Source organism: Acidobacteriota bacterium (assembly GCA_016208495.1).
Classification (GTDB): Bacteria; Acidobacteriota; Blastocatellia; order Chloracidobacteriales; family Chloracidobacteriaceae; genus JACQXX01.
The window spans coordinates 1-57,671 of the sequence record JACQXX010000028.1 but is presented as its reverse complement, the minus strand read 5'-3'; the positions used below and the strand labels follow the sequence as shown (position 1 = coordinate 57,671).

General features: G+C 50.5%; 44 protein-coding genes. 18 read left to right on the top strand and 26 right to left on the bottom strand.

Annotated features, from left to right (window positions below):
- Positions 1-105: 105 nt before the first annotated feature.
- A complete protein-coding gene (locus HY774_04935) occupies positions 106-855 on the top strand; it encodes a PspA/IM30 family protein (GenBank protein MBI4747808.1) in 750 nt (249 codons plus the stop codon).
- A gap of 313 nt (positions 856-1,168) precedes the next feature.
- On the opposite strand, the gene HY774_04930 is transcribed toward HY774_04935, so the two are convergent.
- The 4 genes from HY774_04930 to HY774_04915 all read right to left on the bottom strand — a co-directional run bounded on the left by HY774_04930 (position 1,169) and on the right by HY774_04915 (position 7,800).
- Entirely contained in the window at positions 1,169-1,684 is a 516-nt protein-coding gene (locus HY774_04930) for a DUF1572 family protein (GenBank protein MBI4747807.1), read from the bottom strand.
- 212 nt (positions 1,685-1,896) lie between these two features.
- Positions 1,897-4,485, bottom strand: coding sequence for a protein kinase (locus HY774_04925; protein MBI4747806.1), 2,589 nt, complete (start codon positions 4,483-4,485; stop codon positions 1,897-1,899).
- A gap of 448 nt (positions 4,486-4,933) precedes the next feature.
- Entirely contained in the window at positions 4,934-6,277 is a 1,344-nt protein-coding gene (locus HY774_04920; GenBank protein ID MBI4747805.1) for a sigma-54-dependent Fis family transcriptional regulator, read from the bottom strand.
- Between the two features lie 41 nt (positions 6,278-6,318).
- Positions 6,319-7,800, bottom strand: coding sequence for a HAMP domain-containing protein (locus tag HY774_04915; protein ID MBI4747804.1), 1,482 nt, complete (start codon positions 7,798-7,800; stop codon positions 6,319-6,321).
- A gap of 274 nt (positions 7,801-8,074) precedes the next feature.
- Between HY774_04915 and HY774_04910 the strand changes: the two genes are divergently transcribed.
- The gene (locus tag HY774_04910; GenBank protein MBI4747803.1) at positions 8,075-9,325 is read left to right on the top strand and encodes an ABC transporter permease; all 1,251 of its coding nucleotides are present in this window, start codon (positions 8,075-8,077) and stop codon (positions 9,323-9,325) included.
- Positions 9,326-9,636: 311 nt separating this feature from the next.
- Here the strand turns inward: HY774_04910 and HY774_04905 are convergent, their stop codons facing one another.
- The gene (locus HY774_04905; protein ID MBI4747802.1) at positions 9,637-11,931 is read right to left on the bottom strand and encodes a proprotein convertase P-domain-containing protein; all 2,295 of its coding nucleotides are present in this window, start codon (positions 11,929-11,931) and stop codon (positions 9,637-9,639) included.
- A 395-nt stretch (positions 11,932-12,326) separates the two neighbouring features.
- On the opposite strand from HY774_04905, the gene HY774_04900 reads away from it, so the two are divergent.
- The 4 genes from HY774_04900 (at position 12,327) to HY774_04885 (ending at position 19,968) form a co-directional block, all read left to right on the top strand.
- On the top strand, positions 12,327-13,046 hold the full coding sequence (locus tag HY774_04900; protein MBI4747801.1) for an ABC transporter ATP-binding protein: 720 nt from the start codon (positions 12,327-12,329) through the stop codon (positions 13,044-13,046).
- 320 nt (positions 13,047-13,366) lie between these two features.
- The gene (locus tag HY774_04895; protein ID MBI4747800.1) at positions 13,367-15,721 is read left to right on the top strand and encodes an ATP-dependent Clp protease ATP-binding subunit; all 2,355 of its coding nucleotides are present in this window, start codon (positions 13,367-13,369) and stop codon (positions 15,719-15,721) included.
- Between the two features lie 610 nt (positions 15,722-16,331).
- Complete coding sequence (gene bamA / locus HY774_04890; GenBank protein ID MBI4747799.1) at positions 16,332-19,304, top strand: outer membrane protein assembly factor BamA; 2,973 nt, start codon at positions 16,332-16,334, stop codon at positions 19,302-19,304.
- 106 nt (positions 19,305-19,410) lie between these two features.
- Positions 19,411-19,968: a hypothetical protein gene (locus HY774_04885; GenBank protein ID MBI4747798.1), complete on the top strand. Its 558-nt coding sequence runs from the start codon at positions 19,411-19,413 to the stop codon at positions 19,966-19,968.
- 248 nt (positions 19,969-20,216) lie between these two features.
- On the opposite strand, the gene HY774_04880 is transcribed toward HY774_04885, so the two are convergent.
- The 5 genes from HY774_04880 to hfq form a co-directional block, all read right to left on the bottom strand.
- Complete coding sequence (locus HY774_04880; protein ID MBI4747797.1) at positions 20,217-24,527, bottom strand: protein kinase; 4,311 nt, start codon at positions 24,525-24,527, stop codon at positions 20,217-20,219.
- Between the two features lie 359 nt (positions 24,528-24,886).
- Complete coding sequence (locus HY774_04875; protein ID MBI4747796.1) at positions 24,887-25,678, bottom strand: nucleotidyltransferase domain-containing protein; 792 nt, start codon at positions 25,676-25,678, stop codon at positions 24,887-24,889.
- Positions 25,679-25,690: 12 nt separating this feature from the next.
- A complete protein-coding gene (locus tag HY774_04870; protein ID MBI4747795.1) occupies positions 25,691-26,626 on the bottom strand; it encodes a nucleotidyltransferase domain-containing protein in 936 nt (311 codons plus the stop codon).
- A gap of 135 nt (positions 26,627-26,761) precedes the next feature.
- On the bottom strand, positions 26,762-27,466 hold the full coding sequence (tmk, locus tag HY774_04865; protein ID MBI4747794.1) for a dTMP kinase: 705 nt from the start codon (positions 27,464-27,466) through the stop codon (positions 26,762-26,764).
- Positions 27,463-27,801, bottom strand: coding sequence for an RNA chaperone Hfq (gene hfq, locus HY774_04860; GenBank protein MBI4747793.1), 339 nt, complete (start codon positions 27,799-27,801; stop codon positions 27,463-27,465). The genes tmk and hfq overlap by 4 nt, the downstream gene beginning before the upstream one ends.
- A 403-nt stretch (positions 27,802-28,204) precedes the next feature.
- Between hfq and HY774_04855 the strand changes: the two genes are divergently transcribed.
- From HY774_04855 to HY774_04835, 5 genes are all read left to right on the top strand, one after another.
- Positions 28,205-28,678: an SPOR domain-containing protein gene (locus HY774_04855; protein ID MBI4747792.1), complete on the top strand. Its 474-nt coding sequence runs from the start codon at positions 28,205-28,207 to the stop codon at positions 28,676-28,678.
- Positions 28,679-28,836: 158 nt separating this feature from the next.
- Complete coding sequence (locus tag HY774_04850) at positions 28,837-29,748, top strand: transporter (protein MBI4747791.1); 912 nt, start codon at positions 28,837-28,839, stop codon at positions 29,746-29,748.
- Between the two features lie 159 nt (positions 29,749-29,907).
- Positions 29,908-30,330, top strand: coding sequence for an ATP-binding protein (locus HY774_04845; GenBank protein ID MBI4747790.1), 423 nt, complete (start codon positions 29,908-29,910; stop codon positions 30,328-30,330).
- A 92-nt stretch (positions 30,331-30,422) separates the two neighbouring features.
- On the top strand, positions 30,423-30,764 hold the full coding sequence (locus tag HY774_04840) for an STAS domain-containing protein (GenBank protein MBI4747789.1): 342 nt from the start codon (positions 30,423-30,425) through the stop codon (positions 30,762-30,764).
- Between the two features lie 96 nt (positions 30,765-30,860).
- Complete coding sequence (locus HY774_04835; protein ID MBI4747788.1) at positions 30,861-32,636, top strand: SpoIIE family protein phosphatase; 1,776 nt, start codon at positions 30,861-30,863, stop codon at positions 32,634-32,636.
- Positions 32,637-32,738: 102 nt separating this feature from the next.
- Here HY774_04835 and HY774_04830 read toward each other — a convergent pair whose 3' ends face one another.
- From HY774_04830 to HY774_04815, 4 genes are all read right to left on the bottom strand, one after another.
- Positions 32,739-33,908 carry a 1-deoxy-D-xylulose-5-phosphate reductoisomerase gene (locus tag HY774_04830; GenBank protein ID MBI4747787.1) on the bottom strand — a complete coding sequence of 390 codons (1,170 nt, stop codon included), beginning with the start codon at positions 33,906-33,908 and terminating at the stop codon, positions 32,739-32,741.
- Between the two features lie 186 nt (positions 33,909-34,094).
- The gene (locus tag HY774_04825) at positions 34,095-35,252 is read right to left on the bottom strand and encodes an FAD-binding oxidoreductase (GenBank protein MBI4747786.1); all 1,158 of its coding nucleotides are present in this window, start codon (positions 35,250-35,252) and stop codon (positions 34,095-34,097) included.
- A gap of 79 nt (positions 35,253-35,331) precedes the next feature.
- Positions 35,332-35,814 carry a PilZ domain-containing protein gene (locus tag HY774_04820; GenBank protein MBI4747785.1) on the bottom strand — a complete coding sequence of 161 codons (483 nt, stop codon included), beginning with the start codon at positions 35,812-35,814 and terminating at the stop codon, positions 35,332-35,334.
- A 206-nt stretch (positions 35,815-36,020) separates the two neighbouring features.
- Positions 36,021-36,350 (bottom strand): S-adenosylmethionine decarboxylase, encoded by a 330-nt coding sequence (locus tag HY774_04815; GenBank protein ID MBI4747784.1) that lies wholly within the window; start codon positions 36,348-36,350, stop codon positions 36,021-36,023.
- Between the two features lie 613 nt (positions 36,351-36,963).
- Here HY774_04815 and HY774_04810 point away from each other — a divergent pair.
- On the top strand, positions 36,964-37,341 hold the full coding sequence (locus HY774_04810) for a septum formation initiator family protein (protein MBI4747783.1): 378 nt from the start codon (positions 36,964-36,966) through the stop codon (positions 37,339-37,341).
- A 381-nt stretch (positions 37,342-37,722) separates the two neighbouring features.
- Here HY774_04810 and HY774_04805 read toward each other — a convergent pair whose 3' ends face one another.
- The 7 genes from HY774_04805 to pilM form a co-directional block, all read right to left on the bottom strand.
- Complete coding sequence (locus HY774_04805; GenBank protein ID MBI4747782.1) at positions 37,723-38,091, bottom strand: hypothetical protein; 369 nt, start codon at positions 38,089-38,091, stop codon at positions 37,723-37,725.
- Positions 38,091-40,682, bottom strand: coding sequence for a type IV pilus secretin PilQ (gene pilQ, locus HY774_04800; GenBank protein ID MBI4747781.1), 2,592 nt, complete (start codon positions 40,680-40,682; stop codon positions 38,091-38,093). The genes HY774_04805 and pilQ overlap by 1 nt, the downstream gene beginning before the upstream one ends.
- 81 nt (positions 40,683-40,763) lie before the next feature.
- On the bottom strand, positions 40,764-41,369 hold the full coding sequence (locus tag HY774_04795; GenBank protein ID MBI4747780.1) for a hypothetical protein: 606 nt from the start codon (positions 41,367-41,369) through the stop codon (positions 40,764-40,766).
- A gap of 64 nt (positions 41,370-41,433) precedes the next feature.
- On the bottom strand, positions 41,434-42,036 hold the full coding sequence (locus HY774_04790; GenBank protein ID MBI4747779.1) for a hypothetical protein: 603 nt from the start codon (positions 42,034-42,036) through the stop codon (positions 41,434-41,436).
- A 73-nt stretch (positions 42,037-42,109) separates the two neighbouring features.
- Positions 42,110-42,757 (bottom strand): type 4a pilus biogenesis protein PilO, encoded by a 648-nt coding sequence (gene pilO, locus HY774_04785; GenBank protein MBI4747778.1) that lies wholly within the window; start codon positions 42,755-42,757, stop codon positions 42,110-42,112.
- Between the two features lie 97 nt (positions 42,758-42,854).
- Positions 42,855-43,502, bottom strand: coding sequence for a PilN domain-containing protein (locus tag HY774_04780; GenBank protein MBI4747777.1), 648 nt, complete (start codon positions 43,500-43,502; stop codon positions 42,855-42,857).
- A gap of 226 nt (positions 43,503-43,728) precedes the next feature.
- Positions 43,729-44,790 (bottom strand): type IV pilus assembly protein PilM, encoded by a 1,062-nt coding sequence (gene pilM, locus HY774_04775; GenBank protein ID MBI4747776.1) that lies wholly within the window; start codon positions 44,788-44,790, stop codon positions 43,729-43,731.
- 657 nt (positions 44,791-45,447) lie between these two features.
- Here pilM and HY774_04770 point away from each other — a divergent pair.
- The 6 genes from HY774_04770 to HY774_04745 all read left to right on the top strand — a co-directional run bounded on the left by HY774_04770 (position 45,448) and on the right by HY774_04745 (position 51,391).
- Positions 45,448-47,265 carry a DUF3352 domain-containing protein gene (locus tag HY774_04770; GenBank protein ID MBI4747775.1) on the top strand — a complete coding sequence of 606 codons (1,818 nt, stop codon included), beginning with the start codon at positions 45,448-45,450 and terminating at the stop codon, positions 47,263-47,265.
- Positions 47,266-47,319: 54 nt separating this feature from the next.
- Positions 47,320-48,558 carry a competence/damage-inducible protein A gene (locus HY774_04765; protein MBI4747774.1) on the top strand — a complete coding sequence of 413 codons (1,239 nt, stop codon included), beginning with the start codon at positions 47,320-47,322 and terminating at the stop codon, positions 48,556-48,558.
- Between the two features lie 174 nt (positions 48,559-48,732).
- A complete protein-coding gene (locus tag HY774_04760; protein MBI4747773.1) occupies positions 48,733-49,998 on the top strand; it encodes a ThiF family adenylyltransferase in 1,266 nt (421 codons plus the stop codon).
- 213 nt (positions 49,999-50,211) lie between these two features.
- Positions 50,212-50,529 (top strand): hypothetical protein, encoded by a 318-nt coding sequence (locus HY774_04755; protein ID MBI4747772.1) that lies wholly within the window; start codon positions 50,212-50,214, stop codon positions 50,527-50,529.
- A 66-nt stretch (positions 50,530-50,595) separates the two neighbouring features.
- Positions 50,596-50,862, top strand: coding sequence for a hypothetical protein (locus HY774_04750; GenBank protein MBI4747771.1), 267 nt, complete (start codon positions 50,596-50,598; stop codon positions 50,860-50,862).
- A 79-nt stretch (positions 50,863-50,941) separates the two neighbouring features.
- Complete coding sequence (locus HY774_04745) at positions 50,942-51,391, top strand: DUF393 domain-containing protein (protein MBI4747770.1); 450 nt, start codon at positions 50,942-50,944, stop codon at positions 51,389-51,391.
- 43 nt (positions 51,392-51,434) lie between these two features.
- Here the strand turns inward: HY774_04745 and HY774_04740 are convergent, their stop codons facing one another.
- The 5 genes from HY774_04740 to HY774_04720 form a co-directional block, all read right to left on the bottom strand.
- Positions 51,435-52,436 (bottom strand): VWA domain-containing protein, encoded by a 1,002-nt coding sequence (locus HY774_04740; GenBank protein ID MBI4747769.1) that lies wholly within the window; start codon positions 52,434-52,436, stop codon positions 51,435-51,437.
- 19 nt (positions 52,437-52,455) lie between these two features.
- The gene (trmFO, locus tag HY774_04735; GenBank protein MBI4747768.1) at positions 52,456-53,808 is read right to left on the bottom strand and encodes a methylenetetrahydrofolate--tRNA-(uracil(54)-C(5))-methyltransferase (FADH(2)-oxidizing) TrmFO; all 1,353 of its coding nucleotides are present in this window, start codon (positions 53,806-53,808) and stop codon (positions 52,456-52,458) included.
- A 157-nt stretch (positions 53,809-53,965) separates the two neighbouring features.
- On the bottom strand, positions 53,966-55,633 hold the full coding sequence (locus tag HY774_04730) for a PDZ domain-containing protein (GenBank protein ID MBI4747767.1): 1,668 nt from the start codon (positions 55,631-55,633) through the stop codon (positions 53,966-53,968).
- Positions 55,634-55,898: 265 nt separating this feature from the next.
- Complete coding sequence (locus tag HY774_04725) at positions 55,899-56,582, bottom strand: hypothetical protein (GenBank protein ID MBI4747766.1); 684 nt, start codon at positions 56,580-56,582, stop codon at positions 55,899-55,901.
- Positions 56,583-56,652: 70 nt separating this feature from the next.
- Entirely contained in the window at positions 56,653-57,291 is a 639-nt protein-coding gene (locus HY774_04720) for a sigma-70 family RNA polymerase sigma factor (protein MBI4747765.1), read from the bottom strand.
- Positions 57,292-57,671 lie beyond the last annotated feature (380 nt).

Here is a 57,671-nt window from a genome sequence, read left to right as displayed (position 1 = left end):
CCGTTTTTCAATCCAGGATTGAAGTGTGGTACACTGCGCCACAGATCGTTCAGATCGTCACAACAACTTCAATCTGACAGACTTGCGAGTGGGAGGAACTCAATTATGTGGGAAAGGCTCAAACGGCTGTTTCGCTCTGTTTTCGGTGGCATTATTGATAGCGCTGAAGATCCGGAATTGATTCTCAATCAAGTCATTCGCGACATGCGTGACAAGATTCCCCAGATGAATGAAAGCGTCGCGCAGGTCATGGCAACTGAAAAAATGCTGGAGCGCGAAAACAGCAATCTTGAGCGCGAAGTCACTGAACTGGATGCCAAAATCAAGGCTGCGATCAAAATGGGGCGTGATGACATCGCCACCACCTATATCGCGTCAATGCAGGACAAACAAAATTCTCTGGTTCGGGTGAAAGAGCAACTCGCCACCGCTCGCAAAGCTTCACAGCAGGCCGTCAAGTTCCGCGATAATTACCTGCTTGAAATGAAGAAAAAGCAAGCCGAAGCCATGCAACTCATCAGCGAGAGCAAGCGCGCCCGCATGCAGGAACAACTTGCCGCCACCATGGCCAGTTTTTCCGTCGGTGACAACGCCGGCACCTTTGATGAAATGCGCGATAAGATTCAGCGTCGCTCGGCAGCGGCAGACGCCAAAATGGAACTCTCTGGCACCGGAGTTGACGCCCAAATGGCTGAAATTGAACGTGAAGCCTATAACATTCAGGCCCAGGAAACCCTGTCAGCCTATAAACGGCAGATGGGACTTCAATCCGAAGGCCCTGCAACCTATGGCTCACCGGAAATGCCATCCTCAGAAAAGTCGCTTGGTCCTACCCGAAGCAAAGCACTCGAATAATACCAGTTTGGAGTTAGTAGTCAGTAGTCAGTAGTTCACTCAGTTTATTTGATTGAATCACTTAACTGTTTGCTAATACGAGAACCCTATTGCAAATTGGTATCGCACGTTGCGCCCATTCGTTTGATGTCAGAAAATGAAAAAGCCCCACCTGATGAGAAGTTTCAGGTGGGGCTTTGATTTTGGGGCTGAAGACATTGGGCTTGCGGCTTGCGGCTTGGGGCTGAAGAAGTCGGGCTGAAGACATTGGGAATTCTGCTTTGAACCCGCTTTCTTCAGCCCCGAGCTTGCGAGTCTTCAGCCCAATGGATTTTCACCCATTCCGGCTGGTATTGAGCTCCGCATTTTTATAAAACGCCAGTTGGTGTTGTTCACCGGCTCGGAACTTGGCAACCCAGACAATCTGCCCAACGTGCCAGCCAAAGTGCTCCAGGACGTGGTAAACGGCTTCGACACCCGAGGGAGAACGCCCTTGAATGGCATAGGTCGCCGACAACCCCGCGTCATCCAGGTTTTTAATGACATCGCAGGCGGCGTTCACGGTTGTTTCGAGTGCTGACAACAGATCTTCAGCCGTTCCCCCTTCAAGGCGTGAAAACTCAAGCGCTCGATTGCGAAAATCTGCCTGCCCGCCAATTCCCGACAAAATCCATTGCCGGACATTCCCTTCCAAATGGCAGAGTAAATTCCCAACGCTCGTCGTGTTGGAATGTGGTCGCCACCACAAATCTTCGGCGGGAAGGACTTCCACGGCCCGTTTTAACCGCGGAAGATATTCATTTTGAAACCGATTGATCGTTGATTCAATAAAGAGATCTGCAACAGACATAAGAATGAAGAATGAAGAATGAAGAATGAAGAATGAAGAAACCATCCAGTGGTTAGTGGTTAGTGGTTAGTGGTTAGTGGTTGGTGGTTGGTGGTTGGTGGTTGGTGGTTAGTGGTTAGTGGTTAGTGGTTAGTGGTTAGAAATCTAATGCTTTCAACCAAGTACCAAAAACTAGCCGCTAACCACTAATCACTAACCACTTCTTCATTCAATCAGGGGTTGCCGTAATGGCGGCACAGGTCAAGCCATTGAACTCGCAGAGGTTCTAAAATGTCCTTGAACTTCTGATTATCCTGAAAGTCCTTCCAATCCGGATTGTTGCAAAACCAGGGATAATTCTCATTTCCCAGAGTAATTGCTTTGCGCAGCCACTGTAAGGCTTCGCTTTCCCGTTTCAGGGCCGCATAGACAGTGGCTAACCAGTACGCAGCATCTCCGTCGGCACTGGCCGTGTCCCGAACGGCATCATTGATGATAGCCAGCGCCTTTTCAGGATGACCGGTTGCCACGTGGCACAGACCATAAATTGGACGAAAGGCATGCAAGTCCGGGTTTCGGTCGAGCACATTTTTTAAGGTGGTGGAGGCTTCTTCCCATTGGCCCTGGTAATACTGCACCTGGCCAAGCACCATCAAGGTGAAGGGATGATCTGGTTCATAAAACAGAGCGCTTTCCAGCTCATTCATGGCATCTTCGTACCGTCCCTGATACATCAAGATTCGGGCACGGTTGTATGCCGCTGGGACTAAGTCCGTTGGATTCAGTTTGATACAGGTATCATACTGCTGGAGTGCTTGCTTATAAAGTCCATCCCACCGATACAGATACCCTGCAATGCTATGGACATTGGCATCGTTTGGAGCCACTGAAAGCACGCGCTTGACCTGGGCCCGCGCCTCGTTCTTTTCATTTTTCAGCAGGTGGATATACACCATGTTGGATTGAGGCTCGATTAACGAGTCATCCAGTTTCATGGCTTCCCGGAATCGCGCTTCGGCGCGTTCAAAATGGACGGAACCGCCAATTCCTTTCAACACATACTGGACATAGCACAATCCAATGCCGGAATGAGCGAGGGCAAAATTCGGGTCCAACCGCAGCGCATTTTCAAACATTCCAATCGCGGATGAGAAATCATCTTTCATCATGGTTTGCATAAACCGGTTCAGTTGATTTCGGCCACGGAGGTAATATTCATACGCCTCGGAATTATTGGTTGCAGGAGTGGCAATCCGAACCTGTTCGGTCTCGGTGATGCGAACCCGGAGTTCATCCACGATCTTGCGGGAAATGGTGTCCTGCAAGGTCATAATGTCAGCCGCATCCAGGTCAATCTTATCGCTCCACAAGATTTCGCCGGTGTTGATATCAATCAATTGTGGTGTTACCCGAAACCGGTTTCCGGCTTTGAGGTAGCCGCTGATCAACACGGCATCAACTTTGAGTTCAGCCCCAACCTGCTGTGCATCAATTTCGCGTCCTTGAAACTTGGCAATGAAGCTGGAAGGTCTCACCACCAGTGATTTCAGCGCAGCCAGTTCGGTAATTAAACTGTCAGCCAGTGAGAAACTATAAAAATCCGATTCTGGATCACCACTCAGGTTTTTGAACGGCAGAATCGCGATGGCCCGCTTTTCATTGTTCTTCCAGGTACTGGGCATCGAATCACGCAGGCTACGTGCCTGGCGTTGTTCCTGTGACGGCTCAAGCGAGTCTTTTTCCCGTGGCGTCGGTCCAGGCGCAACGGTGGCGGAAGGATCGGGACGGGGTGATCCAGGTTGGGTTCCGGTGCCAAGAGAATCACGTTCGCGCGAAGAAGACGGGCGCGGCGGTGGTTGCTCTCCAGGCGACATCAAGCGATTGAGTAACCGACCAACCATCCCATTTTTGAGCCAGCCGGGCTTTTCATGGCGTGGGGCAATGGGGGGCATAATTGATTCATCAACCATTCCACCCGATTGCGACTGGACGCTACGCATCAATTGTTTCAAATCCGCCTGGAAATCCCGCATATGCTGATAGCGGCCCGATGCGGTCTTGGCCATGGATTTATCCAGAATCACCTGCAACCGATCTGGCAGATTGGGGTTGGTTTGAGCCAGGGGCGGTGCCGCTTCGTGCATCACGGCATGCATAATTTCAACGCTGCTCTTCCCTTGAAATGGCAATTTTCCGGTCACCATTTCATAAATCAATACCCCAAGCGAAAACACATCTGAGCGCTGATCAATCGTACCGCCACGAGCCTGTTCAGGCGACATATACCCGGCGGTGCCAAATGGCACCCCGGCCTGGGTCAATTCCATCACTGACTGGTCACCGATATCGGTGGTGGTTGCCTTCGCCAATCCGAAATCGAGAATTTTTGCCTGCCCGCGATCATTGACAATCACGTTGGTGGCTTTGACATCCCGGTGAATCACCCCTCGTTCGTGGGCTGCCGCCAGGGCATCGGCCAGTTGAATGGCAATCGAAAGAACACTCTCAAGTTCTAACGGTCGTCCGCGGACCATTTGCTTGAGACGCTTCCCTTCCAGGTATTGCATCACAATAAAGTGCAGGTTTTTGTCTTCATTGATTTCGTAGACGGTGCAGATGTTGGGGTGATCAAGTGCGGAGGCAAGCTGGGCTTCTCGTAAAAACCGTTTGCGCGATTTTTCGTCGGCGACGAGCTCAGGTGGGAGAATCTTGATCGCGACAGTCCGGCGGAGGCGGGTGTCTTCGGCCTGGTAAACTTCACCCTGGCCACCCTCGCCAAGTTTTTTGAGTATTTTATAATGGAGAAGATAGGTGCCAATCATACAAGTCGGTGGGCGGATTTCCGCTGAAATAAGACCTGGGAATCGTGCGGGCCAAGAACCAATGGGCAGCGCTGCCTTGGAAAACTCCCAACGGTCTGAGGGTGGGCTCAATCGTCGGGGATCTGACTGGAATGGTCAGCCAGCGGATTGACAAATTCGATACTAGACCATTTTCTTGTGTGTGGGAAGGGCAAAGACAACAAGAGCTTGGGTTGTTTTTGTCCAGTCCTGGCCGAAAGGATCGGGAGCAAACCCATTCTGACTCGACTATACCTAACCTGCACAGCGAGTTATCACGCTCTCAAAAAGAAAATACAGCCGGAAAAAAGTCCCCGTTTCAAACTCAATTCCATTCCAACCAGCCATTCATCCTCAGTCAAGATACAATCCCGTCGGGGAACATTTGGGAAAAAGGAAGGATACGGCTGACGCACGCTCTTTGACAGTTTCATTCTTCTTCCTCATCGCCGCGACCAGGGCGCTTGAGGTTGAATTTTTCCAACCGATACTGGAGCGTCCGGAAGGTCAGTCCGAGCAACCTGGCGGCGCGAGTGATATTCCAGTCCGTTTGATCCATGGCCTGAATAATCAATGAGCGTTCAACTTCTTCAAACGAAATGCCTTCCGGCGGCAATTTAAAGTGAAATTCAACTGAGCGGTCGGTTGCCTGTCGGATTTCGAGCGGCAAATCTTCAACTTCAATCCGGTCGCTTTCGCACAACAACACCGCACGTTTGATGGCTGATTCAAGCTGTCGCACATTGCCCGGCCAGGTGTAATTTTGGAGCAATCGCAGGGCTTCGGGTGAAAATTTAAAGGCCGGCTGGCTTCCACGAATCTGCTTTTTCAGGAAATATTCAGCCAGCACCAGAATATCCCCCCGGCGCGACCGCAACGGCGGCACCTCAATCGGAATCACGTTTAACCGGTAATACAAATCCTCGCGAAACTTCCCGTCCTTGACCATGGCTTCCAAATCACGATTGGTGGCCGTGACCACACGCACGTCAATCTTGATAGTTTTGGTGGCACCCACGCGTTGGATCTCGCCTTCCTGCAACGCCCGCAGAAGTTTAGCCTGTAAGTTCACGTTGAGTTCGCCGATTTCGTCCAGAAAGAGCGTGCCCTTGTCGGCCATTTCAAACAAGCCCTTCTTTTCCGCATACGCCCCGGTAAACGACCCTTTTTCATGGCCAAACAGTTCGGATTCGAGCAGATTTTCGTTGATTGCCGCGCAGTTGACCGCCTGGAAGGTTTGCCCCGTACGAGGACTGTTTTTGTGCAACGCCTTGGCAATCAGCTCTTTCCCCGTGCCTGATTCCCCACGGATCAATACAGTCTCATCAGATGCCGCCACCTTGAGAATCAACTTTTTCAAGCGCTCCATCTGCTCGCTTTGACCAATAATTTCGCCATCCAGCGTGTTGAGTCGCCCCAGGGCCTGTGAAATCACTCCCAGCAAGCGAACCTGATCAAGCGGTTTTTCAAGGTAGTCAAAGGCACCATGACGAATGGCTTCCTTGGCTGAATCAATCGAGCCATGGGCCGTCATCAAAATGACAATAATCGAAGAATCAAGCTGCGACAGGTTTTTCAGTAGCTCAAGCCCACTCATGCCGCCCATCTTCAGATCGGTCAGCACCAGATCATAATGCTCATTTTTGACCATTCGAACCGCAGCCTCACCGCTGGCGGCAGTGCTGGCACGGTATCCTTCTGAAGTCAGAATCAATTCCAGGATTTCGCGCTGACGTTTTTCATCATCAACAATCAGGATTTTGTTATGTGTCACAAGTGCTCCTTTGTTCGTTCACGACACCACACCAGCCAGTGTTAAGCCCCAGTTGAAGAGGTGGAATGTTCCAGGACGTTGAAGGGAAGACGAATCACAAAGGTGGTCCCGACCCCAATGGTGCTCCCAACCGAAATTGAACCATTGTGCTCTTCGATCAATTTCCGGGTGACCGCCAGACCAAGCCCAATGCCGGTCTCCTTTGTAGAGTAGTAAGGCTCAAATATCTGGTCAAGCTTGTCGGGGGGAATCCCAACGCCGCTATCCGTCACCGTAATCACCTGCCCATCCGGCTCACAGTGCAGTTTGACGGTGAGCAGGCCGCCCTCCGGCATCGCCTGAATCCCATTGATCGCCAGATTGGAAAGACAGGAGTTGATCAATTCAGCATCAACTTCAATCGGTTGCCCATCTGTTTGGTCATCAATTTTCAGCTCAACCCCCTGTTCCTGAGCCTGAGTCTGAACCACCTGAAACACACTCTCAACAATTGAGCGAAGAAAAATTGATTTTCTGGTCAGCCGGGCCGGGCGGCCAAAGCGCAAAACATTGTTGACCAGCGAATTCAACCGGGCAATTTCTTCCTTGACCGAAATCAACAGCCGATCAAACAGGGCCCGGCCTGTTGCCTCAGGCGGCGGAAATTTGGTGCGGACGTGATCAATTGTCAGATTGATAAAATTCAATGGGTTGCGAATCTCATGCGCAATACCTGAAGCCAGCCGGCCAATCACGGCGGCCCGTTCAGCCTGGTTTAACCGTTCTTCCAGTTCCTGTTTCCCGCGCAACTGGTCAATCATCTGGTCAAAACTGGCGGCCAGTTGTCCCACTTCGTCTTTGCGTCGCAACCCAATGTGAAATTGCAGATCGCCATCGGCGACCCGCTGAACCGCTTTGATCAATTGCCCAAGCGGACTGGTAAAGCGCCAGACCAGCCCAACCGAGGTCAGCAATCCAAGCAACAAAACGACAATGGTGGCGAGCAAGCGACTGCGTGATGTTTCAGCCAGGGTTTCATCCAGACGCAATGAAGACATCACCACAACCACATAATTGATCTCGGGTTGCCCATCAACGCCAGCCGCCCGAAACGGAATAAAAATGGTTTGTTTGGCCTCTTCTTTTTGATGGATTGTGGCCTGTTCCGGGTCGGACTCAAGTGGATCTCCAGACACCACCAGCGAACTCCCTGGGGCCGGAAGCAGAATTTTTAACCCACGTTCGTTGCGGTTGGCAGCATCAGTGACGGTGCCAGTTGAATCAGTGATCATGATGTGTTTAATGCGTTTATATTGCTCAGCCGGAAGATCGCGCTGGCGAATAACTTCCAGGTAATTGACGTCACTGATACTTTTTAAGCCGACATCCACCGCCGCCGTCAGTTCTTTGATTTGCTCAGCGACCTGGCGGCGGATTTGCTCTTCCGACCGCCGATTCAGCTCATATAAAACCCCAACGGTTACCACCAGCAACGTGGTCATTAACACAATGAGTCGAAACCGAAGACCAAGGTAAACTGACACGCCATCTCCTCCTCTTTGACCGAAACCACCTGATTTTGGGACGATGTGACTTCAAGAGCGCTTGGCTCTGACGGATGTCCTGGGCTATGCTGTGCCCGGATTCTAAGGAACAAACTGTTAATTTGTTGGAAATTCTGATTTTAGAGACCCGGTTACAGGTTTTCCGCAAGCTCGATTTTTGTACCTGTTTGATTCTCTTCGTGGGTTTCAGGGTTCAAATCGCCCTGGAATCTTCCACAAGTACTCAACCCAACGAACAAACCCGTCCTATTCAATGCCATATCAACTCTTTATTGCCTGGCGGTATTTGCGCGCCCGACGAAGTCAAAAAGTTCTCTCAATCATCAGTGCCATTGCCGCCCTGGGTATCACGGTTGGAGTATGGGCGTTGGTGAGCGTGCTGGCATTCCAAAGCGGGATGGAGCACGAACTACGCACCAAAATCCTGGGTGGCACGTCCCATTTGAACCTCCTGCGAAAAGCCGACCTCCCGATTGAAAACCCTGCCGCATTGATTGAGAAAATCGGTCAGGTTCGACACATCAAATCAGCCGCCGCCACAAGCTATCACACCGTGCTGCTTTCAGGCCCCCAACATCCAGCCATGGGAATTTTGAAATCGGTTGACCTGACTGGATCCGTCCAGGGGATTGAGTTGTATCAGACACTCCTCCCAGGTGGAAACATTCAACACCTGCGTCGGACTCAATATCCGGACGGCAGTGAATTTCCAGGCGTGATCCTTGGAAAACAACTGGCGGAAGACCTGAATGTGCGGATTGGTGAAGTCCTCCAAATTGTCACGCCGGGAGATAAAGGCGACCTGACGCCGGTCGGAATTTTGCCCCGTTCGTTCACCCTCAAAGTGGTCGGTCTGTTTGAGTCTGGACTGTATGAATATGACTCAGCCTGGGGATATATTGCGCTCGAAACCGCGCAGGAACTCACCGGAGAAGCCCAAAGCGCCCGGGTCATCCAGATCATGCTGGATGACATTTATCAGGTCAAAGAAGTCGCCGCCGCCGTCCAAACCCTTGCCGGACCTGAATTTGTCACCAACGACTGGCAGGAACTCAACCAGCCAGCCTTTGCGGCGCTCAACTTGCAGCGGCTTGGCTTTGCTGTCGGTATCAGCCTGATCATCCTGGTGGCGGCACTCAACATTGTCACCACCTTGATTATGCTGGTGGTTGAAAAAAAACGGGATATCGCGATTTTGACCGCCATGGGGGCTACATCGGGCGATATTCTGGCTATTTTTATGATTCAAGGAGTGGTAATTGGGGCGGTGGGCACTCTCGTGGGAGGAGTCATTGGCGCAGTGACGGCCATTGTGGGTGATACCTATCGGTTGATTCAGCTTGACCCGCGAACCTACTCGATTTCCTACGTGCCATTTCGGTTTTCAATCAGTGATACCCTGCTGGTCCTTCTGATTGCCATGGGGATTAGCTTTTTTGCCACGTTGTATCCAGCCTGGCAGGCGTCCAGGCTGGATCCGGTTGAAGGGATTCGACAGGGGTGAAAACTGACAAAGTGACAGAATGACTTGGTGACAATGTGACAGGATGACAATGTGATAGGGTGACAGGGTGACAATGTGACAATGTGACAGGGTGACAATGTGACAAGGTGACAGAATGACAAGGTGACAGGGTGACCAGAATGACCTGGTGACAGAATGACCTGGTGACAAGGTGACAGCGTGCCCAAATATCCTGTCACATTGTCACTTTGTCACCTTAGTCATCCTGTCACCTTGTCACCTTGTCATTCTGTCACCTTGTCACCTTGTCATTCTGTCACCTTGTCACCTTGTCACCTTGTCACCTGCCGTCATCGAATCTTGCTCAGATTGCGGAACTGGCCGATCAACGAACCCGCGTTGTTGGGCACTCCGACCAGTTGCCAGGCGCCGCCAGCCAGAAGTCGTCCTTGAACCCGATGATTGAGCGTGTCGCCGACGATGAGTGATGATCCACCAGCCAAATCGCCCATTAAGAAGGCCGTCACGGTCACGCCTTCAAGTGATCGCACCTGCCCCAGGGCACCGCCCTGGGTTGCCAAAACCGTGGCTGGACCTGGTATTCCACCTGGAAACACGAGCAATCGGCTATTTCCGGTATCTGCCACATAGAGATTGCCCAGATTATCGGTGCCGACTCCCTGAGGAGCGTTTACCTGAGTTGATGCGGCACCAGACGTAGCCACTGTGACCGCCTGATTGACTAAAGTTTCAAGGTTGGCTTCGTCGAGTCTCAAGATCCGTTTGTTGCCAAGATCAGCCACAAAAAGCCGGAAATTTGGATCAACCACGAGCCCATGCGGCGTTCGGACCTGCCCTGGACCTGATCCAGAGGAGGCCAAAATCGTAGCCTGCAAGGGATCACCGCCGGTATACCGAACCACCCGGTTGTTTCCGGTATCCCCAATAAAGAGATTACCTTGAGTGTCCAAAGCAACACCTGATGGAGACCGTACCTGGTTAGGAGCTGACCCCAGCGTGGCAATGACCGCCCAGGTGACTCCGGCATCGGTCGAGACCTGAATCCGGTTGTTTCCGGTATCGGCGACATAGATGGTCTGACCATCCACACTGGCGGTAATGGCTTCGGGGCTACGGAACTGACCGCTCAGCGAACCTGGGCCGGCTTGCCCAATGCGTGCCCAGACAGCTCCGTCAAAGGTCTGAATCCGATGGTTGACGGTATCCGCCACATATAAAACAGGCAACTCAATACACCCATTGAAGGTAGCCGTGTCACGCGTGATAAATTGGAGCGACCAGTTGTTGAGCGTACCACCACTGGTGCGATTGTCGTCACTGATGGTGAGTGTCCAGGTACCGTTCGGATCTTCACCATCAAACACCCCAAATGATTCTTCAGGTGTCAGCGTCGCGGCGAGCTGGTTGGTCACATACCGGTGATCAACCACGGTTCCATTGTTATAGTAGACAAAGGTGAAAAAACCGCTGCCCGTTCGAAATGAGCGGAAGGGAAGTTCGTCACAGCGGGTGCCCGCCAGCGTACACACCAGCTCACCTTCCTGAAACCCGGCGCAGTTGCCACTTCCATCCGGTTCGTTGGCAGCTCGATTATCAGCGGTCGAACTCCAAACGGTTTGCCTGGCTGATCCTGAAAGAGGAACACTGCCCCACACGTTTTGGGCGCTTCCGGCATTGTCAGTGGTAATGGTCACCACAGTTCCCGTTGGCGATGTCAGGGTAATGTCCAGGTCCTGGCAGCGGGTGTGCGAGAGATCCGTAGTCAAAACCACATCACTGAGGAACCCAGCCACCCCGGTGGCATTGATCGTTGAAGTAACCACATTTGGTCCCGTCACCGGGGGAACTGGGATTACCACCGGAGTGGTGTTGGCAAAAACGCCGCTTGTGGTTTCCATCGGGGCGGCGGCCAGGCTTGTGAGATCCAGCGACCAGTTATCCAGGGTGCCCAATCCATCCAACGGCGGCCCGGTAAATTCATCGCCAATGGTCAGAGTCCAGACACCATTTGGATTTTCACCTCGAAACACCGAAAATCCTTCCTCTGGTACCAATTGCGGCGCCACAACATTGGTTACATACAGCCGGTCGGTTACTAAATTATTGTTATTTGTGTATGGAACCTGCCCACCCGGATCGGTCTGATCATCCCAAATTGTTCCGTTAAACACATTGGCGCGTGGACCGCCACCCGCATTTTCACTTGTGACCGTGGCGGTTGTTCCCTGCGGGGAGGTCAACGTTATGTGCAGGTCGCTACAAAATGGATGCCGAATAAAGGTTTGCAGATTAAGATCGTGCAGGTACGTTCCAGCCCCACTGATCGTGATGGTTGAGGTAATGACCTGCGAAATACATCCAGTATCTCCATCCGGAATGGTGGCCGGTACACCGGTTGGATTCGCAAATTGTTGTGTTTGCGCACAGGGGGGTAGTTCAGCTTCCTGAACAAACGGGGTGAGGGTTGGAATGTGTGAAGCAGGAGCTGCCCAGGCATATTTTCGGGAACTGCCGGCTGCATTTGTTTGGCCTACCAGGTGTGAAACCACCAGAATACCGGCCAGCAGAAGGCACGCCACCGAAAGAATCTGCCTCGTATGGGATCGAGATTGTTTCCAGTTCATACACAGATTGTTCCTTTTCAGTTTCGTCATGAAGTTTGAATGAATTGGTCGTTTGGTTCATTCGTCGGCTGGCCCTTCATGTTTACCACGATTATTGAAAAAGAAAATAGTGTAATAACAAGAATTAATTTCTGATAAAATCCAAGAAATTGAAATAATAAAAACACAAGATATTACCCGATCCATTAAATCCAGAATTTTGATTTTTTCTTAATCCCTATTTTATCAACATTTTAAATTATTTCATCCAGTCAACAACCAGGGTTTTTCCGGTTCAGTAATCAAGATTGAATCAATACGTTCTACATAATTTAGGAAATAATAGAAAAATTATTCCTTATTTCCATTCAAAATTTAACAAAAATTTATTCTTCAACCTAAAAGAGGCAACCCTGATGAATGAAGTCCACTTCCCTGCTCAACCACCGATCCAGACACAAACCGCCCCCTTCGTTTTGAAAGCGACGGGGATCAAACGCGTGTATGCCACGCGAACAGAATCACTTCACATTTTTGAGGATCTGTCGCTGGGAGTCGCCCCTGGAGAATCGCTGGCAATTACCGGGCCGTCTGGGGTGGGAAAATCAACCTTGCTCCATATTTTGGGAGGGCTTGACCGTCCAACTGGGGGCCGGGTGGAAATTGACGGCACCTCGATCTGGGAATTATCAGCCGGAGCGCTGCATCGGTTTCGCAATCAAAACATTGGGTTTGTCTTCCAGTTTCATCATTTGCTCCCGGAATTTTCGGCTCAGGAAAATATTCAAATGCCGATGTTAATTGCCGGGCTTTCACTCAAAGAAAGTGCCCGCCGGGCAGCCGAATTACTCGACCGGGTTGGGCTCAAGGCACGTGCCCATCATCGTCCATCAGAACTTTCAGGGGGTGAAAGCCAGCGCGTGGCACTCGTGCGGGCCCTGGCAAATAATCCAAAGGTATTGCTGGCTGATGAACCAACTGGGAACCTGGACGAACGCACCGGCGAAAGCATTCAGGATCTGCTGCGACAACTCCACCAGGAACGAAATCTGACGTCCGTGATCGTCACCCACAATCCAACGCTTGCCCAGGGGTGTACCCGGCAGTTGCATTTTGAACATGGCCGGCTGGCCTGATACCGCTTCATCATTGAGGCATTTTCGATCCAGTTATCCCGTCACCAGGTTCAAATCCATATAACTCTTTGACTTATAAAGATTTTTAACTTTATTCAACCCCGCAACTCCGCAACCCGCAACCCTGAACTCTCCTGGCCACCGTACGCAACCTGCCAGATTTTGGATAATTCCCTTTTGCCTTTTGCCAGCCTGTCGTTATAATTTTTCATCTTGCTGAAGTTGCTGATGAATTCCCGCTCTTCAAAGACCCCTACCAGCCAACACTACAGAGCCGCCAGAGGCAACTTGGTACCCTAGCAGACAATAAGGAATAAAGAATGTTTGAGAGATACACTGAAAAAGCCCGTCGCGTTATTTTTTTCGCTCGTTACGAGGCGAGTCAGTTCGGGGCGCCTGCCATTGATGCCGAACATATCCTGCTCGGTCTCATGCGCGAAGATAAAGGCTTAACCAACCGCTTCCTGGTGCGCGCACAAATTTCGATTGAATCCATCCGCCGCGATATTGAATCGCGGACCATTCCCCGCGAACGTACCTCTCCGACCGTTGATTTACCGCTTTCCCCTGAAGCGAAACGGGTTTTGACCTTTGCGGCTGAAGAATCGGAACGGCTTTCCCATCGTCATATTGGCACTGAGCACCTGCTTTTGGGGCTGCTGCGAGAAGAAAACAGCGTTGCCGCCCGAATTTTGTATGAGCGGGGACTACGCCTCAATGCCATCCGCGACGAACTCTCCCGGACTTCAGGATCTGACCGGCATGCCACCCAAAAGAAAGAAACACCCCATCTGGCTGAATTCAGCCGGGATTTGACCGAGTCCGCCCGCCAGGGAAATCTGGATCCGCTGATTGGGCGCACCAACGAAGTCGAACGAGTGATTCAGATTTTGTGCCGTCGCACCAAAAACAATCCAGTCCTGATTGGTGAACCGGGGGTTGGCAAAACCGCCATTGTCGAAGGATTGGCTCAGCGTATCGTCAGCGGCGAAGTACCGCATTTTCTGGCTGATAAACAAATTCTGGCGCTGGATTTGAGTCTGGTGGTCGCTGGCACCAAATATCGCGGACAGTTTGAAGAACGACTGAAAACGATTATGCGGGAACTGGTCGAAAACCCCCAGTACATCATTTTTATTGATGAGTTGCACACGCTGGTGGGTGCCGGTTCGGCGGAAGGTTCGCTCGATGCCGCCAATATCTTAAAACCAGCTCTTTCCCGCGGTGAAATTCAGTGCATTGGCGCCACAACACCCGCCGAATTTCGCAAATCCATCGAAAAAGACCGCTCGCTGGAACGCCGCTTTCAGGCCGTGAAAGTTCCGGCACCATCTGAAGATGAGGCAATTCGGATTCTGGAAGGCATCAAGGAAAAGTACGAAGAGTTCCACCACGTCACCTACACCCAGGACGCCATCGAAACGGCGGTCTTTCAATCAAATCGGTATATCCCCGACCGGTTCCTCCCCGATAAAGCCATTGATATCATTGATGAAGCCGGATCACAGGTGAAGCTTCGGGTTTCACACCTGGTCAGTTCACGTGCGTTCCGCCGGCCAGGTTCCGGGCCCAGCGCCACCGCCAACCTGGATGCCGAACTAAAAATGTGGGATCAAAGCGTGGCGCTGGTTGATAAGGAAGATATTGAAAGCGTGATTTCGCGCTGGACCGGCATCCCGATGAATTCCATTAAAGAAGAGGAAATGGAAAAGCTGATGCGGCTCGAAGGCGAATTGCACAAACGCATTGTCAGTCAGGATCAGGCCATCTCCGCCCTCGCGCGCGCCATTCGGCGTTCGCGCGCTGGATTAAAAAATCCGAATCGCCCCGTTGGAAGCTTTTTGTTCCTCGGGCCAACCGGTGTGGGGAAAACTGAAGTGGCCCGCTCGCTGGCTGAATTTTTGTTTGGCAGCGAACGCGCCATGATCCGCTTTGATATGTCGGAATTTATGGAAAAACATTCGGTGTCAAAGCTGATTGGCTCACCTCCAGGCTACGTTGGCCACGAGGAAGGCGGTCAATTAACCGAACGCGTCAAACGCAATCCTTATTCAGTGTTGCTCTTTGATGAAATCGAGAAAGCGCATCCCGACATTTTCAATATCCTGCTCCAGGTGTTCGAAGACGGACAATTATCTGACAGCCTGGGCAACACGATTGACTTTAAAAACGTCATTATCATCATGACCTCCAACATCGGCGCCCGTTTTATCCAAAAACGCGGCAGTTTAGGCTTCCAGCCATCCGCTGGTGCCGAGCAAACCCGAATCGAAGATGCCGTGATGAGCGAAGTCCGGCACACCTTTAACCCCGAATTCATCAATCGTTTGGATGAAATCATCATCTTTGAACCGTTGTCGGAAGACGATCTGGAACAGATTGTGCATCTGCTGGTCAATCAACTGAACCACACCCTGGTGCGGCGACACCTGAGCCTGTCACTGGCATCCGAAGCCGCCAAATGGATTGTCACTCGCACGGCGGCGGAACGATCTTACGGTGCCCGCCCCTTACGTCGGGCAATTCAGCGCTACATTGAAGACCCCCTGTCTGAATCGGTGATTCAAGGCAGATTTGAAACCGGCACTCACATTTCGGTTTTGCTCGAAGGCGGCGAAATCCAATTCCGGCCAGTCCCGGTCGAAGAACCCGGCGGCGCGCTGGTGACACATTAAGAACGTACCTGGTTCTTGGAAGGTATTGATTCCTAACCACTAACCACTCAAGCATTTGCTCAATAAGGAAAAAGGAAAAAGGAAAAAGAAAAAACAGGAAAAAACAGCACTCGTCAGCTAGGTGAACCTGAACAGAAGTGCACAATCGGAAATTCTCAATCGCAAGGGGACAACATCAAGCAAATTTTCTGAAAATGCAGTATTTTCTCTGATCAATTTGGCGCGGCTCGGGTCGTTGTCCAACGGTCAGTCTTGTTAAAAGAATTCATTTTCAGTAACTTGAAGCTCCGCAGCGGATTCCCGATTACGGTTTTTTCGGTGTTTTTCCTTTTTCCTTTTTCCTTTTTCTTTTTTCTTTTCGAGCGGGGAGTTCGCTTGAAACCATCTTGCCCTTGATTGTCAGCAGCATTTGGGTAAACTCTGGCGTCTTTGTTCGCTCAACAACCCGAAATCATAAAGGTGGGCTTGATTCCAAAGATCCACCATCATCATCAAACAGCACTTTCATCCTGATCATTTTTTGCTGGCCGCACCTCTCACGGTGGCAATCAGCTCAGGAACGTTTACTGCAACGGCAGCACAAGATCAAATGGCACACAGCTCTATTTTTATGCGCATACGCTGGTTTTTCTTGGCACTTCTTTCACTGGGAGTCGTCACTCCACTCCAGGTTCAAGCCGCAGTCTCCCACTTTTCCTCAACCCTTTCTACCCCACAAGATGAATCCGCTCAACAACGTATCGTTGAAGACGTGGAATTTCGTGGGAATCGTCGAATTCCAACGGATACAATCCGGTTGCGGGTCTCAACCAAGCCTGGCGATATCTACAATCGCGATCAGGTTGAACGCGACTATCAGGCCATTGTGTCTGAGGGTTTCTTTGATGAATTTGAAAGTCGCGTGACGGTCGAAGAAGGCTTTCGCGGTGGCGTCATCATCGTGTTTGTTCTGCGCGAGCGGCCTATCATTCGTGATATTCAATATGAAGGACTCAAATCGGTTCAGTTGAGCGATGTGCTCACCCGATATCGCGAAAAAGGCATTTCCCTGACCAAAGATTCCCAGTTTGATCCGGTCAAGGTTCGACGTGCCGAAGAAGAACTGCAACGCATGCTGAGCGAAAAAGGCCGACCTGAAGCCAGCGTGAAGGCCGATGTCGAAGATATTTCAGCCACAACCGTGGTCATTGTCTTCAACGTGGACGAAGGTCCCCGTGTCCGGGTGACCAAAATTGATTTTGAAGGCAACAAGGTGTTTTCAGACCGCCAGTTGAAAGGCGCGATGAAACTGACCAAGCAGTCCAGTTTGATCACGATTTTCACCAGCAAAGACGTCTATGATCCGGGCAAATTTGAAAATGATATGCTCCTGGTGCGTCAGTTTTTGCTGGATCGGGGCTATTTGCGACCAGTGATCGGAGAAGCCAAGGTCGAAGAAGCCGGAATGGTCCGCAGTCGCTGGATTTTCTTTGGCAAACCCAGCCGCGCGTTGAAAATCACGATCCCGATTGATGAAGGCATTCTCTATCGGTTTGGTGACCTGTCGGTTGAAGGTTCGACCATCTTTACCCCAGAGCAGGTACTGGCCGTTTCAGGCATGAAAAAAGGTGATATTGCCAGTGGCAAAACGATCCGCGAAGGGGTGTATGAACGCCTGAAAAAAGCCTATGGCAGCCAGGGGTATATCCAGGCGGAAACCTCTCTGAGTCAGGACTTTAAACCGGTGGCGCCAGATGCCACGGAAGGCGTGGTGGACTTCACCCTCAACGTGACTGAAGGCTCAGTGTTTACGATTCGACGCATCGAGTTCCTGGGCAACTCGGTCACCCGTGACACGGTACTGCGGCGTGAACTCCTGGTTGACGAAGGCACACCCTATAACCAGGAATTGTGGGAATACAGTCTTTTGCGCCTGAACCAGCTCGGATTCTTTGAAGAAATCAAAAAGGAAGATGCCCAGATTCAGACGGACGAACGCAATAAAGAAGTGGACATCAACCTCCGCGTCAAAGAAAAAGGCCGCCAGCAAATCCAGTTTACCGGCGGTGTCTCGGGGATTGGCGGTTCGTTTATCGGGATCACCTATTCAACCAACAACCTGTTTGGGTATGGCCAGTCGGTGACGGTTGACATCCAGGCCGGGAACCGGCAGCGCAACGTCGTGCTGTCATATAGCGAACCCTATCTCTTTGGAAAACCAATTGGGTTGGGAGTTTCCTTCTTTAGCAGCCGGTTGAATTTTGTGAATGGCATCGCGTCGTCAGGTCAGCTTGTCAATGCCGGAAACAACCTGTTTGGACTTAGTGGTGAAACGCTCTTTACCCAGTCAACCACTGGGGCTTCACTTTCACTGAGCGCTCCGCTTTCGGTCCTGACCCGGCGCTTTTCGCGGTTTGCCCGTTTCTCACGGGTTGGTGTTTCCTACTCGTTCAGCTCCACCAAAGTCATTGATCCTCCAGTCAACCGCGACGACAACCCGGACAACAACCTGCTGGTTACCTACGAACAGCCAGGGATTACGTCGAGCACAATCAGTCCGTCATTTGTCTATAACACGCTCAATAGCTCGCTTGATCCAACCCGTGGCACCAGCCTCTCGCTGGCTTTGAGCTTTAGCGGTCTGGGCGGCGACGTGAAGACAATCTCCCCACTGATTGAATACAAGTACTTTAAATCCACGAACTTCCTGGCTCAGGGCAAAGACCAGCCAGCCGTGTTTGGAATGCGTATTCTGGCTCAACACGTGAGTGGATTTGGAAAAGTATTTGACAGTAACTCACTCTCATTTGTCGGAGGGATTCCAATTTTCAGCCGCTTCTTCCTGGGAGGTGAAAACACGATCCGTGGCTATAACATCCGGTCAATTTCACCGGTGGCTCAGGTCCGGAATTACCGAACCACCACCAATGTGAAAGTGATTGACGTGCTGACTGGCCGAACGCTGAAGATCCTGAAGGAAGGCCAGACCATCCGCGGGGTTGACTCATCTGTCATCAAACAATTTACTTTTACAGATGACTTGCTTGAGGATCCAGGTAACTTTCCACGGTTTACTCAGGTTGGGGGCGACACCAACCTGCTGCTCAACCTTGAATACCGCATTCCAATTGCGGGTCCAGTCGCGGTGGCAATGTTTGCCGATGCCGGAACAGTGTTTAACTTGCGCCAACTCAACAACCAGAATCTGGTTTCCAATGCCCTGCCCACCACCTTGACGCCGTTTGGCGAAGTCTTGAATCCTCGAGGTTTACTCGCAACTCAGAAGGAAATCAATGACTCCCGGACACCTGAAACGCCGCCGGGCGCTCTGCCAGAAGGGTTCCGAACGATCTTAATTTCAGGTGATCAGGTGACACGAAGCGAAGTCCTGCTGAGCAATGAACTGGGTGGCCTGAGACGAAACTTCCGATCTTCACTGGGAGCTGAAGTTCGGGTTCAGGTGCCGGTGCTCCAGGTGCCATTCCGGCTTATCTTTGCATACAACCCCAACGCTCGGGTCTTCAACCCAAGTGCGCCAGATCCACGCTTGCTGGCCATCGAGCAAAAATTCACTGTCCGGTTTACCGTCGGACGGACCTTCTAAAAATTCAACGGATTGAGAGGTTTGGGGTTGGATTCAGTGACCACGCCGACACAGGTTCACTTCCCCCCTTCCCCATCCGCTAACCCCTAACCCTGGAAGAAGTAGTATGTCGAAATTCCGTTTTTCTTTGTGTGTTTTTGCCCTGGCTATCAGCCTTGGGTTTGGTGCTCCGCAGGCACAGGCTCAACAACCTGCCGCTCAAGCCGAAGCCAAAATCGCTTTTGTGAATTCACTGGAGTTTGGTGAAAATATCATTGAGTTCCGGCAACAAACCGAAATTCTTGAGCGTGAATTTAAACCAGCCAACGATCAGCTCGAGAAACTGGCTGAACAGCTTCAACTGGATGAAGAAGCCCTTCGCCGCACGTTGCAGGATCTTCAGCCAGGGGCCCGTCAGCGCCGGGTTGAAGAACTTGAGAAAGCTAAAAAAGACTATAATCGGAGAGTTGAAGATCTCAAAGAAACCATCGGGAAACGCTCAATCGTCGCGCTTGATCCGCTACGTCCCGGACATTCCCAGGCAAGAAGTAACGGGGTGCCGGGTTCCGGGTTCCGGGTTCCGGGTTCCGGGTTCCGGGTTCCGGGTTCCGGGTTCCGGGTTCCGGGTTCCGGGTTCCGGGTTCCGGGTTCCGGGTTCTTCGAAGGGATGCAGCCTGAGGGATGAAAAAATCTCTTGTCACTTTGTCATTCTTTTACTTTGCTTTGCCATTTTGTAACCTTGTTACCTGTCAGGGGTTTCGCCGCGAAGTGGTGGTTGAATTAAGACAGGTCGTTTACGGATTGCAAAATTGATGATGATTTCCGGTTCGGGTTCGAAAACCCTGAACCCTGAACCCTGAACCCTGAACCCTGAACCCTGAACCCTGAACCCTGAACCCTGAACCCTGAACCCTGAACCCTGAACCCTGAACCCTACATTGGCACGACCTGCTGTAAAATATTGCGCTCCCGTGCAAAAGCCGACTGATGTAATTCTTCTGGAAGTCCAGCCTGAAGCTGAACCAGGATTTCACTGGCTTGAAGCAAATAGGCTTTTTCCTGCTGTAAATCTCCGCCTGACCGGGCAATATCAGCCAAACCTCTCAGTGCCTGCCACATCAACCGTTGATGACCAATCTCACGAGCCAGCGTGAGTGCCCGGTCATACATTCCAACCGCAAATTGTCCCAATCGAAATCGAATATTTCCAAGTGCAATATAAGCCTGGACTTCCAGAGCCGGACGTTCCATTTCACGAATCAAGGAAATCACCTGCTGGGCAATATCCAATGCCAGACCCAGCTTGCCTTTAAAGGCCAAAATATATCCACGAGTCAGCATCGTGCGGGCCTGGGTTTCAGGGTGATTCAGATGAACCGCCAGGCGATAGGCTTGATCAAGGTATTCGGTCGCGGTCGCTAATTCCGCGGCGACCTCAGGGCTCATTGTGATCGGATTCACCTGGGTTTTCCCATGTGCCTGCTGCACCGCCAGTTCAAAGTGGAGTCGCCCCATCAAAGCCAGCAGGTGCATTTCACTCAACCGATATCCGCCGCATTGGGCACTGGTCAGCGCGGTTTGGAGAAATTCTCTCGCCGTGGTCCAAATCCCCATGTCCAGATACAGGTGACCCAGTAAGGTGCGTGCCTGCCGCGCGGCAACCCATTCGCGCTGACCGCGTTCACGCTGACTGAGTTCAAGCGCCTGGTGTCCTCGTTTGAGCGCCTCGCCATAACAACCCTGATGGTGAAGGGTCATTCCCATTCCGCAGAGCGCCATTGCTTCGGCGTTTGTGTTTGATTGCTCCTGGGCTCGCCGCAACGCCTGTTGACATTGCTCCAAAGCTCGGGCGTAGTGAGCCAGTCGCGTGTGAATACCTGCCACCAGCAGCAAACTCATCAGGATTCCTGCTAAATCCTCCTGTTGAATAAATCGGGCCAGTCCCTGGTAGCCTGAATCCAGTGCCAGACGCAGATTCCCCTGATCTTCATACAACCTCCCCCGCCCCAAAGCCACCAGTGCCAGGACGTACGAACTGCCCACGGTGTCAGCCAGAGCCTCGGCCTCGGCAATCTGGTTGGTGGCCGCCTCAAAAATGCCCAGCGTTTGCAGAACACCAGCATATTCAAGATGAAAGCGGATATAAGTCTGGATGGTTTCCTGGGATGAAGTGCCCGGAGACAACGTCCTGGTTGAGGCTGGCTCAAGATGATGCAAGGCAATTTGGCCCGTTCGATAGCTTTGGTTGGACCATAAAACCGCCAGGGCATGCGGTTTCCGCAAAATCGCCCTTCCAGCACGCAGTGCGGTTTCAAATGCCGCGTCCCATTGGCCGGCTTTCAGGGAATGTTCGGCCAGCGGAAACGCCCAGGCTGCCTGGCCTGAGGCATAAGGTTCAATCAGTTTACAGACCCGCCGATGAAGGTCTTTGCGGTCCTCCTGATCAAGTCGTCCAGCCAGAATCCGACCCACCACTGGATTGGAAAAACGATAGCCATCTTGAACTTCTTCATCTTCCACCAGTATCTGCCGATCCATGGCTTTTTCCAGAATTTCCAGTAGTGTTCCTTCAGGAAGTTGGGTCAGTTCACGAAGCACATCAAAGGCAAATCGTTCGTGAATAAAAGCAGCCATGGACAACACATCCTGGGCCTCTGGATCCATCTGGGCAACCAGAGCCTCTGCATCCCGAAGCACACAGGCCGGCACTGGCAAAACATCAGTACCTGAGGAAAGTCTCCAGCAGTCGGCTTGATACACAAGCCGGTTCTCTTCGTGGAGCAAGGTTACCAGCTCTTTCACATATCGGGGATTGCCTTTGGTTTCAAGCATTAACCGGCAAATAGCTTCTTCACAAACTTGTGACGGCCAGACCATTGACTCAACCAATCGGCGCACATCATGGAGTGTAAAATCAGCCAGACTGATTGATTCGCCAGGAAAGGCGCGTTGAATCTGACGAAACCAGGCTTTGACCAGACTCCCGTCCCGTTCAATCTCAGGGCGGCAGAGGGTGAGGATCAGAAAAAACCGTTCCGAACCAGTTCGGCGCAACAGGTAGGACACAAACTCCAGTCCGGTCGGTTGAGCACAGTGCACATCATCCACGCACAAAATCACCGGACGACACCGCGCAATCAACCCAAACACCCTGGTAAAATACTCAAATTGCTCGATTTTCTGTGTTTCAGCCAGTAATGGAAGGTCGCGACCTGAAGCGTTGAGGATCACCTGTGAAACAGCCTCTTGATCCAGAAAATCTTCCCGGACCCGGTCGGTTAAAGTACCAAATGTGGCGGGCAGGCTGTCAGGATCTTCCTCAACCAGCCGTTTGAGCAGATCACGCAGGGCTTCGTAAAAAATTGACAATCCATCATCTGGCTCAGCCTGGGTAAACCTCACCTGTCGGATAAACACATCCTTGAGCGCAAGTTGATCGCCCAACTGCTCCAATAAATAGGATTTCCCGCTGCCTGGATCTCCAAGTATCCAGGCTGGATATGCCGTATCCCGGAGGTTTTGGTAAAAAGCACTCCGCAACCGTTCAATCACCGTACTTCGGCCAACAAAACGATGCTCTTTTAACAGACCGACGAATTCTGTCTCGGTGGAAAGCTCTAATTGAGGGAGCGGGCCGGTGCGGAGCGACTTAAGAAATGTGGCCTCCAGTGCTTTTCCAGCCGGCAACACCGTTGGTTCATTTTCCAAAATCACGGTGCCCCGCTCTTTTTTTCGAGCCCGTTGCAGGCGCTCCAGAGCAATTGTGATCAGGGGTTGTGCCTGTTCACCGCGTCGAAACAAAACGCCGCCGGCGGAGACAACCAGCCGGGCCGCCATTCCCAGCAAAGGATTGCGCTGCACCGTTCGGTGAAACTCAAGCACTGATCGATGGGTAAAGTTTTCGATCCGTGATTTGGCATTGAGATTGGGAGATTCAGGCCAGGGCAAGGCCACCAGCCATCGGGATTCACTATAGCGCCCAAGCAATGCGGCGCCGCCAAAAACTCGGGTCAGAATCTGTCCGGTATCCCGCAGTGCCTGCTCAACCTCTTCAATCTGGGCGGTTGTTCGCCAGGCTTCCCATCCCACCAGCTCCAATACCAGCAAACACCCGAGCGGTGTTTCCGGAGGCACCGGCGAAGTCTTCAGTAGCCAGTCTTCAAAGCGGCGAATAAAGGCGGTGCGCAGGTAACACCCACTGAGCGTCTCACGTTCATCGAGTTCCCAGGCGGTTGGCACATCCAGCAGGGTCGCCACCAGGGTTGGGGCATTGGTTGATGAAAGAGAAGCAACCGATGGACCCGGTGGAGTTGGCCCTGCTCCTGCGGCCATACCTTCAGAGCCGGCGTCGCTTTGGGTGTGGGATTGGGCTTCCTGATGCCATCTTTTCCAAATCCCCTCAAGTTCGGCAAGCACATCAGACAGCGTTCCAGGTCGGCTGGAGGGTAATTTACTGAGCAGGCGGAGGATAAAGGATTCAAGCGACGCAGGTAGTTCAGGACGGAATTTTCGCAGATACGGCGGGTGCTCTGAGATCTGTTTGAGCAGAATATTTGAAATGGTCGTGTCGCGAAACGGCAATTGTCCAGTGAGCAACTCAAACAACATCACGCCAAAACTGTAGATGTCGGTTCGAGCATCAACCGTGTGGCCCAGGCATTGTTCCGGAGACATATACTCGGGGGTTCCCAAAACCCACCCGGTTCCAGTCAGTTGTGCGCTGGATTGATCAAGCTGATCCATTTTGGCCATCCCAAAATCAACCACTTTGACGATTTCAATCCCAGGGGATGGCCGGTGCAAGAGAACATTCGAGGGTTTTAAGTCCCGGTGAATCAATCCCAGGGCATGCGCCGCGCTCAGAGCCTGGGCGACAGGCCGCATGAACTCAAGCGTTCGGTCAAATGAAAAAAAACCTTTGGCGGCCAGTTCCTCACTCAAACTTGGCCCTTGGAGCAATTCCATCGCGATGTAGTAAATCCCATCTGCCGTGATGCCATAATCCAGAATGGTCACCGAATGGGGGTGATTCATCAGGGATGCCGCCTGTGCTTCGCGTTGAAACCGGTCAAGTTCGGCTTTTGACTCCTGATGGCGGATTTTGACCGCGACCTGTTTCCCCGTGGAACATTGCTGTGCCAGATACACCACCCCCATGCCACCACTGCCAAGCTGGTGCAACAGTTCATACTTGCCGTCAAACACAAACCCGGTAAACGACTCGTTGCTGGGTTCCATCAGCATGTGCCCATCCTTGGGGCAAACCGTAAGACCCGATGGAAAGTCAGCTTGGCAGTGTGGACATCGCATGGCTGATTTCTCGCAGAGAAAGACACGTGTGCTCCCCTGATCACGGGAGGCGGCAAAACAATCAACACCAGAATAAGGAAAACCAACCACCTGGTTCTCACCCTGCGAAGCAGGTGCCGGCTCGGAGCCCAGGGTGAATCTTCAAGCCCTGGGAATCTGGTCCTTCCCCACCTTTTTCCCATCTGGCCAGTTCCTGGACTCAAAACCGCTCATTTTTTCAACTCTTCACTCGCATCACTACTTTAACCTCTTTCGAATCCTTCAACTGAAGAAGCCTGGCGATCTGTTTTGGACTAAACCTGAGATTGAAGCCGGACCCGGACCAGTAAGTCATCCAACGCTGCCTGGGCTGAAGGACCTGGGCGTTCAGGCAGATGGGACGATTGCTGGGCGGCTTCCAGGGTTTGAACCAGCCGATTGAACTCACGCCGATGGAACTCCACGTCAGCATCGGCCAGGGTTCCTTTTTCCGGGCCGGCTTGTTTGCGGGCAATCAACTCAGCCAGATACGGCAACCCATAGATATCATTCAGTTGCATCAGATTGGCTTCGATCTCTCCGCTTTCCATCAGGTGAATCCCAGTTAATAAAACCCGATACACATACAGGAGCGGTTTTACCCGTAACGGGGTTTCCTTTTCAAACAACTTCCATTGGGTCGCTGCAAACCCTAGATAATGGTGGCTGTGGTGGCGGGTAAGACACTGACGGGCAATGAGTTTCAGTTCGTCATGCTCAGGTGTTGTCCGTAAGATCAGGGGAGAAAAAAGTTGCTCCAGAACATACCCGTTCCGCTTTAGCATCATGCCAAAGAACTTCCGAATGTCATGGGTGACCAGATCCAGTTCCAGCCCATTTGGATAGACAGTTGAAAGTTCGAGGGTTTCGTTTTTTGGCTCCAGCCTCAGAGCTTCGGTGAGCGGCAGTATGTGCGTGCCCCGAATATCAAAATCCGAGTCAGGGGAGGCAAATCCATAGAGATGCGCTCCACTCACGGTCACAAACAAAAAAGGAAAAGGCTGAGCCGTGAGGATGGATTGGAGTTGAGCCAGTGATTCAGGTTGGATGTGGTTAAGTGAGTTCATCATTTTTCAGTTTCAGACGACCTGACTTCGTCGGACAAAAATCAAGAACGCATTTGCCCGGTCATACTCAGGGCGTTCGGGCAGCACGGACGTTTCAAAAGCCCGGTCAAACTCTTGATGAAGGGTTAACCGCCAGGCATTGATTTCGGCCCAGTCGAGTTCACCGTTGCGAATGGCCAGCAACTGATCCCGAAATTCAGCAACCTGCACTGGAACAAACCCTTCACGCAAGATCGTGATACCTGACAGCAGCAATCGAATCAGGTGCATGGCGTGTTTCCACTTGATGCTTCCCCGTGAACGCAGGTCCTGTTCCAATTTCTTAAATTGGGACATGACATATCCGTTATAGGTTTGATAAACCAGTCGGGAAAGAAAAATCGAGCGCATCGCCAGGAGTTCTTCAGCCAGAGGTGTGGCGGTCTCAATCAAGGGTGAATACAGGCATTCCAGGACATTGGGATTGGCTTTGAGCGCCAGGATTAAAAACTTCTTGATTTCCCAGTAACACTCTTCCGTATCTTTATTTTCCAGTTGTTCCGGCACACCAAAGAGTGACCATTGGGCATCGGCTGGAGGAACATAAATTCCCCGGCGATCCGTGTCGGAATCGGCATGATCAAGGCCATACGCCCGCGAACCCACAATACATCGAAAAATGACATACTCAGACCAGTCAACTTCGCCCAGACTGGTTTCAGTTGAGGCTAACCCTTGATTTTGGAATTGTTTCCGCAGGGAAAACTGATGACGGAGCAGTGTGCCTTCCTGACCATCGGGGAATCGAACCCGGTACGAATGCGTGTGGTCAGTCGGAGCACCAACAATAACCCCAACGGCACCTGGTGGATAATCGTGCCTGGAATTGAGTGCCCGACAGGCAATTCGAGTCACAATTTGAGTACCGGTCGGAACAATCAAAACAAGTGGGGAGGAAAGATCAGGCATGGGGCTGAAGAATTTCGGGCTGAAGAATTTCGGGCTGAAGAAGCCGGGCTGAAGACATCGGGCTGAAGACTTTGGGCTGAAGACATGGTTTTCTTTCATCCCTCGTCCCTTCGATTGCCCCGAGCTTGCGAGTCTTCAGCCCAGGTTCAACACCTCAGAAGGCAAACAACCAATGACTTTTTGATGAAGTGTTTCAATATCGCAACAGGCGTCAAGCACTCGAAACCGATCAGGTTCCGCCGCTGCCAGCGAGAGATATCCGGTCCGGACGCGTTCGTGAAAATCCCATGGCTCCGAATCAAGGCGATCCAGACGACCGGCTGGCCCCTGGAGAGCTGATCGGTGGAGTCGGCGCTGGCTTTCTTCAACCGGTAAATCGAACAAGAGCGTTAAAGTGGGCTTCAGTCCCTGGGTTGCAATCGCGACCAGTTGTCGGATCACCGCCAGGTCCCGCTGGCGTCCAATTCCCTGGTAGGCCACAGTTGAGTCAATGTAGCGATCACACAAGACAATGCGACCTGCCAGGAGGGCAGGGCGCAAAATCTCCTCGACATGCTGTGCCCGGTCAGCGGCATACAGGAGGGCCTCAGCCATCGGGGTTGGAGGAAAAGGGGATTTGGGAGAAGGGGAAATCTCACCAGATACCACCGGTGTGGAATCTGGTATGGTTTTTTCCAAAACGAGCTTTCGGATCCGGACGCCTAACGCCGTCCCGCCAGGTTCACGGGTTGCAAGTGGCTTGATTCCTTTTGATTCAAGGTAGCGAGCCAGCAACTGCCATTGGGTTGTTTTCCCACAGCCGTCTATGCCTTCAAACGTGATAAAGAAGCCGTTTGTCATCCTTCGTCTTTATCACTGTCACCTGGACTGGAATGCCCGGCAGCTCCAGCGTGCCCACGACCAGCATTTTCACGGTATTCACCACGCTCGCTTCCCCCTCCTTCATATGGGCGCCCTCCAGATGAACGGAGCATTGACACAGTTGAAATAGCGTGTTTAAAAATCATTTGTTCTTGATTGCCAGATTCAAGAATGACGGAGTACTTATCAAATCCTCGAATCCGCCCGGTTAATTTGACACCACTCATCAGGTAAATGGCAACGGTCACACGGTCACGACGGGCCTGGTTAAGAAAACTATCTTGCAGGTTCTGTGGAGGAGGTGCTTTATCCATGTTATTTATCCTCTTTCACGGAGCATTGCCAACTCAATGAATTGGCGGGGAAATCAAAAGAGAGCATTTCAAGAAACAGCGTTGCGGGTATATGACACGGCGGCCTGAACGAGTTCTTGAACTCTAGAAAATGAGAAGAAAAAATGACAGTTTGATACTAAAATTTGGGAAGCTTCAAGGCGATGATGGACGGACAAAGCTCGGCACACACCCTACCATATAAAAATTCCTTCTTGCAACTCCAAAGCCGTCTTGTTTGCAAACTCAGAATTGATTCACAACTTGACCTTCTGGCCAGGACTTGTTTCTCGTGTTGAAACTCACGCCCATTCCGCCGTATAGTAGCCTTTCTTTTCAGTGTTGACCCGGCGATGTGACCTCTCATTTTGTTCAAGTTTTTCCAATGAAGCAACTTACCCATTTTTCGGATGTACCAATCCATCTTCAGCGGCTGACGGTCTCGGTTTATTTTGGCTGGATTGTAACCTGTATTGTGTTTTTTATTCTGGGTCTGGCTATCGGCAAGCTTTCAACGTCACGATTTGAATCGGCGGTTCAGGTGCAATCAACGCGCTCGGATAAACCAACGCCCGGACAAACCACTGAAGAACGACTGGCCCAAACGGCGGCGGCAACAGCTCAATGCACCGTGCTGGTAACCGTGTTGAGCAATGCCACTGAGGCAAATCAGGTGGTGGCCGACTTGCGGCGAAAGGGATTTACCAGCGCGTATATCACGCTTCCCACCGAAGGCGCCTCAAACCCGGTTTATACAGTGAAGGTTGGTTTTTACAATCTCCCGACGGCCAATCAGGTGGCTGAGGAACTGCAACGCGACCTTGGTTTTAAGAACGCCCGAGTGATTACCAATAACTAGCGAGTGGCGAGTGGCGAGTGGTGAGTAGTCAAACCAGTTTTTTCTTTAAGTTCAACTATTTCACTCACGTTTGATTGAGTACCAGGCGAAGTCGGCCATAAGTATTTAAACCCTATCTTGCTACTCGCTACTCGCTACTCGCTACTTGCTAAACTTTTATGAGACATCACCCACTTCTCTTCTCCCTCAAACCGATCAACCTGACTCGGTGGGGCGTTTCCCGACTGATTCAACTCCTTGGGCTTGCCTGTTTCTGGCTGGTGATGTCTCTGGGAGTTCAGGCACAGCAACGACCCTTGCTCACCGAAGACGTGGACATCATTCCCCCTGGCAATGTTCGGGCTCAGCTTGGGGTTGAATTCCTGCAGGATCAACGGTTTGGGCTTTCCGGCTTGCGTGGGGATCTCACTCGTGCCGGGTGGGCTGGGTTGCACTTAGGTCTGTCATCCAACGTCTCGTTTTCCGTTGAAGGGGTGATGCGCAACTTTCTCAATATTGGTGAAGCTGGCCCATCACCGATACCACTCTCCATAGCTCCTGGCGCCACCTCAACCAGTGATTTTGGCGACCTTACCCTGTCAACAAAGGTTAAACTTCGAAATGAAGGGAAGCGTATGCCGAGCCTCGGATTCAAACTTGGTGTGACCCTTCCAAATTCTGATCAGGCTCGCGGCATCGGCACCAATACTCTCAACCTGTTTGCAACCACGCTGGTCGGCAAAAATTTTCTCAACGGGCGGCTCCGGACTTTTGGTAACATCGGAATGGGTATCCTGGCCGACACCCTTGATGCCCGGGCACAACAAGATGTTCTTCTCTATGGGGTTGCCGGCATCCTCAAGGTCAATGAGCGATTAAATCTGCTGGGCGAGGTCAATGGTCGGTACAACCCGCGCCGAGCCAAGCCGGGGCTTGAAAGCCAATCTCAAGCCAGGTTTGGGATGCAACTCAAAGCCGGCGGGTTCCAGTGGGATGTGGCTGCGATCAAAGGGCTGACTGACTTTAGCCCGCAAAGCGGCGTTTCCCTTGGCATTACCTATGAGTTCAAAGCATTTGAACCGGTGAAATAACCTTCGATTTGGGTGATAACACCCCTGTTACCAGCCGGCAACACCCAGACCCACCAATCTGGATTCTTCAACTTACACATCACCCAACTGTGCTACCATAGCGCGGTTTACCTGGCCAGGCATCACCTTTGCGTAGAATTTACAGTGGAGTGTCATTCAATGGATAACCTGCCCCACGACAAGCCAGAAAACGAAGTCTTTCTTCAAATCCCGATGCTGCCCAACATGGAACTGGCAGCCACTGAAACGGCCCATCGGATTGCGGAATTTATGCAATTTGATCCCAACAAAATTGATGAGATCAAAATTTCTCTGATCGAAGGCATTCTCAATGCTTTTGAACACAGCCAGAGCAAAGACAAGATGGTCTATATCAAATTTCTGATGCGGGATGATGAGCTTGAAGTCACGATTCAGGACTATGGCATTGGGTTCAGTATTTCCAACGTCAATACCAAAATTGAACCACTCCAATATCGCGGGTACGGACTGACACTGATCAGTAATCTGATGGATCGGGTTGATGTAACCTCGGGTCCGGACGGCACCAAAGTTGTTATGTCCAAACGACGACATTCCTGATCCTGAGTTCCGCGTTGAGGTTCACTCACTGGCCGATTGTTCAGGTTTTAACATTGATAAGAGACATTGTTTGGGAAAAACGAGGCATTTACATGGCAGACGTATTCAAAGTTACCACACGGCAGGAAGACAAATTCGCAATCATTTATACCGAGGGGTATATCAATAACCTCGCCGGAGACAAAATTGTTGAAGAGTTTAACCGACTGGTTGGAGAAGATACCCGGCATTTCATCCTCAACCTGCAAAAGACCCAACTTGTCAACAGTATCGGGATTTCGATCCTGATCGAGGTCATCGAAAAGGTTCAGGAAATTGGCGGGACACTGGCCTTTTGCCACCTCACTCCGATCATCGCGAAAACGTTCAAAATTATGGGATTGACCCAGTATGCCAAAGTCTATGAGACCGAAGAAGACGCCCTGAAAGCATAGGTCAGCCGGGTGACTTCTTTTCCTGTTCCAGTGCTGAACTCATTGGCCCACCAGGGGGTTCCCAGATTTGCAACCTTTCCAAAGGATGAGTATTGAATGTCAAGCTACCAAGGGGATGAAAAAGTTGAGCGAATGCTGTATAGCCTGACGGCACTGGCTGACATTGGCGAAGCCATTACGGCTGGGAGCAGCTTTGAAACCACAATCCGCGAATTGCTGCATTTGATCCTGGGCACATTGACTGTTTCCAAGGGCGCCATTTTGCTTCACACACCTGAAACATCAACGCTGCGACTGCTCGTCGGTCGGGGAGTTGACACAGCCTGTCCAGTGATTCCCTTTCCATCAGCGGTCGCCAAAGCTTTTTGCGAAAACCAACAACCAGTGATTTTCTCACAGGCTGATCATGTGTTTGGTTCCTTTGTCGAGCACAATCACGAGGCCCTGACGAAACTGCATGCCTATGTCTGGACACCACTGATTGTTGGGAATCGGTTATTGGGTATTTTGAACCTCAGCGAGAAATTTGGGAAACACCCCTATACCGATGATGACCTCCAGATGCTCAATACCATTGCACACCACACGTCAATCGCCATTTATAACTACCAGATTATTGATGAACTCCGCGCAACCAATTTCAAGCTCAATCGAAAAGTACTTGAAATGGAATCGCTCTATGATGTTGGGTTGGCCATCAGTTCTCTGCTGGATTTGGCCGAGCTTTCACGTGAAATCCTCCAGCGGGCCGTGATGCTGCTGGATGCCAGTCGCGGGGTGTTGTTTTTTACGGAAGGCGCCAATTTGCTCCGGGTGGCAGCCTCCTTTGGGATGGAAGATCGCTATGCGGAAGGCGCTCTGGTTGATCTTCGCCATGTCCCTGCGCAACTGGTTGAAGTAGCGCTCACGGGGAAATGCAGTTGTATTCTCAATGAACGCAGCCAAAGCCTCTCGCCTGAAGCCCAAAACCGGTTGATCGTTCCGATTCTGATCGCGCAACGAGTCATTGGCGTGCTGATGGTTTCAGACAAAGAAACACGAGAAGGGTTTGCTGAATTCACAGATGATGACGAGCAGTTCCTGGCGGCCATTTGCAACCAGGCGGCCATTGCCATTGACAACGCCCGGTTGCATAAAGAAGCCCTGGAAAAGGAACGCATTGAAAAGGAACTGGAAGTGGCCGCGACGATTCAGCAACGGCTTCTTCCTGATGCCGCTCCTACCCTGGATGGAATTGAATTAATTGGTGTGAATATGTCGTGCCGGCAGGTTGGAGGCGACTATTACGATTATATTCAATTTGACAATCAACAACTTGGAATTGCGATTGCAGATGTCTCGGGAAAAGGGACACCCGCCGCATTACTGGTCTCAACCCTCCAGGCCAGTTTCCATGCCTTGCTGCAAAACTATGACCTCACCGAAACGGTGACCCGGTTGAACAAAGCCATTTTTAAGGCATCTCCGTCTTACAACTACATCACCTTTTTTTATGGTGTGATTGATCTGAAAACCCGGTCGTTTTGTTCAATTAATGCCGGGCACAACGATACATTTTTGATTGATGCTTCAGGTGAAGTTCGGCGACTTTCAACCGGTGGGTTTTGCCTTGGCATGTTTGATTTTGCCACCTATGAGGTTGAACAAACGTTCCTGAGACCTGGCGATATCATTTTTCTCTACACGGATGGAGTGACCGAATCAAACAACCTGGCCGGAGACGAGTTTGGTGAAGAAACGGCACTTGAACTCATCATCACCAATCGCCATCTCCCCATGGCAGAACTCTTCGGCGATGAGTTGACTGATCCCACTCAAGATGAAGACTGGGGAACTGGCGGGTACCACTCAACGTGGAGTATCTGGCCCTGAACCCTGAACCCTGAACCCTGAACCCTGGTGGTATGATATTTCCATCCGACTCCCTTAGAAGTCAATACTTTCGAAGAAGAACCAAGAACCAGGAGCTAACCACTAACCACTAAGTTGACGAGTTACCCACCCCTCAGCTTCAGTTCTTGCCCAGTAGTCAGCAGTCAGAATTGTTTCTAAATCAGAGGTTGGTTGAATTTGGTGGCGGTCCATCACTTCAGCAATTAACCGTGGAATGGCGATAAAGGGAATCCGCTCCGCCAAAAAAGCCGCCACCGCGATTTCATTGGCGGCATTGAGCACAGCCGGCATGGTTCCGCCTCTCTGAAGTGCTTGATATGCCAGTCCGAGACAGGGAAACCGCTTCATATCCGGCAACTCAAACTCTAATTTTCCAATTCCCACCAAATCCAAAGCCGGTAAGTTGGCCGGCAGGCGATCCGGGTATGTCAGGGCATACTGAATCGGATGCCGCATATCAGTGACTCCAAGCTGGGCAAGCACTGATCCATCAACAAGCTCAACCATTGAATGCACGGTTGATTGCGGGTGGACAATCACCTCAACCCGACCAGGTTCAATCCCAAACAACCAGCGCGCCTCGATGACTTCCAACCCTTTATTCATCAAGGTAGCCGAATCAATCGTAATCTTGGGTCCCATTTGCCAGGTCGGGTGCTTTAATGCCTGGGCAACCGTTAATCGTTCAAATTCCTCAATTGGCGTTTTGCGAAAGGGTCCACCACTGGCGGTGAGAATGAGTCGCCTGACTTCGCTCCTCGTCTCACCCCGCAAGCACTGGTGTAAGGCATTGTGCTCGCTGTCAATCGGCAGGATTTCAGCCCCAGATTCCTGGGCAACGCGGGTCATCAGTTCACCAGCCATCACAAGGGGCTCTTTATTGGCAATCCCCACCCGCCGGCCAAGTTCAATTGCCTTGAGGGTTGGTAAAAGCCCACGCCCACCAACTGTGGCCGAGATCACACATTCAGTTCCAGGGTAACTGGCAACGGCGACCATGCCCTCCATCCCAATTCCAATATCACCCGAGTAATCATTTTTGACCAGATTCCTCAATTGATCAGCCGCCTGCGCAGTACCAACCGCAACAAACTGTGGATGATAGGCTTTGATTTGTTCGGCCAGCACGGCAACATTATTGCCAGCGCTCAAAGCAGTCACTTCAAAGCGTGGGGAGAGATGGGTAATGACGTCAAGGGTACTGCATCCAATGGAGCCAGTTGAACCCAGAATGGAAATGGTTTGAGGCATAAAATGATGGTTCAGGGTGAGGGAGTTTGAGATATTGGGATCGAAAATGTACTGACTTTCCACATTGGGTGCAACCATCCTGGAGTGCCGGCTGGTGAAAACAACCCTATAATGGCAAAAAGGGAAATTGTTTCACCCGAAATGAAACACCTTCCCTTTGGTTGCGCAACGCACAGGTCGAACTGATTAAATCACGGCTGTTTCGTGCAACAGTTCACCTTTTTCAAATCGGTCCACCTTCAACTCAGACACATTCAGGGTTCTCGATTCACCAAACATGACCATTTCCGCAATTGAAATGCCCATGGCTGGTGAATGCATAATGCCATGCCCACTAAAACCGTTGCAGAGGTAAAACCCTTCCAGGTTTGGTACCGGGCCAACAATCGCATGGTGATCAGGTGAAATAGAATAGAGGCCACCCCAACACCTTCGAAGATTTATCCCGGCATTTTCGAGACACGGCATCCGTGGGAGTGCTTTTTCAACAATCACGTCAACAAAATCCGGATCAAAAACAGTGTTAAAGCTTGGAGGCTCATCTGGATCAGCCCAACCGATCATTACTCCACCTGATTCTTTGCGCATATAACACCCATTGCTCATGTCAATCAGCATGGGGAGTTCCATCGGAAGCTCGTCAAATTTCTCGGTATTGACCAGTTGCCGACGAGTTGGTTGAACGGGAAGGTCAATCCCCACCCATCCGGCTGTGATCCGGGCCCAGGGACCGGAAGCATTAATCACGGTGCGGGTCGAGACAGTGCCATGGTTGGTTTCAACACCCGTGACCCGACCTGATTGCGTCAATATATTGGTTACTTCCGTTTCCAACAGGATTCGCGCCCCTTGTTCACGCGCTTTATGGTTGAATCCCTGCATGACACTGTATGGATCAACAAAACCATCTGTCGGGCAAAAACTTCCGCCCACCAAGTCCTCAGTAAAGAGTTGTGGCACCATTTCCCGGATATCATCCCGGCTGACAAATTGAACTGGTACCCCTTCCTGCTGCTGTACTTTCATATTGGCCTGCAAATATTCAATATGCTCTGGCTGCGTCGCCATAAATAAATAGCCAAAGGGGTGATACTCAGGATCCTGTCCGGTCATCTCCTTAAATTGGGAAAAGACATCAATTGAAAATACCGACATGCGGATATTGACCGGGGTGGCAAATTGTTGCCGAACTCCACCAGCACTCCGACCAGTCGAATGCTTTCCCTGAAAGGTCTCGCGTTCCAGGATAACAACATCCTTGCACCCGAACTGGGTCAGGTAATAAGCAATACTACAGCCAATAACACCTCCGCCGATGATAACAACCTCTGCCGATTTAATCATAGAGTTCCTTTGTTGGTTGGTAGTTTGTTGATGGACGAACCCGGTCTGGCCTGGTTTGAAAAACTTCCGGGCAATCCCGCTAGAGTATTCCCTGACGCTGTAAGAGGTGTTTCCAGTGTGTATTTTGTTCGACAAATTTCAGGCCGGCGGTTTTACCAACCCCTAACTTCCAAACCACCTCAACGATGGCGGAAGTCTCGAAATCTGAGTCCACAACCGTAAATTTTAAGACACTGCCGGCTTCAATATCCTGGTGGGTAATAATTTTGGCACCATTCAAGCTGACATCTTCGGTGATGGTTTTTTCTCTGAACGGAATTCCCTCTCGACTGGTCCCTTCAATTTGCACCTCCAGGTTAACCGGGAGTCGCTTTTCTCCCCGGCGCTCTTCTTCATCAACTGGGGGTGCTGGCTGTTTGCTTTCTTCCAGCAAGTCATCGTAACAAGCCTGGCATACCGTGCGGTAATTTAAGCTCCGGACGACTTCGGCAAATTCGGGGACACGGGTAATGTCGAAAAGTCGATCTGATCGCTCATCACAGCTATCGCAAAACCCTGGCATATGTTTTCTCCGCGTGGATAAGGTTGTGGATTCAGTTAATTGGTCGAAATGACAGTCCAAACTCTATCTGAGAACATGGCGTGAGGTTGTATGGCAAATGGATTGAATTGATTTTGTACCTGGAAGGTGAGGTGTAGAGGATATTAACAGCGTATTCTCAGTCGTGAAAAGCAATTTTTTGAAAGTCGCTTCACTCTGCGAATGGGCTAAGCATCCAAAATCCCGCGAGACAAAATTGTTTTCCGAATGACTGAAGGTTCGAAATAGCCGACGAGTTTTCTGAAGAGGGCGTCAAGATCCATTTCTTTTGGTGCGTACAGATCCAGAGTAACCAGGTTTTTGGCCGGGTAGGTAAACACTTCCAGTCGAATCTCAGGCCATTTGACCAGTATCCACGCTCCCTGGTTTTGTTGAGGATAAACCTCAATCATCGAGGGTGGTTCTGGTGCCTGGTGAAACCCTTGAATGAATTGGTCACTGGCTTTCAGCCGATCTGGCAAGACCTCAATAAAATCGGCTAACAGAGTTTGATACATGGTACTTCTTTCGAGGGATGGTTGATTCAATTGCTCCATATCGGTTCCACCACTTCCTTTTCCTGTTGCATTCTGGTTTTGTTTTTTGGCTTTGCCATTGAGTTAATTTTCAAGTGAAGACACTCTTTTTTTCAAGTTCGACTCCCTTTTATCCTTTTGGTTTTAGGGATTCCCTCGATCTGGTGCAGAATTGCTCAATTTTATCTCTATTAATCTTTTTTATTTTTCTCTTTTTTTTCTTTGATTTTTTCAAAACAAATTTAAATTATTTTCACGCCACATTCCAACTCATTCCCGGCTATGGCTCTTTTAATTACGTTTTTAAATCTGACTCGAATTTCTTACCTTTACCTTAATAAATCCATATATATGAAGTAAATACATCTCAATTGCAAGAAATTACTAGAATTTTGTATTGCCTTTTCCAGAAAAGTCATGGTACTTTTCTGCTCTACCAAGGGTCCTTCCTCTCCTTCTTATCACCCAGGGGTTTCTGGTTTTTAATCAACTTTAATTTGGCTTTCTTCTGTATTCCATGGTAATTCTCCACTGTATTACCTAGTACTTTTCTTTTCTTTTCCTTCGAATTTTTGCGACAGGTTGGAGGTGTATTTTGAATCACGTTGAACTTACCCGCACTGTTTCCCCGGTTACTTCGCTCGAGAAGCCAATTCAGTTTACGCTGAGCCAGGTAACGCAACCGGTTTTTTCGTTTCCGTTGATCTCAACCATGATTTTGCTGGCATTGGGCGGATTGTGTGTTTCGGTTGGGGTGAGGACTCAACAGGAGCTCCTCCAGGCTCACCACTCGCAACTGGCTGTGCAACAGCAACTGAACATCAAACAAATTGAAATTCAAAAACTCAACCGTGACATACAGGATCTCTCTTCCAACCCGGTCTCTATTGAGCATGCAGCTCGAAAAATGGGTATGGTGAAACAAAATGAAGTTGTGGTGATTTTACCCGATGCTCCCTGTACACACCCGTGATACTTGTTTTTATACCAGTTTGTAGTCAGTAGATCGTAGTCAGTAGTCCACTAACTCTATTTGATCAAATAATTTAACTGTTCTCTGATACGATGGCTTCATTCCAAAATGGTATTAGTCAACAATCAGAACTTCGCTCAATTTTTTGGCTGGCGAAAGATTTGCTCCTGAGTAGTGATTATTTTTAGGAATCAAAGGCTGTAAACTGGGTCAATAGTCAGCGAAACCCCTCTCCTTGAATCACCTTACGTTCTCCCACCCTGAGGACTCCAACTCACACCAGTAGATTTCGCTTTTCGCAATTGGAAAAATTGAATACAGGCAAAAAAAACCCCCTACTTTAGGTACCTAAAGTAGGGGGTTTTTTCGAAGGGACTGGCGTCAAATTGAAAATTCTTCTGCAATTTGAAGCTGAGCTTTGCGGAGCTCAAAACGGGCTCTTCCAAGGTTTCCATCAGGCCGAATCGCAATTAAGAGAAAATACTCTCGATTGATCAATTTCATAACGAGGGTCATTTCAGTGGACATGACGGTCAGCTCATTCAATGCCCCCACCCCAACGTCTGAGGTGAGGCGCATTGAATTTCGCAGGAGCGTCGCATGCGCGGCAGCCACCATGTTGAGCGCCTCGGATTTGTCCAATTTTTGAACTTCGACTTGCTCAACCGCAATTCCATCCAACCCCATGATCAATGCGCCGAGACTTCCTTCGACTCTCCCAATAATTGACCTGAGAAGATCTGCAAACATTACGGCTGGCCTCCGACTGTTGACTGGTCAACGCCAGCCGGTGAAGGTGCAGGGACTGGGGTTGGTGGCACTCCATTGGTAATGAAGTTTTCACCGCGGAAAATGCGTGGGGTGATGAAGAAAAGTAATTCCGTGGTTTGGCGTCGAACTGAACGTTGTTTAAACAAGTTACCCAACAACGGAATGCTTGAAATCCCTGGGGTTCGATTCACTGAGTCACTTTCACGATCAACGTTGACACCACCGATGATGGTTGTTCCCCCATCTGGCACTAAAACCAATGTTTTTGTGCTTTGCCGATTGATCGCAGGTTGACCATTGACCGTAATTGATTGATTGACGCTGTCATTTGTGGACTCAAGACTCAACAACACGTTGCCCTCAACTGTAATTTGAGGAGTGATTTTGAGACCGAGCGTTGCTTCCTGGAACGTTGTGGTTGAAATGGCGGTCGCACCAATATTTTGAGCGGCAGTATAAGGAATTGACGTCCCAGAAATGATTTCGCCCTCTGAGTTATTTTGAACCGTGACTCTCGGTGACGAAATCTGTTTGGCAATTCCCTTTGATTCAGCAGCGGTCAATGCGGCTGAAATGAAGCCAGTGCCAATTAACCCAGTCGTCAAACTCAACACTGAACTCGCCGGGTTCAGGTTCCCAATAGCGCCTGAAGCCAGAGGGCCAATGAACAAACTATCAGCTCCGGATAATCCCTGTCCGAAAAACGAACGCGGGGTAAACGTCCCCTGGATAATACCGTTTCCACCATCTGTAGTTCCGCCAAAGCCAAAACCGATGGACTGCCCGCCAGCGGTTGAAAAGCCAACCCCACCGCCACGTCGAGCAACGACCCCGGTAAATAACTGAACACCAAGATCCCGGAGGAAGGTTCGATCAGCCTGAACAATGCGGGCCTCGATTTCAACCTGAGGCTCAGCCACATCAAGCCGGGCGATGATTTGACGGATTTTTTCAACTCGTTCAGGAATGTCAGTGACAATCAGCATGTTGGTACGTGGATTGACTGAGATTGAACCACGTTGGGATAACGACTGGGATACAATTGGTCGCAGACCAACTCCACCAATGCTCCCTGGTCCAACTCCACCACCGGCGCCGCCACCACCGCCGCCACCACCTGCGGCAGCACCACCACCCAATTGACCACCCAGCACCCGCTCATATTTGAGCTTAAAGTATTCAGTAATCATTGGGATGTTGTTTCGGGCAGCTTCAGCTCGTTCAGTGCGTTGTTTTTCTTCTTCCGCAAACGCAGTCAATGTCGCAATGCGAATCAATTTTCCTTCGGTTTGGTATCCCAACCGATTGGACCGCAAAATAGCTTCCAGGACTTGATTCCACGGAACATCCGTGACTTTCAAAGTCACCTTGATATCCCCGGTGGCTGATTTATCCAAAACAAAATTGACATCATAGTTGTCAGATAAAAACCGGAGAATATCGCTCAAGTCAACGTTGGTGATGTCAATGCTCACCGGTGGCCCGACAAATCCTGGTTCTCCAAATTGACCAGCTTGAGCTTTCTTGTCTCTGGCTGATTTTGCTGGAGTTACAGGTGGAGGTTCAGGTGAGTTGACTTTAGTAAAAGCCGCTGGTTTCAAATCAGCTAAATTTGAAGTTGGGCTTACTTTCTCATCCGTCAGTTTCGTGTTGGAAGCCACGAGCGGGGTTGTTTCCTTTGGTTCATCAACTGCCTTTCGTGATCGGGTCACATCGGTGGCCACCGCTGGTTTCACAACCGGCTTCGTTTCATTTTTGGCAATCAACGTTCCCACTTTCACAACTAATCCCGCATTCGTTTCAACCACGGAATATTCATGTTCCCGGCTCAAATCAAACACAATCCGGGTATTGCCAGGACTTGGACTTCCAATCCGGACACGCTCAACCCGATCATCCTTAATGCTTACCACTCGTTGTGGCATGGCACTTTGAACGTCTTGAAGGTCAATGACTAAGCGCTCTGGTTGGTGAAGTAAGAAGTGTTTGAAATGAACTCGACCATCAGTTTTGATTTGAGCCTCAAACTGATCGGTGGTCGTAGCGGTTTCAATGGCCTGGATGGTTGTTCCAGTTGCTGTCGCAACCGCTTTCTTGGCATCCAGTGCTGGCGAGTCAGAGGTCGCATCACTGGTCATTGTCCCCTGGAGCTTTAATTCAAGGATCAGGGTATGAGTGGCTTGTTCAAACTGAGACTTCACTTCACAGGGTTGAAGCAATTGAATTTCAACACGTGCAGCTACTTTTCCAGGCAACCCCACTGATTTCACCTGAATTGCTTCAATCAAGCGGCCTCCGCCTGGGTTTGTTGGTTGAAGCTTTGATGTATCCACACCGTACAGATCAACCGTGATCAGTCGTGATTCAGGACGCAGCACGGTGTAATCAAAATGGGCGGTGCCTTCAAGAACCACTTTTGCTTTTTGGGCATCTGCCGGTTGAACCTTCAGGGCGGTGACCATCGCCAGATCGCCTTCCGCCTGTTGGGGGACAACGGCTGCTGCAATGTTGGTCCACCCTGCAATAAAAGCTAGCGCCACAGCCATGCACACGCGGTAACAGCTAGGCATAGGAATACCTCCTCAAATGTGTCGGAAAGAATGTTCTCACAGAACTTACATTACCCTTTGCTCTGGATTCAGTGTCATTATCTAAAGTGAGCGACGTGGAATATAAGTCAGGGTGACCACTTTATGTTGTTGTGTTCCATCACTGTAGCTGGTCACCTGATCGCACTTTATTTCACCGGCTGGCTGACCAGGCAAAAGAGCTGGCCCGCCTTCATCGCCCTGTTTTTTGTCGGTGTAGACAAGAATTTGTTGAATTGGTCCGTTGAAGAATAAATCTCCGACCCGCGCCCCAATCACAGTGGACCCACCCTTGACCTTGAGCATCGCCCCGGCTGATCTTTGGGTCCGATACATGCCCACAATATCAACCTCGGTCATCAGGTATTGAACCAGCGGCGTCGGTCCTTTTACCAAACCGGTTCGATAGAGTTGTTGACGCTCTGGAAGTGACGGGTACGGAACTGGCTCAACTGGGTTGGGTTTGCGTAGTTGCGACTCATCTTTAAACAGGTCTCTTGGGGGAAACTTGAAGTTTGAGTTGATGTCCGATGTCTGTTTTGAGGAATCTTGCACGACCCTCGATTTTGGTGCTTTGGCGAAAATGACACCCGCTCCACACAATAAAATGATGATCGCAAACCCAAATGATTTCAACTGGAAGTGATTTGAACCATTTCCTTTCAGCATGTTTCCTCCTTGCTGACGCTTACCTCAAGATGTTTCAAGAACCTGACCCAATTTGGCCATTCCCCTAGCGACGCGGGGTATAGGTGATAGAGTATTTTTTGTATTCTTTGTTTCCATCATCGAACAGAACTACCTCTTCACACTCAATTTCCCCGGCGGGTTGCCCAGGGAGAAGTGCCGCCCCTCCCTCATCACCAGCCTTTTTGGCATCATAGATGCGGATAGCTTGAATAGGGCCATTAAAAAACAAGTCCCCAACCCGGGCCCCAATCACCCTCGATGAACCTTTCACCTTCAGGAGTGCCCCAGTTGTTTTTTGAGTCTGGTAAATCCCCACGACTTCAACCTCTGTCATCAGGTATTGAACCAGCGGGGTCGGCCCCTTGATGGCGCCATTGCGATATTGCTGCTGACGTTCGGCGAGTGGGGGGTAGGGAACACGCTCCACCGGTTTGGTTTTCCGCAACAAGTTTGGATCTCCAAACGGGTCTTTTCGCGGGGCCTGATAGTTTGATTTTTTGTCAACCGACGTCCCCTTTGAGGAATCCTGTGGCGATGTTGATGCGGGTGATTGCGCAAAAGTTCCAACTGTCCCACATACCAGAATCGTGACCGCAAGCATAAAGGGTTTCAACTGTAAATACTTTGAAACAAATACTGTCTGCATTTTTCCTCCTCGACATAAACGCACAAGGCCAGATCTATAAAAGTGATCCAAGGTGACATCCGTTTATGACAGGTTATGGTGTTTTTGCTGGGGCTGGTTTTGCTTTGGTATCTTTTGCCGTTGGTTCAGGAACATTCATCACATCTGCTTCAGCAGCATAAAACACGGACATGGTAAACACGGTCTCAATACTTAATTTATCAGTTTGAGGTGTGGCTTTCTTCATATCTAAATCCCCGATTTTCATAATTCGAGGAAAGTTTTCAAGGCGATCAAAGAAGATCCCGATATTGTTATAGGTACCACCAAGTTTCACTTCCAGGGGGACTTCCTTGTAAAAATCCTTTTTCGTTTCAGCCTTCGGTTTAATTCCACGCACCACCAAACCGACTTTTTCAGCTTGTAAGTAAATGGTTTCCACAGTGTTGGGGATCAAGGGCGACTCAGGAAGTCGTTCACGATAACTCTTGAGATCTTGCAACGCCTGTTCATAGGCAGCTTTGTATTGGGCATATTGAGCAATGAACTGCTTCGTTTTCTCATTCTCTTTTTTCAAATCTTCAGCTTTTTTCCGGTCTTTCTCGGCAGTGAGTCGAAGATCTGCGCACAAGAAAACATCGCCCAGATAGCTTAAGCCCAGCACCAAAACCAGGAGAATCAGCAATTGCCCCCACCAGGGAATATTTGTCAGAAAACCAATTCCGCCACCACCTTCAGCCATGACATTGACTCCTTCAAAAACTCAGTGTTGATGTTGATGATTTGCAGTCGTGCCACTGCACACCGGACCCACAGGGAACCAGCCAAAGAAATTATTCTTATTTTTTGGCTGGTGGCGTAGCGGCGGCTGCTGGAGCAGTGCCGTCTGTTGCCGATGGCGGAGGCGTCGGATTGTAGACACAATCAATCGTAAACTTAATGTTTTGTTCTTCTGTCGCATCTTGTTTCCCAGGTGCGTCAATAATCACAGAAACATTGGTGAAGAGCCCGCCCCCTTCAATTTCAAGATCTTTTGCAAACTGGGTTGCCCGCTCACGATTGGTTGTCACACCTTGGATAGAAATCTTTGAGCCTTTTTGAGTAATTTGGCCCAAAATGATTCCATCAGGTGGCATTTTGGTATTGACAGCATTCAAGATTTTAACTGGTCCCTGGTTTCCACCTTCGGCCAGTTGCTTGATCACAGCCAGACGCTGCTGAATAATTTTATTCTTTTGCTCATACTGCTCCAGTTCTTTCTTTTGGCCATCGAGTTGGAGCTTTTGCTTTTCCTGGTCGGCTAAATACTGCTTGGCTTCATCAGCCGCTGCTTTTGCAAAGTAATAGTCAACACCAACAAAAATGACCAGGCCAAGAATCGCCACCCCAATCATCAGAATTTGGCCAGTTGCTTGAGCTTGCCGTGGAGCAGGAGCTGCAGCCTGAGCTTCGGTTACCGCACTTGCCAACAAATTGACTTTAATCATAAGACTTACAGGGGTTAACTTCCTTATCCCAAAGGAGCGTTCCCGCCGTCTCTCCTTTCTGACCCACCTTCCGACGAATGGCTGGGTGATCTATGTGAAAGGTTGAACAGTTGACCAAATGAAAAGCCCCCTGACAGATGCCAGGATTTAGTCAATTGCAAGAGAATGGAATCCAACCGCCAAAGCCCCTGATTTGATCCGGTTCAGGGTCTGGCTGAACATCCCACTACAGATCAGCACACCGACAAGCCAGCCCAACGGCAATAGCCATATTCGGTGCCAACTCCTTGATGTATTCCTCATCAAATTTCTTATTGTTGACCTTGATGCTGTTAAAAGCGTTAAATCGTTCAACCGGAATCCCAAACCGTTCCGAGAAATAGGCGGTTAACCCTCGGATTTTGGAACTGCCGCCAGAAATCAAAATGCGGTCGATTTGAACCGAATCACCCATTTGGCTGGTGGCTTTCCAGAAATCAAGCGTTTTTTGGACTTCCATGGCCAGAATATCGGTCACTGATTCAATTAACGGCTGGGCGTCCTCTGGCTGGACACCGTTATCAGTCGGGATTCCACGCTTAAGGGCTTCAGCCTGTTCAAAGGTTAAATTCAGCTCTTTTTGCAGCAAATCAGTATATTGATTGCCCCCGGCTGAAACATCTCGGGTAAACAAGGATGAATTGCCTCGAACCACATTGATACTCGTCACACTGGCGCCAACATCGAGCAGAGCCACCGTGGTGGTTGGCATGGGCTGATAATTCAGCTCATAGGCGTTCTGGAGCGCATAGGCATCAACGTCAATAAAGACTGGCTTCTTCCCGGCGGCGGCAATCACCTGTGTATATTGAGCAATCTTGTCGCGCTTACAAGCCACCAGTAAAACTTCCATGCTGCCGCTGGCCGGATCGCGTCCAAGGACATCGTAATCCAGATTCACATCCGCAATATCAAATGGAATGTGCTGTTCAGCTTCCCAGTTAATCCGCTCCTGCAACTCTTCATCGCTCATGTACGGAACCGAGATCTTTTTCACAATCACCGAATGACCTGAAACCGAGGTTCCAACCTGATCGGTTTTGATCCCTTGATCAGTGAAAATCCGGCTAATCACATCACTTACGTGGTTTAAGTCAATGATGTGACCGTCCACGATGGTGTCGGAAAGCAAGGGCACGTGCCCGATGGCAACCAATTCAAAATTACCTTTGTGAGCCTTGAGTTCAACGGCTTTCACCGCACTGGAGCCAATATCGACCCCGACCAAGCTACGTTTCGCACCAAACATAGAGTACCTTTTTTCTTGTTGGAAAGACTTATAGTGAGTCCCTCGGTTCCTGGGGCATCGGCACGTTTAAGGCTCCTGTCGGTGGCGTGCCATTTTCATGAGGAAAAATGACGACAACCGGCCAAAAAGCCGGAAACTCCTGAAAGAACCAGTTGTGAACCCCCTGGAAAACCGCTGTTCTGAAGAAAAACTGAAGGAGAAGGAAATTAAAGCAGGCACAGGGAACTGAGTGACCAGCACCACTGTTCAAAACCTCACACCTGTGGCGAAGCGCTTCGTGGTTGAGGCTCGCTCAGATTTGATGAATCTGCACCTGGTTACCCAGCCTGGAACTGATGTGCTTGATTACCCTGGATGTATGATGATGCTTGAATGAGTGTGATTTATGCGAGTGATGATATTTTGTGCTGCTAATAGGCTGCCCATAATTACCATTCATCCAAGACGTACGTCAACTCTTTTTTGGTCACAACAAACCCGGTGAAAGAAAAGTATGGATTAATGAGGTTTTTTTCTGGTAGACCAGCCAGCGGGCTATTCAAGGGTTTACTTTCTTTGGTAGGCTCAGCCGCTATTTCATTGAACGAGCCCGAGTTGTTCATTGGGGGTTTTGTTGCTCACTCCCTCGATTTTCCTTGTGAATGGTGGATCTGATCAATGTCATTGGCCAAACTGTTCCGCTCTAAGTATGGTGGTGGGGTGTGGTTGTTGCTGGCCAGTCTCGCCTTGCTCGCTGGATTCTATCTGGTTCAATCGCCGCAACACAAACCACTTGGAACAATCCTTCCAGCTTCAGCCTTGTTTGTCTACGAACTTGACCAACCTGTGGCTGCAGTGACCAGCCTTCAGCAAACCGCATTCTGGAAAACACTTGTTTCCGTGACTGGCGAGTTACCCATCCCAGGAGAGATGAATTCAAGTTGGTGGCAATCAATCCCAGGGCTATCCTTCACCGAAGCTGGGATCTGGCAGAATGCACAACTCGCGGTCGTCATCACTGACCTGGAAATTGGCGCAACACCTGAACCAGGTCAGGGTACAGCGGAACTCAGCCTGATTCCCCGCTGGGCAGTGGTGGTGCGAACCTATGCTTCCTCCAGTCGAACCGCTTCGCTGCTTCAAAAATATGCCCCCCAACTGGCTCGCAAGGCATTTGGCCCAACCCCAATGGTCGAGTCACGCTCAATTCAGGGTCGAACCGTTGTCCAGTACCGGTCACCAGGCAGCTCACGTGTGCTTCTCACGGTTGCCGATAAAGACATTCTTCTATTGAGCAACCACGAACCAGCACTCCACCAATGTCTTCTGGTTTTAGACGAACAAGCTCCGGCCATTGATACGGTGGCCGGGTATCAGAAGGCACATCAGGAACTTACGGCAAGTCCGAGCCTTGGCTTTTCGTTCATTACCAGCCATGGACTCACCCAACTGGCTCTGCCGGGACTCGGAATTTTGCCCCCAAAGGTGACTGATTCAGCCCAGTCTCTTTTGAAAGAAACGCTTCCCCGACTCACGGAAGGTCTGGCACTCAATACCACCATTCAGGACCATCAGTTTGTGGATCAGGTGCTCTGGCTCCTCGCACCACAACTGGTCACAGCTCTGCAGGCATGGGTGACGACGACCTTGCCATCACCCCGAATCGTGGAAGTGATACCCGAAACTGGCACCGGTGAATATACATTTGGCCAGATCAACCATCCGACCGAACTGGTGAATCGTTTTCAACAACTGGTTTCTTCGCAAAGCTCCATCGTTGTCAGCTTTGCCCTTCGGGAAGTGCTCAATGCCCTCGGGGAACGCTATGGGATTGATCCGAAAGAATCACTCGGAGACACCATTGGCCCTGAATTTGGCTGGGTGACGATGGGCGCCGATCACTCCCGAATCTGGATTCTCCAGGTGAAAAACAAAGTTCGCCTGCTGCCAGTCATTGATCGCTATCTGCGAATTGAGAACTCTCAACTTCAGAATCAGAGCTATCAGGGCGTTGAAATTGTGAAATCCTCACATCCTGACCAGCGGGCAGCCATGTTTGTGGGAGATTTTCTGGTCTTCGGCCCGCATCCACTCCTTGTTCAGGTCTGTGATGCATTTCAAACTGGGAAAACAGTCGTGCATTCATCAACCTATCGGGAGTGGCAATCCCGGCGAATTGCCCAACCCTGGATATGGACGTCACTGTCTTCAGATCAGGCTATTTTTCAGGAAACCGTCCAGGCAATTGCCAAAACGGTTCGTCCGCAGTCTCAAGCCGAAATATCTTCGCAACCATCCGCATCAAGTCCCTTCCCGACTGAAATCACCAGCTCGACTTCAGTTCTGCGACCAGCCGGAATTTACACCGAACGACGCTCGGTACTGTGTCTCAGTCTCCAACTTGTCGGCGCCACACTGGCTGATACACAATCGGCGCAAACGACTTCTGCTTTGACAGGTCCTTCGACTACAGTTGGAACACCAGGAACAAAATAACCCGGAATTCAATCAAATTTTAGAGAATGTGTAGCGGCTTTCTCTTCAAACACTATGTTACAAGCTGAAATCATTGCCATTGGCTCAGAATTGTTAACCCCATACCGGAGTGATACCAATTCCCTCTGGTTAACCTCTCAACTCAACGCTCTGGGCATAAGTTTGCGACAAAAAACCATTGTCGGAGATGATGAACAATGCCTGGAAGACGCACTGCGCGATGCCTTGAAACGCTCATCCATGATTATTTCCACTGGTGGACTTGGGCCGACAGAAGACGATATCACCCGCAAGGTCTTCTCGCGGGTTCTCAAACGCCCGTTGATTTTGCACCAGGATATCCTTGATCACATCCGCAAGTTGTTTGAAAGCCGCAACATGAAAATGTCCTCCAATAATGAGCGGCAGGCGTTGGTGCCACGCGGGGCCGAGGTGCTTCGGAATCCAAATGGAACAGCCCCAGGAATTCTGATTCGTGAGGGAACCCAGGTCATCGCCATGCTTCCGGGTCCACCGCGTGAAATGCAGCCGATGTTCACCAACTATGTCCGGCCTGTTTTAGAACCGCTGGCTGGAGGGAAACGACTCCGACAACGAGTCATGCGGGTCTCCGGTATGGGCGAGTCCGCTGTTGACAACCTGATTGCCCCGGTTTACAGCCGCTATACCAACCCATTGACCACCATTCTGTTTAACCGTACCGATATTGAAATTCACCTGACGGCTTCCGCCCAAACTGATACCGAAGCTGACCGCCTGATTGATGAGGTGGCCGTTCAGATTGAAGAAAAGTTGGGTGAAAACCTCTTTGCCCACCAGGGTGAAACAATGGAGCAGGTAATGGCTTTGAAGTTAACCGTCAAAGGTTATACCATCGCCACAGCCGAAAGCTGCACGGGTGGGTTGCTGGCCATGCGATTAACCGAGGTGCCCGGCAGTTCAAATTACTTTCTCCAGGGTGTGGTTTCCTACTCAAACCAGTCCAAAACCGATCTTCTCGGGGTTTCCCCGGAATTGATTGAAACTCAAGGAGCCGTCAGCCCTGAAGTCGCCGAAGCAATGGCCCGTGGCATTAAGCAGCGCTCAGGCGCAACCATTGGCGTTGGGATTACGGGTATTGCCGGACCTGACGGCGGCAGCCCTGAAAAACCGGTTGGCCTGGTGTATATAGGTCTGGCGGATGATGTTTCAGTGAGCCACAAAAAATTATTGCTTCCCGGTGACCGGGAGCGAATTCGATGGCTGACCTCACAGGCAGCCATGGATCTGGTTCGCCGCCGGTATCTGCTTTAGCCTTCATTTCTGAGTTTTTGAACGGGCACCAGGAAAATCAAAAACCAATGGATTCTGCCCGGAACCCGGAACCCGGAACCCGGAACCCGGAACCCGGAACCCGGAACCCGGAACCCGGAACCCGGAACCCGGAACCCGGAACCCACATGTCCTTATTATATATAGCGTGTGTTTATGACTTCCTCGTTTGTCATCCGCCCCGAATCCAATGAATCGCCCTTTGATCGTCAGGAGCGTCTAAGCTGGTGGAAGCAAGATGTCCTGCGCCAGGCACGCATTCTGATCATTGGAGCTGGCGCATTGGGCAATGAAGCCTTGAAAAATCTGGCCTTGCTTGGGGCTGGGCGACTTCTGGTGGTTGATTTCGATACCATTTCCGCATCCAACCTGAGCCGCACGCTGCTGTTTCGACCTGAGGACGTAGGCCGTCCCAAAGCCGAGCTGGCGGCACAGCGGGCCCGTGAACTCATGTTAGAGCCAACCGCCCGGATCCAGTCTCTTGATGCTGATCTGGTGTGGGATATTGGGTTGGGCCTCTTTCGTCGGATGGATGTCATTCTCGGCTGTGTTGATAATGACGAAGCCCGGCTGGCCATCAACCGGGCGGCCCGGTCAGTCGGGACGCCCTGGATCAATGCTGGTATCTATGAACTGGCTGGGAGTGTGACGGTCTTCTCAGGGACAGAAAATAGTTGTTTTGAATGCAACATCACCTCCGACCAGGTCGCAGATGCCCAGTCACGGTATGATTCCTGCGAACAGGTCAAAAAACGCTATCTGGACGCTGAGCGCCTTCCCACGGTTCAGGTCACGTCAGCCCTGATTTCCGCCTTGCAGGTTCAGGAAGCGGTCAAACTGCTTCACCAGGAAACCATCGAATGCGGCGTTCGGCTGGCCTACAATGGGTTGACTCACGGATTTCACCGGATTCGACTTCCTGAAAACCCAGACTGTCTGGCTCACGGCACCCTTTCCAGAATTGTGGAATCACCCGCCGAGGCCAAAACCACATCACTTGGAGCATTTCTTGACTGGCTGGAACACAAATTTGGAACGGGAGTTCAAATTGATCTAGGACGGCGATTTATTGAAGGCATTCGGTGCCGGTCCTGTCATACCTGGATCGAACTCAACCGCCCGGCGCACCGGGTTTTTGACGATGAAGTGTATTGCCCCCGCTGCCGGTTTGGTGAGGAAAACCAGGAGAAAGTCACCTTCTCAGCCGCAACTGATTCCAGTACCTATGTGAAAGCCACAACCCGGATTTCACGCCACCATCTGGGTGATAGCCCGCTGGCATCACCGATGCTGGACCGTTCGCTGTGGGATCTTGGAATCCCCCAATTGCACATTCTTTCGGTTACGGATGCCAGCGGCCAGATTCACTCCGTCGAATTAACCGGAGATAAACAAGAGCTTCTGGGTGACTGGGATCAATAACCATTGTTCACGTAGCCTGAAAATTAAGACTCGTCTGAAAAGCTGATCCAGGGTAGACTGCATTGACCCGTATCAAGTCTACCGAGTCACAACCATCCAGGGTTGCTCCGAACCCACGGCTTGCTTTACAAAAAGTCAGCGAACGCGGGTTGAATGTCTTCTCACTGAGAAGCTTCTCCGCTATGCTTCAACCTTCCAAACCGGAGGTCATACATGGATTTTTTAGCCCTTGGAGCACTCTTTTTTTTAGTTGTGGTGGCCTTTTCGGTCGGGCTTGAAATCCAGGACCGGTATCAGGAAGGGAGTGACGGGCTGCGAGGCTTCCGATTACTTCCACGGCGGAACTACTATGACCTGCACGATGACGCCTATGGATTTTCATTACCTCCCCCAGAAGCGTCAAATGATGCCTCCGGCACATTCCTGGTCAAACGAGAGGATCGCCCGTCCAGATGTGAGGTGTGTCATCAGGTTGATATGTACCATCTCGAATCAGGTCATTGTCAGCGGTGCAATCACACCACGATGTAAAGTACACACAATTTTGTTTTGCTAACTTCTTAAGAGGAGGAAAGCCACTTCCCGGCTAAAGGCGCAATGTCAGATATTGATGTCACATTTCGGAACGAAAATAACGGGAAAGAGGTCGAAGTCACGGTTTCAGATGATATGACCTCAGATGCCATTCTGCGCAATCTGGCTGAAGCTGGATTAATTCCCAGTGTCCCAGGTACAACGCTGGTTTATCGCAACATGCAGCTTCGCCCAGGACAAACTCTGGCTCAAGCTGGGGTGGTGTCAGGTGAAGCCGTGAGTATTTTCCTCAATACGCGTGGCGGCAGGCATCGAAATTATGAATTATGAGACAGCGAACCCATTGATCTTCAATGACATACTCCCCTCATAATTCATAATTCACCCATCTGCTTTTCCTTCACGGACTATGGAACCCTCATCACACACTTCATCCAGTCTGGCCTTTCCAGTCTTGCTCTATGATGGAGTGTGTGGGTTCTGCAACCACAGTGTTCAGTTTATTCTTCGATTTGACCGGCAGGGCACCTTACGCTTTGCCCCGTTGCAGAGTGAGTTTGCCCAATCACTTCTGAACCGACATCCACACATAAAAAATATAGATTCAGTGATTTATGTCGCCCCAGGAAGCAATGGGCAGTCAGAACAGGTTTTTGTTCGATCAACAGCAGCACTGAAAATTGCAGCCTATCTGGGCGGATGGTGGAATATTTTTTGGATTGGAAACCTGGTACCAGGGCGCTTGCGAGATCTGGCTTATGATGTATTTGCCAAACATCGGTATCGGTGGTTTGGCAAACACGATTCTTGCCTGCTTCCATCGGCTGAGATGAGAAGCCGCTTTATTGGATTTTCTTAACCCCGCGAAATTGAAGATTGATGGAAAGTGTGCCCCCAAACACCTAATTTTTTGGAGCAAAGTAGCCTTCGCGGGTTCTGACTTTCAAATCCGGACGTTTGACGCGCAAATCAATCTTTCGGAATTTCCCATCCTGAGCATCATTGTTGGAGTAATAAGAAAGTTTATATTGTGACCGCAGCTCGATGGTCAGTTGTCCAAAACCGGCAATCAATTCGTCCACCGTTGACCCCGGAAACACCCTTCCTCCAGTTTCATCGCATAAGGCTTGTAAGGTAAACCGCCCGCGTGGCGTCATAAAGTTGTCATATGAGGTCTGGGCCGCCGAGTAAATACCATATAAAACGGCCTCTGATCGCCGAACTTCATCAATGGCTTTGGCCTGGGACACCCGGCTGATGGTGTTTGACCCGTCTGAAACCAGGATGATGATCCGGCGCCCCTTCTCCCGACTCAATTTCTGGGCAGCCTGATAGACCGCGTCGTAGACAGCAGTCCCGCCTTTGGCTTTGAGCCCTTGAGTCGCAGCTTCAAGTTGTCTCAGGTCCCCAGTCATATCCTGTCGCATCACAACATCGTGGTTAAAGGCATAAAACGCAATCTGATCCCCAGGGCGCAGGACTTCGCGGAAAAAACGAAGGGTGGCTTCCTGTTCAAACTTCAGGCGATTGCGCACACTTGAACTGATATCAAGCAAAACAACCATTCGAAGTGGAGTCCGTACCTCCTGGACCAAAGTTTCGATTTTTTGGGGGACCCCATCTTCCAGCAATTCAAACTCATCCCGTTGGAGAGATGGCAGGGATTTTTTCTCCGTCGTCTCAACCGTGACGAGTAATGTGACCAGATCAGATCGAATCAGGAGGTCACTCGGGTCCTCCTGGGTTGAGAGAGTCGGTTTAGGTTTTCGGGGAGTTGTGGTGTCTGGAGGAAGCGGCAACACCTGGGCCTGTGCCGTGCTGGTCAAGGCAAGCCACATTAACCAGATCATCAGGACACCCATCCCATATCCAATTACCTTTGTTTTTCCAAACTGTACACCCATGCCGGATTCTCTCCTGATCTCATTCAGCGACGGCCTTCGCTTGTGTTTGTTCAGTGAGCCACTGTTCAAATGCAGCCAACCCAATTGCAATTTGTCGTGCGTGACGTTCGGGCTTGCGTTTTAACTTCTTCCGTTCAGCTTCTTCAAGCGGTGGCAACAAGGCAAAGGTAATGTTGACGGGTTGAAAATGCTTTGGTTCACAATGAGAGATGTAGTGGATCAGGCTTCCAATCGCCGATGCCCGCGGAACCGGGACCGGTGATCGGTGCTGAACCAGATCAGCCGCATACAGACCAGCAATCAGCCCCGTGGCCAGGGATTCAACATAGCCCTCGACCCCTGAGATTTGCCCGGCAAAGAAGATGCGGGGTTCGTGTTTCACCTGCAGGGTATTGGTCAGAATGTTGGGAGCATTGATATAGGTATTGCGATGAACCTGACCAAATTTGAGAAATTCCGCTCGTTCAAGCCCTGGAATCAGTTGCAATACCTGTTTTTGGGGTCCCCATTTGATTGAATTCTGAAACCCAACCAGATTATAGCTGTCGGCCAGGAGATTTTCCTGGCGCAACTGCACCACGGCATAGGGCATTTCTCCAGTGCGGGGGTCAATCAACCCAACCGGTTTCAGTGGCCCAAACCGTAGCGTCTCACGCCCACGGGTGACAGCGACATCAATTGGTAAACATGCTTCAAAGTATTTCGCTGAATCGGCTTCAAAGGCTTTGTGTGGAACCTTTTCCGCCACCAGCAAGGCATCCACGAATGTTTCATACTGGTCTTTGGACATTGGGCAATTAAGATAATCATCGCCACCTTTCCCATACCGGGCCGCTCGAAACACAACTGAATAATCAATGGTTTCGGCATCAACCACTGGGGAAATCGCGTCGAAAAAATACAACTGCTCATCACCCGTCAACCGGGTAATTTCACTGACCAGCGCGGGTGAAGTCAGCGGCCCCGTGGCAATGATCACGGGACCATCGGCTGGAATCCGGGTTATTTCCTCACGTTTGATGGTGATGCGTGGGTGAGCCGACAACCGGCGGGTGACTTCGGCTGAAAACTTTTCGCGATCAATGGCCAGGGCGGCACCTGCCGGCACCCGTACCTGTTCGGCAATTTCGATAAGAAGTGATCTGGCCCGGCGCAGCTCTTCTTTGAGAAGGTGCGGTGCCGAATTTGATTCGTCTGATTTAAAGGAATTGCTGCAAACAATCTCAGCCAGATTGGAAGTTGTATGCACCGGGGTCGGCTGAACCGGGCGCATCTCATAGAGTGTCACATTGATGCCACGTTGCGCAGCCTGCCAGGCGGCTTCACTTCCAGCCAAACCGCCACCGATGATGGAAACCTGAGTTGAAACCATAGACGAGAAATCCGTTCTTGATGCCAGAATTGGGAAAACCCGAATTGTAGGTGAGCGGTCTTCTGACAAGCAAGAAAGTCCGGAGGAACTTCCGTGTGGTGAAGCTCCTTTCCGGACTTTTACCCCGCTGCAGAGTACCAATTCGCGCTGACCGAAATCACCTGGAAGGTTGATTGAGCCGGTTGAGTGCAAACTTGAGGGTTTGTTTTTTGCGCACAATTGAAATTGATTCAAGAACCAGAGATTGATTATTCAGCACCCAGTTCAATTGATGATGACTGATGACAGGTTGACCATTGAGTTCAACAATAATGTCGCCAGCCTTGACTCCGATCTGACTCAGAAATCCTTTTGTTTCAACACTATTCACCAGGACACCGGTTTGAGTAACCCCAAAGAAATTGGCAAGTTGTCGAGTGAGATTTGTCGTCACAATGCCAAGCACCGTCATCTCATTTCGAATCACGAGGTTGTTTTGCTGGGCTCGCGACTCATAGCGTTTGATCGCGGTTTCCAATGAAGTTTCAACCTTTGATAACTCAATTGTGGTTTGGGCCGATTCTTCCGTTGATTGACTGGCGTTGGTTCGGGCTCTCATTTCAATCGCCACTTTTTGCAATTCATCAATTTGCACCTTCATGGCTTCCAGAAGTGGATCTTTCTGGGCTGTGATGGTCCCGGCATATTCGCGATCCCCAAGCACAACCATTTTTTCCAACGCTTTATTTTCTCGCACCAGCGAAAGCTGGAATTGAGACCCAGCCGGACGCTGCCCAACAAATGCCAGGAAGTCCTTTAAAGAACCAAGTGGCCGACCATCCACGGCTTCAATCACGTCCCACAACTTGATTCCGGCTTTGTCGGCAGGGCTGTTGGGAAGCACCGTATCAACCAGAATTCCCTTCTCCGTGGATAATTTCAACTGAGCACGGTCTGCAGCAGGTAACAGGGCAATATCCTTCCCACCAATTCCAAGCCAGCCACGGGGAACACTTCGGCCAGATTTTAAGATCCGGCGAAATGCCTGATTGACCATGGTCATTGGAACGACCTGGAAGATATTGCCATCCTCAGCCTGCACCAGGCCAACCACCTGGTTTGCCTCATTAAACACGATTCCTCCGGCCACATTTTCACGCATGGCAAGGGGTTTTTCAGGGCGAATTTCAATCTGTGTGGCCGAAACTTCAACCACCCGGGCCGGTGTAATTCGTCCCCGAGGCGGTGTTAATGCCCGTGACCTCGCTTTCATCCGTGGTGCCGTTTTCCCAAATGTGGGAAGCCAGACAAAAACATGCTGGTCTGGCTGAATTGATTTCAGAGCTAGGGTGTCGCTCAAAAATGTCGGAGGAGCAATGTCGAGTCCGTCAATTTTTAAAACAGCCAGGCCGGTTACCCCATCCAGCCCAACAAATTTAGCCGAGAGTGTTTCATCGGCGGCGGTACAAATCGTCAGGTTACTTGACGCTTGTTCCGGGTTGAGATGAGCAAGCTGAACCAGGACATGTCCTTTGGAATCAATCACGATCCCGGTGGAAATGTTCAACAACTGGACTTCTGAGGTTGGCATCGCGTCGGCTGGACTGACCTCGATACCCTGATTTTTTCGATAAATGTCAGCGACTTCGCTGAGGTTGATGACATGCGCCACATTGACGATCCATGGGGCGCGAGCACTGATTTGTTGCTGGCGGGGAGGACGTCTTTGGGCCGTGGCGCCAACCACATGGGGAGCGGGCGGGGGTGTTGTCGCTGGTGGAGCAGGCGCCGTCTGTGCAACCACCTGGCCTTTCGCAAGATCTCCAACACCGGGTAAACCGCTCAAAACAATACAGTTCAGCAGTAAGAACGAAAGCAACAACCTGGATTTGAACATTGGAGTTTTAACCAAAGAGAGCAACTTTGTGTGAGGCTGGGTCAACGATGAGTTCTGAAGATGATGGGGAGATGGCAGCAGATTTTGGTTCATTTCGCACCTCCCATCCAAGTGGTGTTCACTACCCTCCCCTGGTTGATTCACATAAAGGCTGGAAGTCCATTGATTCCGACTTGAGCATTGATTCCATTTCAAACCAACAAATGTACCCTCACTAAAAGACATGTTGGGTATCAGCTTCGACTTCAACACGTGGGGCGTTGGTATTGAGAATTGGTTGCGCCCCATAAATCACGCGTGGCACCGTGACCACATGTTGGGAGTTACTTCCGTCCCGCACCAGCAGAAAGACATCTCCACCAGATTCTTCCGACGCCCGATGTCGCGCGGAAGTGGAGGTTCGTCGAACGGTTCGGCGTGTTTCAGTGGTCGAGACTAGACTTGCCACTGGTACCTCAGAATGAGTGGGGCTTGGAGTTGCCATTGCCGGCTCAACCGGTGACGGAGAAATGCCCTCGGATTGAAAACCAGTATCGGCAACTTGCGACGGAGTTGAAAGAGGCAGTGTCTGCCGAAAAAATTGGGGTACGAACACACATCCCAATAAAACTGCCGCGCTGACGGCAGCTAACGCCGGGGTTGGAATCCAGGCAAACCAGCCGGATTTCTGGCGTTCCTGCTTCACAGCTCTTAATCGGGTTTGGAGCTGATGTTCAAAATCTTGTGGCGCCGCCACCCGGCGCTGATTCCGCAACCAGAACCGGAGGGTTTTGGTTTCTTCAAAGAGCGTCTGGCAGTCACGGCACTGCGAAAGATGGGTAACAACTTCAGGATGCAGTGATTCCTCAATGAAATCTACCTGCTCCAGATGAGTGCGAGTTTGTTGACAGGTCAACATATGAGTCCTCTAACCAAATTCGTGATCAGTCAAAGCCTATCGGCAAGATGGGTAGCACCCCGACTTGCCTTTAAATATAGGCCACGAGCTTTTCACGCAGCATATTGCGAGCGCGGTTGATCCGCGACTTCACAGTTCCCTCGGAAATTTCAAGAATTTCAGCAATCCGATCATAGCTGATTCCTTCCACATCACGCAGAACCAAAGCCGCCCGGTATTTTTCCGGAAGCGTCTTGATGGCTCGGGCCACGGCCAGACGGCGCTCGCGATCAATCAGGTCTTCATCCTGAAGTGGTCGCGTATCGGGCAGATCAAGCATCTGCTCGTCATCATCGCTTTCAGCATTTTTTCGCCAGGGCGTAAAGATCGAAAGCATCTGGCGACGCTTGCGCTGCCTGAGTTCACTAATCGCCAGATTGGTGGCAATGCGGTAAATGTAGGTTGAGAAACTGAAGGTTGCTTCATAGCGATGAGAGTTGGCGTAGATCCGAAGAAATGTTTCCTGAGCTAACTCAATGGCCCGGTCATAATCGCTGAGCATCCGAAAGATAAAATTTGTGATTGGATTCCGATACCGACGCACAATTTCCTGGAAGGCAAGCTCATTGCCTTCTTTGGTTGCGGCGACTAATTCGTGATCAGTGGCTGATTCGATTGAAATAGGTCGTTCCAGGTTGAGTTCAATTTGATAGCTCAAAGCAACGCTCATATCAGTTCTGTTCCTTGCCCTCTACTCGTCTTCCGAAGGTCTGGAAAACTGGAGTGGTTGACCCAGGCAGTGTGGGTGGGTGTACATTCGCGACTTTTGGCAATTATTGTAATTGGATTTAATACCCAACTCTCACGCCCTTAGGACCTGAAGGTTCCAAAAAGAATCGCAAATGCTCCGTTGAACAGCCAGAATCAGGTAAGGAACACCATGAAATTAGGAATTTGGGCTTGGTTCTTGGTTCCTGGTTCTTCTTCGAAAGTATTGATTTCTAACCACTAACCACTCTTTGGTTCCTGGTTCTTCTTCGAAAGTATTGATTTCTAACCACTAACCACTCTTTGGTTCCTGGTTCTTCTTCGAAAGGGATTGGTTCCGAA

Bases quoted from the DNA above. Each gene is read 5' to 3' on its own strand.
- HY774_04760 (MBI4747773.1), top strand. From the start codon at position 48,733: ATGACTTCCTCGTTTGTCATCCGCCCCGAATCCAATGAATCGCCCTTT.
- HY774_04740 (MBI4747769.1), bottom strand. From the start codon at position 52,436: ATGGGTGTACAGTTTGGAAAAACAAAGGTAATTGGATATGGGATGGGT.
- pilQ (MBI4747781.1), bottom strand. From the start codon at position 40,682: ATGCCTAGCTGTTACCGCGTGTGCATGGCTGTGGCGCTAGCTTTTATT.
- HY774_04720 (MBI4747765.1), bottom strand. From the start codon at position 57,291: ATGAGCGTTGCTTTGAGCTATCAAATTGAACTCAACCTGGAACGACCT.
- pilM (MBI4747776.1), bottom strand. From the start codon at position 44,790: ATGTTTGGTGCGAAACGTAGCTTGGTCGGGGTCGATATTGGCTCCAGT.
- HY774_04825 (MBI4747786.1), bottom strand. From the start codon at position 35,252: ATGATTAAATCGGCAGAGGTTGTTATCATCGGCGGAGGTGTTATTGGC.
- HY774_04895 (MBI4747800.1), top strand. From the start codon at position 13,367: ATGTTTGAGAGATACACTGAAAAAGCCCGTCGCGTTATTTTTTTCGCT.
- HY774_04870 (MBI4747795.1), bottom strand. From the start codon at position 26,626: ATGCCTGATCTTTCCTCCCCACTTGTTTTGATTGTTCCGACCGGTACT.
- HY774_04905 (MBI4747802.1), bottom strand. From the start codon at position 11,931: ATGAACTGGAAACAATCTCGATCCCATACGAGGCAGATTCTTTCGGTG.
- HY774_04780 (MBI4747777.1), bottom strand. From the start codon at position 43,502: ATGATTAAAGTCAATTTGTTGGCAAGTGCGGTAACCGAAGCTCAGGCT.
- HY774_04875 (MBI4747796.1), bottom strand. From the start codon at position 25,678: ATGAACTCACTTAACCACATCCAACCTGAATCACTGGCTCAACTCCAA.
- HY774_04770 (MBI4747775.1), top strand. From the start codon at position 45,448: ATGTCATTGGCCAAACTGTTCCGCTCTAAGTATGGTGGTGGGGTGTGG.
- HY774_04935 (MBI4747808.1), top strand. From the start codon at position 106: ATGTGGGAAAGGCTCAAACGGCTGTTTCGCTCTGTTTTCGGTGGCATT.
- hfq (MBI4747793.1), bottom strand. From the start codon at position 27,801: ATGGATAAAGCACCTCCTCCACAGAACCTGCAAGATAGTTTTCTTAAC.
- HY774_04910 (MBI4747803.1), top strand. From the start codon at position 8,075: ATGCCATATCAACTCTTTATTGCCTGGCGGTATTTGCGCGCCCGACGA.
- HY774_04885 (MBI4747798.1), top strand. From the start codon at position 19,411: ATGTCGAAATTCCGTTTTTCTTTGTGTGTTTTTGCCCTGGCTATCAGC.
- HY774_04925 (MBI4747806.1), bottom strand. From the start codon at position 4,485: ATGATTGGCACCTATCTTCTCCATTATAAAATACTCAAAAAACTTGGC.
- bamA (MBI4747799.1), top strand. From the start codon at position 16,332: ATGCGCATACGCTGGTTTTTCTTGGCACTTCTTTCACTGGGAGTCGTC.
- pilO (MBI4747778.1), bottom strand. From the start codon at position 42,757: ATGGCTGAAGGTGGTGGCGGAATTGGTTTTCTGACAAATATTCCCTGG.
- HY774_04755 (MBI4747772.1), top strand. From the start codon at position 50,212: ATGGATTTTTTAGCCCTTGGAGCACTCTTTTTTTTAGTTGTGGTGGCC.
- HY774_04725 (MBI4747766.1), bottom strand. From the start codon at position 56,582: ATGTTGACCTGTCAACAAACTCGCACTCATCTGGAGCAGGTAGATTTC.
- HY774_04805 (MBI4747782.1), bottom strand. From the start codon at position 38,091: ATGTTTGCAGATCTTCTCAGGTCAATTATTGGGAGAGTCGAAGGAAGT.
- HY774_04930 (MBI4747807.1), bottom strand. From the start codon at position 1,684: ATGTCTGTTGCAGATCTCTTTATTGAATCAACGATCAATCGGTTTCAA.
- trmFO (MBI4747768.1), bottom strand. From the start codon at position 53,808: ATGGTTTCAACTCAGGTTTCCATCATCGGTGGCGGTTTGGCTGGAAGT.
- HY774_04745 (MBI4747770.1), top strand. From the start codon at position 50,942: ATGGAACCCTCATCACACACTTCATCCAGTCTGGCCTTTCCAGTCTTG.
- tmk (MBI4747794.1), bottom strand. From the start codon at position 27,466: ATGACAAACGGCTTCTTTATCACGTTTGAAGGCATAGACGGCTGTGGG.
- HY774_04900 (MBI4747801.1), top strand. From the start codon at position 12,327: ATGAATGAAGTCCACTTCCCTGCTCAACCACCGATCCAGACACAAACC.
- HY774_04840 (MBI4747789.1), top strand. From the start codon at position 30,423: ATGGCAGACGTATTCAAAGTTACCACACGGCAGGAAGACAAATTCGCA.
- HY774_04750 (MBI4747771.1), top strand. From the start codon at position 50,596: ATGTCAGATATTGATGTCACATTTCGGAACGAAAATAACGGGAAAGAG.
- HY774_04830 (MBI4747787.1), bottom strand. From the start codon at position 33,908: ATGCCTCAAACCATTTCCATTCTGGGTTCAACTGGCTCCATTGGATGC.
- HY774_04820 (MBI4747785.1), bottom strand. From the start codon at position 35,814: ATGCCAGGGTTTTGCGATAGCTGTGATGAGCGATCAGATCGACTTTTC.
- HY774_04850 (MBI4747791.1), top strand. From the start codon at position 28,837: ATGAGACATCACCCACTTCTCTTCTCCCTCAAACCGATCAACCTGACT.
- HY774_04855 (MBI4747792.1), top strand. From the start codon at position 28,205: ATGAAGCAACTTACCCATTTTTCGGATGTACCAATCCATCTTCAGCGG.
- HY774_04815 (MBI4747784.1), bottom strand. From the start codon at position 36,350: ATGTATCAAACTCTGTTAGCCGATTTTATTGAGGTCTTGCCAGATCGG.
- HY774_04835 (MBI4747788.1), top strand. From the start codon at position 30,861: ATGTCAAGCTACCAAGGGGATGAAAAAGTTGAGCGAATGCTGTATAGC.
- HY774_04845 (MBI4747790.1), top strand. From the start codon at position 29,908: ATGGATAACCTGCCCCACGACAAGCCAGAAAACGAAGTCTTTCTTCAA.
- HY774_04795 (MBI4747780.1), bottom strand. From the start codon at position 41,369: ATGCTGAAAGGAAATGGTTCAAATCACTTCCAGTTGAAATCATTTGGG.
- HY774_04880 (MBI4747797.1), bottom strand. From the start codon at position 24,527: ATGCTGATGGAACCCAGCAACGAGTCGTTTACCGGGTTTGTGTTTGAC.
- HY774_04790 (MBI4747779.1), bottom strand. From the start codon at position 42,036: ATGCAGACAGTATTTGTTTCAAAGTATTTACAGTTGAAACCCTTTATG.
- HY774_04765 (MBI4747774.1), top strand. From the start codon at position 47,320: ATGTTACAAGCTGAAATCATTGCCATTGGCTCAGAATTGTTAACCCCA.